This is a genomic window from Phytohabitans maris, assembly GCF_031085175.1.
Classification (GTDB): Bacteria; Actinomycetota; Actinomycetes; order Mycobacteriales; family Micromonosporaceae; genus Phytohabitans; species Phytohabitans maris.
In genome coordinates this window covers 173,015-228,162 of record NZ_JAVHUY010000003.1, presented here as the reverse complement: position 1 = coordinate 228,162, position 55,148 = coordinate 173,015, and the positions used below count along the sequence as shown (strand labels likewise).

Here is a 55,148-nt window from a genome sequence, read left to right as displayed (position 1 = left end):
GCTCGGCCTCGACGAGGTCGACCTGGTGTCGCTGCTGGAGGAGACCGGGTACGCGGCGGTGCCGCTGCCGGTGGTGGAGACCGCGGCCGTGGCGGCCCCGCTGCTCGCCGCGACCGGCGACCCGGGCGGTCACCTGCCCGGAATCCTGGCCGGACGCACGCGGGTCGCCGTCGCGGGCGGCCTCGTCCCGTACGGCCGCCGCGCCACGCTCGTGCTCCACCTCGACGGCCCCGCGGCATGGCTCTCCACACTGGACGGCGCCGTCGACGAGACCACTGTGGACGGCTCGCTCGCGGCGGTGCGGGTGCCGAAGCCGTCCGGTGAGCCGCTGACCGAGGACGCCGAGCTGGTGGGGCTCGCCGCCGACCGGCTCGCGCTCGGTGCCGCCGCGCAGCTCGTCGGGCTCGGGCGGCGGATGCTCGACCTGACCGTCGGGTACGTCCGGGAGCGCAGGCAGTTCGGCGTGCCGGTGGGGAGCTTCCAGGCGGTCAAGCATCACCTCGCGGACGCCCTCGTGCGGCTGGAGTTCGCCGCCCCGGCGGTGTACGCGGCCGCCTGGGCCCTCGCCGGGCGCCGCCCGGAGCGGGGCCGGGACGTCTCCACCGCCGTGCTGCTGGCGACCGAGGCGGCCCGCGAGGCGGCGCGCACCGCGATCCAGTGCCACGGCGCGATCGGCTACACCGTCGAGTACGACCTGCACCTGTACGCCAAGCGGGCCTGGGCGGTCGCGGCCACCTGCGACACCGACGCCCACCTCGCCCGGGTGGCCGAGGCCCTCGACCTGAAAGGAGCGGCCGCATGAGCGAGGATGTCGTGCTGTACACAGTGGACGGCGGCGTCGCGGTGGTGACGATGAACCGGCCGCGCTACCGCAACGCGCAGAACTCCGCGATGACGTACGCGCTCGACGCCGCCTTCTACCGGGCGGCCGAGGACGACGCGGTCAAGGCGATCGTGCTGACCGGCGCCGGCGAGCACTTCTCGGCCGGGCACGACATCGGCACCCCGGAGCGCGACGTCGACCGCAGCTTCGAGCGGCGCGCCTCGCTCTGGTGGGACCACGTCGGCAAGGCCGGGGGCGAGAGCCGGTACGCCCGCGAGTCCGAGGTGTACCTCGGCATGTGCCGGCGCTGGCGCGAGCTGCCCAAGCCGACGGTCGCGATGGTCCGCGGCGCCTGCGTCGCCGGCGGCCTGATGCTCGCCTGGTGCTGCGACCTCGTCGTCGCCGCGGAGGGGGCGTTCTTCGCCGACCCGGTGGTGCGGATGGGGATCCCCGGCGTCGAGTACTTCGCGCACCCCTGGGTGATGGGGCCGCGCTTCGCCAAGGAGTTCCTCTTCCTGGGCGAGCGGGTCGACGCCCGGCGGGCACTGGAGCTGGGCATGGTCAACCGGGTCGTACCCGCGGACGACCTGGAACGGTCCACGATGGACATCGCCGGCCGGATCGCCGCGATGCCCCGCTTCGGGCTGGCCCTGGCGAAGAAGGCGGTCAACCAGGCCGAAGACCTGATGGGGCTGCGCGCCGGCATGGACTCGGTCTTCGGGCTGCACCACCTGGCACACGCGCACAACGCCGAGGTCGGCCAGGACTCGCTCGCCGGGCACGACGCCCGCTCGATGAAGGAGGCCGCCAAGTGAGTTTCTGCGCGGGGCGGGTCGTCGTCGTCACCGGCGCCGGCCAGGGGCTGGGGCGGGCGCACGCGCTGGCGTTCGCGGCGGCCGGCGCCCGGGTCGTGGTCAACGACGTCGGCACGGCGGCGGAGGCGGTGGCCGCGGAGATCCGCGCGGCCGGCGGCGAGGCGGTCGCCAGCGCCGGCGACGTGGCCGACTGGGCGTACGCGCACGCGCTGGTGCGGGCCGCCGTCGAGGCGTACGGGCGGCTGGACGTGCTGGTCAACAACGCCGGCCTGGTACGGGACCGGATGCTGGTCAGCCTCACCGAGGCGGAGTGGGACGAGGTGCTCCGGGTCGACCTCAAGGGGCACGCCGCGCCGATGCGGCACGCGGCCGCGTACTGGCGGGACCGGGCCAAGGCGGGCGAGCCGGTGGACGCCCGCATCGTCAACACCAGCTCCGGCGCCGGACTCATGGGCTCGGTCGGCCAGCTCAACTACGTGGCGGCGAAGGCCGGCATCGCCGCGATGACCGTCGTGGCCGCGGTCGAGCTGGCCCGGTACGGCGTCACCGTCAACGCGATCGCCCCCTCCGCCCGTACCGCGATGACCCAGGACGTCTTCGCCGACGACATGCGCGCACCGGAGGGCGGCTTCGACGCGATGGCCCCGGAGAACGTCTCCCCGCTCGTCGTCTGGCTGGGCAGCGCCGAGTCGGCCGGCGTCACCGGGCGGGTCTTCGAGGTCTCCGGCGGCTCGGTGAGCGTCGCCGACGGCTGGCAGCACGGCGAGGCGGTCGACCGCGGGCGCCGGTGGCGGCCCGAGGAGCTAGGTCCGGTCGTACACGATCTGCTGGCGGCCGCGCCCAAGCCGGCGCCGGTCTACGGAGCCTGACGTGGACGGCGATCTGGCGGCCTTCCGCGCCGAGGTGCGCGACTGGCTGGCCGCCCACCTGACCGGCGAGTTCGCGCCGCTGGTCGGGGCCGGCGGCCCGGGGCGCGAGCACGAGCTGACCGAGCTGCGCGTCGCCTGGGAACGGGAGCTGGGCGCGGCCGGCTGGATCGGGCTCGGCTGGCCGGTCGCCGACGGCGGGCGCGGCGCCGACATCGCCCGGCAGGTCGTCTTCTTCGAGGAGTACGCCCGCGCCGGCGGCCCGGGGCGGCTCAGCCACATCGGCGAGTACCTGCTCGCCCCGACCCTCGTCGCGTACGGCACGCCGGAGCAGCGCCGCCGCTTCCTGCCGCCGATCGCGCGGGCGCAGGAGCTGTGGTGCCAGGGGTACTCCGAGCCGGAGGCCGGGTCGGACCTCGCCTCGGTGCGCACCACCGCGGTACGCGACGGGGACACCTGGCGGATCACCGGGCAGAAGGTCTGGACCTCGCTCGCCCACATCGCCCAGTGGTGCTTCGTGCTCGCCCGCACCGACCCGTCCGCGTCCCGCCACCGCGGCCTGTCGTACCTGCTCGTGCCGATGGACCAGCCGGGGATCGAGGTGCGGCCGATCGTGCAGCTCACCGGCACCTCCGAGTTCAACGAGGTGTTCTTCGACGGCGCGGTGACCGCCGCGGCGAACATCGTCGGCGCGCCCGGCGACGGCTGGCGGGTGGCGATCGGCACGCTCGGCTTCGAGCGCGGTGTCGCCACGCTGGGGCAGCAGGTCGGCTTCGCCCGCGAGCTGGACGCGGTGATCGCCGCCGCCCGCGCGGACGGGCGGCTGGCCGACCCGGTGCACTACGACCGGCTCGTGGACGCCTGGATCGGCCTGCGCGTCCTGCGGTACCACGCGTTGCGCACGCTGGGCGAGAGCGCGGGCGCCAACGCCTCGGTCGCCAAGCTGCTCTGGGCCAACTGGCACCAGCGCCTCGGCGAGCTGGCGGTGGACGAGCCGGGGGCGATGCTCGCCGAGGGGGAGCCGTACGCGCTCTCCGACGCGCAGCGGCTCTTCCTGTTCACCCGCGCCGACACGATCTACGGCGGCTCCAACGAGATCCAGCGCGGCATCGTCGCCGACGCGCTGCTGGGCAAGGTGGGGCGCCGATGACGTACAGCCAGGAGCAGGAGCAGCTCCGCGAGACCCTACGGGCGTTCCTGGCGCGATTCGGCGACGACAAGGAGGTGTGGGGGCGGCTCACCGGGGAGCTGGGGCTGACCGCGCTCGCGATCGACGAGCGGTACGGCGGGTTCGGCGCGACCCTCGCCGAGGTCGGGATCGCGCTGGAGGAGACCGGCCGGGCCCTGCTCGCCGCCCCGTACCTGCCCACCGTCGCCACCGCGGCGGCGCTCGGCGAGGCGGCCGCGGACGAGCTGCCCGGCATCGCCGCCGGCACCACGGTCGCCACCCTCGCGGTCGCCGAACCCGGCACCGCCTGGCGGCTCGACGCGCTCGCCACGACCGCCCGCGAGAGCGGCGGCGGCTGGCGGCTCGACGGCGTCAAGGAGTACGTGCTCGACGGGCAGCACGCCGACCTGCTCGCGGTGGTGGCGGAGGGGGGCCTGTTCCTGGTACGGGCCGAGGAGACCCGCCGCACGGGTCACTCCACACTGGACCAGACCCGCCCGCAGGCCCGGGTGGTGTTCGACGGCGCACCCGGAGTACGGGTCGGCGACGGGCGGGCCGCCGCGCACGCGGTCGACCTGCACCTGCTGGCGCTCGCCGCCGAGTCGGTCGGGGTGGCCCGGGCCAGCCTGGAGGCGACCGCCGCGCACCTGCTCACCCGCACCCAGTTCGGGGTGCCGCTGGCGACGTTCCAGGCGCTCCGGCACCGGGTCGCCGACCTGGCGGTCAAGGTCGAGGCGGCCACCTCGACGGTCTGGTACGCGCTCCGCGCCGACCCGGACGAGCTGCCGGTCGCCGCGCCGCTGGCCAAGGTGGTGGCGACCGAGGCCGCCTACGCGGTGACCGCCGAGTCGATCCAGCTGCACGGCGGCATCGGCTTCACCTGGGAGCACGACGCGCACCGGTACTTCAAGCGGGCCACCGCCAACCGGCTGCTCTTCGGCGACCCGGTGACGCTACGCCGGCTGGTCGGCGCCCGCGCCGGCATCTGAGCCGCGTGTCGCTAGGTAAAAGGCGGGCAGCTCGCCGCCACCGTCCACTGTGATCTGCGCACCGTTCAGATAGGACGCGAGCGGCGAGGTGAGCAGCAGGCAGGCGTCCGCGACGTCGTCCGGCGTGGCCATCCGGCCCAGCGGGATCGTGCCGTCGACCGCCCGCAGCGCGCCCTCGTCGCCGTAGTGCTCGGCGTTCTGCGCGGTGCGGACCAGCCCGACGATGACGCCGTTGACCCGTACCCGCGGCGCCCACTCGACGGCGAGGGCCCGGGTCAGCGCCTCGAGCCCCGCCTTCGCCGCGGCGTACGCGGCCGTGCCGGGCGCCGGCCGGAGCGCGGCGACGCTGCCGATGTTGACGATGTGCCCGCCGCCGGGCTGCTCCCGCATGACCGCGTTGGCCGCCTGCGCGACGAAGAACGGGGCCAGCAGGTTGAGCCGGACGATCGAGGTGACCAGCCGCGGGGAGGCGCTGTCGGCCGGCACCACGGGGGAGCCGCCGGCGTTGTTGACCACCACGTCGAGGCGGCCGAACCGGCGTACCGCCTCGGCGACGAGCTCCGCCGCCTGGTCCGGCTCGCGCACGTCCGCGGCGTGGAAGCCGATCCCGCCGGGAAGGGCCGCCGGCCGCTGCCGGCCGCACACCAGCACCCGGGCGCCGTCCGCGGCGAAGCGCGCCGCGATCACCGCGCCGATTCCCCGGGTACCGCCGGTGACGAGGACGGCCCGGGAGTCCGGCTCAGAGCCGTTCGATGATGGTGACATTCGCCGTACCCCCGCCCTCGCACATGGTCTGCAGGCCGTACCGCCCGCCCGTGCGTTCGAGCTCGTGCAGCAGCGTGGTCATCAACCGTACGCCGGTGGCGCCGAGCGGGTGGCCGAGTGCCACGGCGCCGCCGTTGACGTTCACCCGGGCGAGGTCGGCGCCGGTCTCGCGCTGCCAGGCGAGCACGACCGGGACGAACGCCTCGTTGATCTCGACGAGGTCGATGTCGCCGATGGCCATCCCGGTGCGGCGCAGCGCGTACTCGGTGGCCGGGATCGGGCCGGTGAGCATGAAGACCGGGTCGGCGGCGCGGACGCTGAGGTGGTGGATCCGGGCGCGCGGGCGCAGCCCGTGCGCCTTCACGGCCCGCTCGGAGGCGACCAGGAGGGCCGCGGCGGCGTCGGAGATCTGGCTGGCCAGCGCCGCGGTGACCGTGCCGCCCGGGCGGAGCGGGGCGAGCGCCGCCATCCGTTCCGGCGACGTGTCCCGCCGCGGCCCCTCGTCGGCCGCGACCACGCCGTACGGGACGATCTCCCGCGCGAAGCGCCCCTCGTCGATGGCGCGGATCGCCCGGCGGTGGCTCTGCAGCGCGTACTGCTCCATCTCGGCGCGGCTCAGGTCCCACTTGGCGGCGATCAGCTCGGCCGCCCGGAACTGGGAGATCTCCTCCTCGCCGTACCGCTGCCGCCAGCGCACCGAGCCGGAGAACGGGTCGGCGTGGTCGGGCACGGCGGACATCGCGGCCGCGATCGGCACCATGCTCATGTTCTGCACGCCGCCCGCGACCACGAGGTCGGCCGTGCCGGAGCCGACCGCCTGCGCGGCGAAGTGCACAGCCTGCTGCGACGAGCCGCACTGGCGGTCGACGGTGACGCCGGGCACCTCCTCCGGCATGCCCGCCGCCAGCCAGGCGGTACGGGCGATGTTGCCGGCCTGCGGGCCGAGCGCGTCGACGCAGCCGAAGACGACGTCGTCCACGGCCGCCGGGTCGATGCCGGTGCGGGTCACGAGCGCCTCGATGACGTGCGCGCCGAGGTCCGCCGGATGGGCGGCGCAGAGGCCGCCGCCACGGCGGCCGACGGGGGTACGGATCGCGTCGACGATGTAAGCCTCGGTCACGCCGTGAGCCTAGCAACCAAGCGCTCGCTTGGTAAGTCAGCCCCGCCCGAACCGGGCCAGGCGGTCGGCCGCGTCCGGGCCGAGCGCGCCGCTGTGGGCCAGCTCGTACGCCAGGCCGTCGCGGAGCGTGGCCGTCTCGGTCTCGGCGAGCAGCCGCTTGGTCATCCGGTGGGTGAACCAGGAGTTGTCGACGATCCGGCGGACCGTCTCCTCGACCGCGCCGTCGAACGCGCCGTCGGCCCAGCAGGAGTTCGCCAGTCCCATCGCCTCGGCCTCCCGGCCGGTGCAGACCCGCCCGGTGAACATCAGCTCCTTCGCCTTCGCCGCGCCGACCCGCCGGGGCAGCCGCTGGCTCATCCCCCACACCGGCGTCATCGCCCAGGCCGCGTGCACGTCGGCGAAGCGCGCGCTCTCCGCGGCGAGGATGAGGTCGGCGGCGAGGGCGAGCTCCAGCCCGCCCGCGTAGCAGTGCCCGTGCACGGCCGCGACGACCGGCTGGGGGAGCGCGGCCAGCTCCTCGATCACCCGCGCCTGGAAGTGTGGCTCCGGCGGTTGCTCGCCGGCGGCGATCGCGGCGAGGTCGTTGCCGGAGCAGAAGCTGCGGCCGGCGCCCCGCAGCAGCACGCAGCCGACCGTGTCGGTGGCCGCCGCGATGTCGGCCACATGCTGTCTGAGCAGCGCGAACATCGGTACCGTCAGGGCGTTGTGCTTCTCCGGCCGGTTGAGTGTGAGGGTGGTCAGGCCACCCTCGTCGAGGCGTCGCACCAGCGTCATGCCGACATCGTAGGAGACAAGCAAGCGCTTGGTCACTACACTGGCGGCGACGACAGCACAGCGGAGGCGGCGTATGGCATTCCCCACCGACATCGGCGTGATCGACACGCTGATCGGCCTGCCGACCGAGGAGGTACCGGCGGGCGACGACGACGTGCACGAGCAGATCTCGTACATGTTCAAGAAGTTTCCGCAGGTGCGCCGGCACGAGGGCAGCGTCGACGACCTGCTCCGCACCATGGACGCGTACGGCATCGAGAAGGGGCTCGTCCCCGTGCTGCCCGGCGACGAGATGGCCGCCCGGGCGATCGTGGCCCACCCCGACCGCCTCCTGGGCTGCCTCGACGTGGACCCGCACCGGGGCATGGACGCGGTCCGCGACCTGCAGCGGGCGTACGAGACGATCGGCGTGGTCGGGGCGCAGTTCATGCCCGCCCTGCTCGCCCCGCCGGTGCCGATCGACGACCGCCGGGCCTACCCGCTCTACGCCAAGTGCGTCGAACTGGACATCCCGATCTTCGTCAACGGCGGCGTGCCCGGGCCCCGGCTGCCGTACGCCAGCCAGCACCCGGGACTCGTCGACGAGGTCTGCTATTTCTTCCCCGAGCTCAAGTTCGTCTTCCGGCACTGCTGCGAGCCCTGGGTCGACCTCACCGTCAAGCTGCTGCTCAAGTACCCCAACCTCTACTACTCCACGACCGGCTTCGCGCCGAAGTACTACCCGCCGGCGATCATCGAGTACGCGAACACGCGCGGCGCCGACAAGGTCATCTACGGCGGCTACTACCCGTACGGCCTGGAGCTGGAGCGGATCTTCGCCGAGCTGCGCAACCTGCCGCTCAAGGACGAGGTGTGGCCCAAGTTCCTGCGCGAGAACGCGGCCCGCGTGCTCGGGGTGGGCCGGTGACCACCATCCGCTACGAGGTCGCCGAGGGCGTCGCGACCGTCACGCTCAACCGCCCCGACCGGTTCAACGCGTTCACGCCGGAGATGGGGGCCGCGTACAACGAGGCGCTGGGCCGCGCCGACCGCGACCCGGACGTGCGGGCGGTCGTGGTCACCGGCGCCGGCCGCGGCTTCTGCGGGGGAGCGGACCTCGCGTTCCTCGCCGAGGTCGACGAGGGCACCGCCCAGGACGTCCCCGAGGGGATCCGGCCGCGGCTCGCCATGGAGATCCGCAAGCCGGTGGTCGCCGCGGTCAACGGTTCGGCGGCCGGCGTGGGCTTCGCGCTGATCCTCTTCGCCGACGTGCGGTTCGTGGCCGCCGAGGCGAAGCTGACCACCACGTTCAGCCGGCTCGGGCTCGCCGCCGAGTACGGCAGCGCCTGGCTGCTGCCCCGCCTCGTCGGGCTCGGCAACGCCGCCGACGTACTGCTCAGCGGCCGGGCGCTGACCGGCGAGGAGGCGTACCGGATCGGGCTGGCCCAGCGGGTGCTGCCGGCGGCCGACGTGCTCCCCGCCGCGCTGGAGTACGCCCGGGAGATCGCCGCGTACTGCGCGCCCCGCGCCCTGGAGACGATCAAGGGGCAGCTCCGGGCCGACCTCGAACGCCCGCTGGACGCCGCGCTGGACGCCGCCGCCGCGCTCATGCACGCGTCGTTCGGCTCGCCGGACCTGCCCGAGGCGATGGCCGCCCGCGCCGAGAAACGGCCCCCACGCTTCCAGCCGCTCGGGGACTGACCGTGGACATCGCGTACACGGCCGAGGAGGACGCCTTCCGCGCGGAGGTGCGGGCCTGGCTCGGCGAGGTGCTGCCGGCGCTGCCGCCCGCGCCGCCGCCGCACGACTGGCCGGCCCGCCGGGTCTTCGACACCACCTGGCAGCGGACGCTCTACGACGCCGGGTACGGCGGCCTGGACTGGCCGGCCGAGTACGGCGGGCGCGGCGCCAGCCCGGTCCAGCAGCTCATCCTGCTGGAGGAGACCGAGCGGGCCCGGGCGCCGTACGGCGTCGCCAACTACGTCGGCCTCAAGCACGCCGGACCGACGATCGCGGCCGAGGGGACACCGGCCCAGAAGGAGCGCCACCTCGGGCCGATCCTGCGCGGCGACGAGGTGTGGTGCCAGGGCTTCTCCGAGCCCGGCGCCGGATCCGACCTCGCCTCCCTGCGCACCCGGGCGGTACGGGACGGCGACGACTACGTGCTCACCGGGCAGAAGATCTGGACGTCGCACTCGCTGGTCGCCGACTTCTGCGAGATCCTCGTCCGCACCGACCCGGACGCCCCCAAGCACAAGGGGCTCACCTGGCTCATCATGCCGATGGACGCGCCCGGCGTACGGCTGCGCCCGCTGCGCACCATCATGGGCTCCACCGACTTCGCCGAGATGTTCCTCGACGGCGTACGCGTGCCGGTCGCCAACCGGGTCGGCGCGGAGAACGACGGCTGGCGGGTCGCGATGGTGACCCTCAGCTTCGAGCGCGGCACCGCGTTCACCGGCGAGCTGGTCAACTCCATGGTGCTCGTGGAGGAACTGGCCCGGCTCGCCCGCAAGCTGACCCGCCGGTCAGGCACCGCCTGGAACGACGCCGGCCTGCGCCGGGAGATCGGCCACCTGGCCGCCGGGTACGACGCGCTCTGGGCGCTGACCCTGCGCAACGTCTCCGAGGCCGCCGCCGGCTCGGTACCCGGCGTCGGCGCCACCGTCTTCAAGCTCCGCCTCACCGAGCTGCGCACCACGCTGCTGGAGCTCTTCGCCCGGCTGCTGGGCCGCGCCGGCCTCACCATGAGCGACCTCGACGACCTCGGCAACGGCTACTACGTCGAGGAGCGGCTGCGCGCCCTCTCGCTGACCATCGCCGGCGGCACCTCGAACATCCAGCGCAACATCATCGCCGAGCGCCTCCTCGGCCTGCCGAAGTAGGTACCCATGCACCTGTTGCCGACGCCCGAGCAGCGCGAGCTGCGCTCCGCGGTCCGGGCGATCTGCGAGTCGGAGTTCCCGGCGGAACGGCTCGGCGCCGAAGCGTCCACACTGGACCGCGGCCTCTGGCGGCGGCTGGGGGAGATGGGCCTCTTCGCCCTCCGGCTGCCCGAAGTGGACGGTGGCGTCGGGCTGGGTACGGCCGAGGCGGTCCTCGCCTTCGAGGAGCTGGGCCGCGCGCTCGTCCCCGGCCCGCTGGTCGCCACCCACCTCGCCACGCCGTACCTCCCCGGCGCCGCGACCGGCGAGCGGCTCGCCGGCATCGTGGACCTGCGCGAGGCACCGCTGCTCGTGGAACACCACGCGGACCTGGACGACCTGCTGCTGCTCGACGGCGACCGGCTGCTGCGGGCCGATCCGGCGGCGGTGCCGGCGCGCCCGGTGGAGCGCCCGCTCGACCCGTGGACGCCGGTCTCCGTGGCCGCCGCGCCGCCGGACGGCGAGCCGGTCGCCCAGGGCCCGGCCGTGGCCGCGCTGCGGCGGGACGGCGCACTGCTCACCGCGGCACTCCAGGTCGGCATCGCGGCGGCGGTGCTGGACCGCGCGGTGCGGTACGTGGGCGAGCGCGAGCAGTTCGGCCGGCCGGTGGGCGCGTTCCAGGCGGTCAAGCACGCGGCGGCCGACATGCTGGTCCGGCTGGAGCTGGCCCGCTCCGCGGTCTGGGCCGCGGCCGCGACCTGCGACGCGCCGGAGGCCGGCGACCCGGACCGCGCGGTGGCGGCGGCGAAGCTGCTCGCCGGCGAGGCCGCGACGAAGAACAGCCTGGCGGCCGTGCAGCTGCACGGCGGCATGGGCTTCGCCTGGGAGGTGGACGTGCACTTCTTCCTCAAGCGTTCCTGGCTGCACGACACGTGCTGGGGCGACGCCGACACCCACGCCGAGGCCCTGGCGGCGGCGCTGTGAGCGGGCTCGGCGCGCGGCGCCCACCCACGACGGAGACGCCGCGGGTACCGCTGATCGTTGACGGCGAGGTGGCGGAGTTCGACCTGCTGACCGCGCCGCTGCGCGAGAACGGCCGGCCGGTGCCGAACCTGATGCGGGTGATGGGGCGCTCGCCGGAGTTCCTGCGCGGGTGGGGGGCGTTCAGCGACGCGGTCCGCTTCGGGATCTCGCTGCCGCGCGGGGAGTCGGAGCTGGTCATCCTCCGCGTCTCGCTGCTGGCCGGCTGCCGGTACTCGTTCGCCCACCACGTGCCGATGGCGCTGGAGCACGGCGTCACCGAGGAGCAGCTCGCCGCCCTCCCGGACTGGTCCACTGTGGACCGCTTCAGCGGGCGGGAGCGGGCGCTGCTCGCCGCCGCGGACGCCGTCGTCGGCGGGTACGACATCGGGGACGAGGCGTTCGCCGCGCTCGCCGCGCACCTGCCGGCCGAGGGGGTGCTGGAGGTGGTCGCGCTGGCCAGCTTCTACCTCTCGCTGGCCTGTGTCGCCAACAGCGCCGGCGTCCCGGTGGACGAGAGGGTCGCCCCGGGCCTCGCCCGCTGGTGGCGGGACGTGCCCGCGCGCTGAGCCCGACCGCCCCGGACCGCGCCGGCCGCTCAGGGCAGCACGTCGCCGCCGTCGACGAAGACGGTCTGCCCGGTGATCGCCTTGGACCAGCCGGAGAGGAAGAAGACGGCGGTGTTGGCGACGTCCTCGTCGGTGGCGAGGTCGGGCAGGAGCACCTCGGCCCGGTACGCGTCCGCGACCTCGTCGTAGCTCACCCCGCGGCGGGCCGCCTCCGCCTTGAAGAAGCCGTCCAGCACCGGCCCGAACTTGAAGCCCGGCGAGACGTTGTTGACCCGGATCCCGTCGCCGCCGAGCTCGCCGGCGAGGTGGTAGACGGCGGAGGCGAGCGCGCCCTTCGACATGCCGTACGCCAGCCGCGGCGCTGTGCGCCCGGGCATGCGGGCCATCGTGGAGCCGATCAGCACGACCGACCCGCCCCGGCCGCCGGCGCGGATCAGCGGCACCGCGGCCCGGGTCATCTGGATGGTGCCGCGGACGTTCACCGCGGCGGTGCGGTCCCAGTCGTCCAGCGCGACCTCCAGGCCACCGTTGGCGTTGTCGACCGCGGCGACGTTCACCAGACCGTCGAGCCGCCCGAACCGGTCCCGCGCGGCGGCCACCACCGCGTCGCAGTCGGCCACCGACGTGATGTCGGCGCGCACGGCGACGCCGCGCCCGCCGTCCGGGTCGACCTCCTTGCGGGTCCGCTCCACCACGTCACCGTCGCGGTCGGCCAGCACGACCCGCGCGCCCTCGCGCAGCGCGGCGGCCGCGGTGGCCCGGCCGAGGCCCGGGCCGGACCCGGAGACCAGGACCACCAACCCGTCGAGTACACCCATGCGCGCGCTCCTTCCACGTCCCGGTCGGGCCGCGCGGCGTTCGCCGCCCGCACCCACGCCGAACCAAGCAAGCGCTTGACAGCCTAGCAGGTCCTGGATACCGTCCGGAACATGGATGTGGGTGTGGTGCTCAACCTGACGGATCGCACACCGTCCATCGTGGAGTGCGCGCCGCCGCTGGAGGAGCGCCGGTTCGAGTCGGTGTGGCTGGGCGAGCACACGCACCTGCCCGTCGACAGCGTCTTCCGCTACTCCACCGGCAAGTACGCCACCGGAAAGAAGGCCCGCGACGGTTACGTGCCCGACTTCTACAAGCGGATGCCCGACCCGTACGTCAGCCTCGCCGCGGTCGCCTCCATCACCACCGGGCTGCGCCTGGGCACCTGCATCGCGCTGCCCGCCGAGCACAACCCGATCGAGCTGGCCAAGCGGATCGCCACGCTCGACACGCTCAGCGGCGGGCGGTTCGCGTTCGGCATCGGCTACGGCTGGAACCCCCTGGAGATGCGGAACAACGGCTTCGAGTACGCCGACCGCCGTGCGGTGATGCGCGAGAAGATCGCCGCGATGAAGGCGCTCTGGACCCAGGAGACGGCCGGCTACGACGGCAAGCACGTCCGGTTCACGGAGAGCTGGTCGTACCCGAAACCGGTCACCAAGCCACACCCGCCGATCCTGCTCGGCGCCGCGCCGGTCCGGGCCACGTTCGAGGACGTGGTGGCGTTCGCCGACGGCTGGATCCCGGTGCGCGCCTTCGTCGGCGACCGCCTCACCGAGCACGTCGCCGAGCTGCGCCGCACCGCGGTCGAGGCCGGCCGCGACCCGGACACCATCCAGATCAGCCTGGTCGACTCGGAGGGCGCGATGGGCGGCAAGAAGTCCCGCGACGAGTTCACCGCCCGGCTGCCGGGCAAGGAGACCCTCCAGCGGTACGCCGAAGCCGGCGTCGGCCGGGTCATCCTCGGCGCGCCCACCACCGACCTCGACTTCTACCGCTGGTCGCTGGACCGCCTGGCCGCGCTCCGCGACAGCCTGGCCTGATCTACCCATCGCCGAGAGTCCTCGTTATACGAGCCGTTATACTGCCGTGGTGGACGAGCTGTACCAGTGGCCATGAGGGAGCCACGAGAAGGGCTGGCTGGCGTCGCCGCGGGCGAGGCGGCCGCCTACGCGATGGGTAACGACCTTGGCGCGATGTTCGAGCAGGCTGAGGTGGTGCGGGAGCGGCGCCCGGCGAAGATGGTGACCGCGCTACGTATGGACCTGGATATCCAGGCCGAGATCGAGGAGGCCGCGACGGCGCGCGGGATCGGCGCGTCGACCCTGATGCGCACGATCATCGAGGAGTGGGTTGCCGCCCACCGCAGCTCGCCTGCCCCGGATCAACTTGGCGAGCTGGTTCGCCATCTGGACGCCGCCCGCCGGGCAGCCGCCTCACTGGCTCAGCCGGCTGCTTGATCACAAGCTGGGCTGTTGGCTGGTCACGTGTGGTAAAGGGGGTCGGTGCGGTCGCGGGCGCCGCGGGTGATCGACGGCGGCAGGGGCACGTGCCCCTCGGCCGGGTCGGCGCGGCTCCACTCCACCGCCACCACCCGGGCGGCGATCCGCCAGCCGGCGCCGGGCCGGTGTTCGAAGCGGTCGAGGTAGCGGAAGCCGCTGACGAAGTTGCGCCGCGAGCCCGGCTCCCGCTCGTCCCGGTGGTACGCGACACCGTAGGTCTCGGCGCGCGCCACATCCGGCCGCCCCGCCGCGAAGTCCACCAGCGTGTTCGCCACGACGTGCATGGTCATCGTGTACCGGTCCAGCATCGGCCACACCCACGCCACGAAGCCGTCCAGGTCGCCCCGGTAGCCGCCGTGGTCCTCGGTGGCGTCCGGGTGGTAGCAGCCGCGCAGCAGCTCCTCGTCCATCCGGTCGATGGCGCGGCAGTAGCGCATCACCACCGCCCGGATGGCCCGCTCGGCGAGCAGCTCCGCAAGCCCGGTCACGAGCCGTCCCCGGCGGGTCGGGTCGAGTTACCGTACGCCCTCTTCAACGACGGCGCGACCGCCGCCAGGTGAGCGGTGTCGAAATACTCCCGCACCTGCCAGAGGCGTCCACTTCGGACGGTGACGACGAAGGCGTACACGTTGTGGTAAGCGGCGCCGTCCGGCAGGTCGGCGTGGCTCTCCAGCTCCAGTACCACCTGGTCGCCCCGCTCCACCGCGCCGCGCAGCACGAAGCGCATCGGCGCCGCGCGCAGGGCGGCCGGGAAGAGCCGCTTGTGCGTGGCCATCGGCAGCTCGCGGCGGCTCCCGCAGGTCCACCAGGTCCCCTCGTCGTCCAGCAGGTCGGCGGCCTCGTCCAGCCGCCCCTCGTTGAGCCGCTGGAAGTACGACCAGGCGAGCCGGGTGGCGGTGTCGCCGGCGAGCTCCGCGCGCAGCTGGGCCTTCCGCACCTTGCCGAAGAAGTCCTTCGGCAGCGCCAGCCGCACCTCCAGCCGCTCGGGCAGCTTGTGCGCCATCAGCCCGCGCCCGCTCAGGTACCCGGTGAGCGCGTCGAGCCCGGGCGGCCGCCCGGCGTCCCGGGGGACGACCACGGCGCAGCACCGCTCGCCCACCTCGGGGTCGGGCAGCCCGACCACCGCCACGTCGGCGACCTCGGGGTGCCCGCGCAGCAGGTGCTCCACCTCGCCGGCGCCGACCTTCTCGCCCTTGCGGACGATGATGTCCTTCAACCGCCCGGTCACCTCCAGGTAGCCGTCGGCGTCGAGCACGCCGAGGTCGCCGGTGCGGAAGTACCCGTCGGCGTCGAGGAAGTCGAGCGAGCCGTCCACGTAGCCGGCGCAGAGCGCGTCGCCGCGTACCCGGATCTCGCCCTCCTCCCCGGGCCCGCAGGCCGTGCCGTCGGCGCGGACGACGCGCAGGTCGACGCCGGCGCAGGGGCGGCCGATCCGGGTGGCCAGCTTTCCGGCCGGGTCGCCGGCCGCGCCCGAGGCGATCATCGGGAACTCCGTCATCCCGTACGTGGAGAGGATGCCCACGCCACCGATCTCCCGCCGCAGCGCCTCGTGCATGTCGTGGCGGCGCGGGTCGCCGCCGTGGGTGAAGCCGCGCACCCGCGGGAAGAGCGGCTCGTCCGGCCGTTCCCGCTGCGCGGCCAGGTAGACCTGGTGGAAGGCGAGGCCGGCGCCGGGATACGTGACGCCCTCGCGGCGCAGCAGGTCGACCGAGCGGCCGGTGAAGTGCGGCACGCAGGCCAGCCGGTGCCCGGCGAGCACCGCCGACATCAGCAGGAAGCCGCCGCCCACGTGCGCGTAGGGGAAGACCAGCGTCCCCACGTCGTCGGGGCCGAGGTCGAGGCAGGCGACCAGGTTGCGGGCGGCGGCGAGCACGCTCGCGTCGGTGTGCCGCGCCCCCTTCTGCACGCCCGTGGTGCCCGAGGTGTAGTAGACCCAGCGGACGGCGGTGCCGTCCGGCGAGGCCGCGGGCAGCCCGGCCGGGTCGGCACGGGGCAGGTCCGCGAGGCGCCGGCTCTTCATCGGGTACGTGGCGGCCTCGGCCGCGTAGTCCCGCCCCCGCCAGGTGCCCGGCACGACGAAGAGGTCCGGGGCGGTCTCGGCGAGGATCGCGGCGACCTCCCGCTCCCGGTAGATCGGGATGATCGGCACCTGCACCGCGCCGAGCCGGGCCAGCGCCACGCTCAGCACCACGGTGTCGATGCCGGTCGGCAGCTGCCAGGCGACCGCCGTGCCGGCCCGTACGCCGAGCCCGTGCAGCCCGGCGGCGAGCCGCTCCGCCTCGTCGCGCAGGCCGCCGAAGGTCAGCCGCCGCCCCTCGTCGTCGACCAGGCAGGCGCGGTCGGGGGTCGCCGCGGCGCGCCGCGCGACGGCCCCCCAGAAGGTGAGCGCCGCGGCCAAGCTCAGGCCATCCCGTTGGGCAGCCGCATCAGCTCGACACGCGTGCCGTCCGGGTCGCTGACGAAGAGGATCTCCACCTCGTTCGGCGTGAGGCTGTGCGAGTACGTCCCCTCGACGATCGTGCCGCCGTGCCGGGCCAGCCACTCGCCGGCCGCGTGCACGTCGTCCACGACGAACGACAGGTGGGTGAGGCCGAGCTGGTACCGCTTGGCGGAGGGCTCGCCGATCGGCTGCGGCGAGATCCAGTACAGCAGCTCCAGCAGCAGCGCCTCGCGCTTGAGGAACTGCGAGACCAGCCGTACGTCGCCGCTGGTCTCCGAGATCGGCCGGTCGATGTCGTACTTCGGGCCGACCTCGAAGCCGAGACCGTCCACATAGAACCGCATGGCCTTGTCGAGGTCGCGTACGCAGACACCGGTGTGGGAGGGCGTGAAGAGGAGACTCATGTGGGGCCTCGCGTTCAGTCGGCGGTGAGGGTGATGGCCCGCTTCGGGCAGGCGCGGGCGGCCTCCTCGACCTCCGGCCAGGTCCGCTCCGGCGGGCTGTCCTGGACGAGGTGGAGCTGGTCCGCGTCGTCGAGCTCGAAGACGTCGGGCGCGACCGCGGCGCAGAGCGCGTTGCTCTCGCAGCTGTCGAAGTCCACGTCGACCCGCATGGCGCTCACCCGACCGGCTCGGCGGCGGTGGCCCACTCGATGACGACCGGCAGGTGCTCCGGGCCGCCGCCGATCCACCAGACCGTCGAGCCCTCCAGCTCCTCACCCGCCGGGATGTGCATCGAGACGACCTTGTCGAGCAGGGTCTCCACCGCGACGCGGGCCTCCATCCGGGCGAGCGTGGCGCCGGGGCAGACGTGCGGACCGCCGCCGAAGGCGAGGTGCGCCTTGGGCTCGGGCCGGTCCAGCCGCAGGTCGTGCGGGCACTCGAAGCGGCCCTCGTCGCGGTTGGCCGACTCCAGGCCGAAGTCCACCTTGTCGCCGTGCGCGATCTCGTGGCCCCGCCACTCGGCGTCCGCGCTCGCCTCCCGAAACAGCACCCGCACCGGCGGGTCCAGGCGCAGGCACTCCTCCACCATCGCGGGTACCAGCGAGCGGTCGGCGCGGAGCGTGGCGAAGAGCTCGGGGTCGGCGGCGAGCCGGTGCATGATGCTGCTGAAGAGGTGCCGGGTGGTCGCGTTGCCGGCGACGAAGAGGAACAGCAGCTGGGTGCGGGCCTCCAGGTCGGTCAGCGGGCGGCCGTCCAGCTCGCGGTCGAGCATCCGGGTCGGGAAGTCGTCCCGCGGGTTGGCCCGGCGATCCGCGACGATGGCGTCGATGTACGCGCAGAACTCGGGGTGCGCGCCGGCGAAGCCCTCGCCGCGGTCGGTGCGGTTGAGCGTCGGGTACGTCCCCTCCAGCACCTCGTCCGACCACTTCGCCCACAGTGGATAGTCCTGCGGCGGGGCGCCGAGCAGGTGCGCGATGACGTTGTTGGGCACCGGGGAGATGTACGCCGGGTAGAGGTCGACGACGCCGTCCCGGGCGCGCAGGTCGTCGAGGAGCTCCTCGCAGAGCCGCCGGCACATCGGCTCGATGGTGCGCAGCCGGTGCGCGGCGATCGCCGAGTTGATGATCCGGCGCACCTGCCCGTGCCGCGGCTCGGGGATCTCGGAGAGCAGCCGCTCCTCGGCCGGCACCACGACGCCCTTCTCGCGCATGGTGCCGTGAAACAGCTCGACGTCCTGCGTGGCGGCGAGCACCGCGTCGTACGAGGCGAGGAACCACCGGCCGGCCGAGGTGTGGCTGACCGGGCAGCGGGAGCGGAGCTCCGCCATCTCGGGGGAGGTGGCTTTCGCCACCAGCGGGTCGAAGTCCATGGGGCGCCTCCCAGTCCATCTGTCAAGCAAGCGCTAGGTTGAGACTAGTGACCTGATCGGCGCGGGGCAAGACCGGTCACGGATGCCCGCCGTGCACCTCGATCACCGCGCCCGTCGTGTAGCTCGACGCGTCGCCGGCGAGGTAGAGGATCGTGCCCATGATCTCGTCGGGCTGGGCGCCGCGGCGCAGCGCGTACCGCTGGGAGTTGCGGGCGAACTCGTCCGGGTCCCAGTGCTTGGCGATGTCGGTCAGGAACGCGCCCGGCATGACGCAGTTGACCCGCACCTTCGGCCCGAACTCGTGGGCGAACTGCACCGCGAGCGAGTTGACCCCCGCCTTGGCGGCCGCGTACGGGATCGCGCCGTGGCCGCCGCGCACCGACGAGACGCTGCTGACGAAGACGATCGAGCCGCCGTCGCCGGCCGCCATCCGGGTGCCGACGAGCGCGGTCAGCCGGAACGGGCCCTTGAGGTTGACCGCGAGGACCTTGTCGTACAGCTCCTCGCTCACCTCCGCCACGTTGTCGTAGACCGGGGACATGCCGGCGTTGTTGACCAGCACGTCGACTCGGCCGAACGTCTCGTACGCGGCGTCGGCGAGCGCGGTCGCCTCGTCCCAGTGGCCGATGTGGCAGGCGTACGGGACGGCCCGCCGGCCGGTCGTCGCGGCGATCTCCTCGGCGACCGCCACGCAGCTCTCCAGCCGCCGGCTCACCACCATCACGTCCGCGCCCGCCCCGGCCAGCGCGAGGCACATCGAGCGCCCCATGCCCCGGCTGCCGCCGACGACGACCGCGACGCGCCCGGTGAGGTCGAAGAGCCCGCTCATGGTGTCGCCGGCCGGTACGGGCGCAGGAGCATCCTGGCGACGTTCTGCACGTGCGTCTCGTCCGGGCCGTCGTAGAGGCGGGCGAAGCGGGCCTGCCGGTACATCCGCTCCAGCGGCAGGTCGGCGGTGAGCCCGATGCTCCCGTACACCTGGATCGCCCGGTCGATGACGTTGTGCAGCATCGCGGCGCCCATCACCTTGGCGATGCCGACCTCGACCCGGGGCTCCTCACCCGCGTCGAGCCGCCGCGCCGCCTCCAGCACCAGCAGCCGGGTCGACTGGATCTCGGCGGCCGAGTCGAAGACCATCTTCTGGATCAGCTGCTTGTCGGCGAGCGCGGAGCCGAACGCGACCCGCGACACGGCCCGCTCGCAGAGCAGGTCGAACGCGCGCTGCGCCTGGCCGAGGAAGCGCATCACGTGGAAGATGCGGCCGGGCAGCAGCCGCTGCTGAGCGATCGCGAACGCGGCGCCGCGCGCCCCGAGCAGGTTGCCGGCCGGCACCCGCACGTCGTCGTACCGCACCTCGCAGTGGTCGCCGTCGGTCTCGCCCATCACCGGGATCGTGCGCACGATGTCGTACCCCGGGGTGTCGGTCGGCACGATGATCATCGAGAACGCCTTGTGCGGCGGGGCGTCCGGCTCGGTGCGGGCCATCACCACCGTGTACCGGGCGGAGTGCGCGTGCGTGGTGAACCACTTGTGCCCGTTGATCACCCACTCGTCGCCGTCGAGCACTGCGGCGGTGCGCAGCTGGGTCGGGTCGGAGCTGGCCACGTCGCGCTCGGTCATGCCGAAGCTCGGCCCGGGGATGTCGCCGTCCGCCATCGGCCGCAGGTACTTGTCCCGCCACTCCTCGCTGGCGTACCGGTCGAGCATCAGGCAGTCGTGCAGCGTGTGGGTGCCGAAGACGTAGATCGCGTACTCGGACATCCCGACGACCTCGTTGACGTACAGGTAGTCCAGGTAGGGGAGGCCGCCGCCGCCCATGGACGTGGGGTGGCCGAGCGCCCAGAGCCCCGCCTCCTTCGCCTCGTCCTGGAGCCGGCGCAGGGTACCGCCCCCCTCGGGGTCGAGCTTGCCCCGCTCGAGGGTCTTCTCCACCGGGTACACGCGCTCGGTGAGGAACGCGAGCATGCGTTCCCGCAGCGGGCGCATGTGCTCGGGTACGGGCAGGTCCACGTGGGTCTCCTTCAGGCGAGCAGGCGGCGGGCGTCGGCGATCGAGCGCGCCACGGCGGGGCCGGCGCCGGCCAGGAACGGGTCGGGTACGGCGCGGCGGGCGTTGTGCTTGACGATCAGCGCGGTCACGGCCGCCTGCTTGAACCGGGCCAGCGCGTCGAACCAGGTCATCTCCGTGACGTACGACCCGGCGGCGCCCTCGTAGATCGCCTGCACCTCGTCGGCGGTCGGCAGCCCCTCGACCGCGCGGACGGCGGTCGGCAGCCGGTCCGGGTGGGTGAACGTGCGGGTCCAGGCGAGGTCGACCCGCGGGTCGCCGATCGACCAGATCTCCCAGTCGATGACGGCCGCGACCTTGGCGCCCCGGCAGAGCATGTTGCCGAGCCGGAAGTCCCCGTGCAGCACGGCCGGCCGGGCCGGGCTCGGCACGGTGGCGAGCAGGGCCGCGCCGCACTCCCGCGCGCCGGGCCGCATCCGCTCCGGGACGCTCTCCAGGGCCCGCGCCCACCGCCCCACCTCGGCGGCCAGGTCGACGGCGGCGGGCTCGCCGGGGGCCAGGTCCTCGGCCCGGGCCCGGTGCAGCTCGGCCAGGAGGGCGGCGGCGCTGCGCCACCGGGTGGCGAGCAGCGGGGTGGGTGGCGGCTCGACCGGGTCCAGGATCGGCTCGACCGACTCACCCTCGACGAAGCCCATCGCGAAGAACGGCGGCCGCGCCGGCCCGTCGCCGGTCACCTCGAAGAGCACCTCGGGTACCGGCAGCGCGGTGAGCCGGGCGAGCCGGCGCAGCAGCCCGGCCTGGCGCAGCACGTCGCGGTTGCGGACCGGCTCCAGCCCGGGCGGCGCCACCTTGACCACGATCCGCGGGTCGCCGCCCGCCCTCCTCGGCGAGCCGGCGAGGCGGGCTACGAAGGTCAGGCTCGACGCGCCGCCGGGCAGCGGGTCGAGGCGCTCCAGCCGGTTTCCGGGCAGGTGCGCGGCGAGCGCGTCGTCGAGCCGTGCGGTGAGCGGCGCGAGCTGGTCCGCGGTCAGGTGCACGGCCGGCTCACCAGCCCGGTACCGCGAGCTCCGGCGTGCCCGCGGGGCGCTTGGCGAAGAGGGCGCCCTTGGCGGCGGTCAGTCCGGCCACCGTCCACGGCTGCTCCCCGCCGCTCACGCTCCCCTCGACGTGGTAGCCGCCGAGCACCATGATCTCGGTCCCGTTCACGATGAAGATCTGCCCGTTGACGTCGGCCGCGCCGTCCGAGGCGAGCCAGGCGACCACCGGGGCGACGTGCGCGGGGGAGAGGCGGTCGAAGCCCTCGGCGGGGGCCTCGCCGAAGCCGATGCCCGCGGTGAGCCGGGTGCGGGCCCGGGGCGTGACCGCGTTGACCGTCACCCCGTACCGCCCGAGCTCGCGGGCGAGGACCAGCGTCATCGACGCGATCCCGGCCTTGGCGGCCGCGTAGTTCGCCTGGCCGGGGTTGCCGAACAGGCCGGAGTCGCTGGTGGTGTTGACGATCCGCCCGTGCACTGGCTGCCCCGCCTTGGCCCGCTCCCGCCAGTAGATACCGGCGAAGTGGGCGGGCGCGAAGTGCCCCTTCAGGTGTACGGCGATGACCGCGTCCCAGTCCGCCTCGGTCATCTTGAAGCTCATCGCGTCGCGCAGGATCCCGGCGTTGTTGACCAGGATGTGCAGCCCGCCGAGCTCCTCGACCGCCTGCCGGACGAGCGCCTCGGCACCGGTCCAGCTGCTCACGTCGTCGTAGTTGGCGACCGCCCGGCCGCCGGCGGCCACGATCTCGTCGACCACCTGCTGCGCCGGGCTCCGGTCCGCGCCCTCGCCGTGGAAGTCGCCGCCGAGGTCGTTGACCAGGACGGCGGCACCCTCGCCGGCGAGCCGCAACGCCTCCTCCCGCCCGATCCCCCGACCCGCGCCCGTAACGACGGCCACCCTGCCCTGCAACTCACCCATGGCAGCGACCCTAGCAAGCGCTTGGTCACGAGCCAAGATCCCCGCGTTGATCAGGGAGTCGGTGGGCGTGTCGGCCGGCGCGTCGCTCCACCAACTCCCTGATCAACTCGGCGGGGGCGGAACCGTTGACCAAGCGCTTGCTCGCTTGTTACGGTCGCGTTGCGGTTTCCGGTCTTTCCTTCGAAGGGTGCCAGGCCCTATGACTGTTGTTGAGGCTCCTTCCCGGGTGCTCGTCGGGGGCGAGCGGTATGCCACCGCCGGGACGTACCCCATCGTCAACCCGGCCACCGAGGACGTCGTCGCCGAGGCGCCCGACGCCGGGCCGGCCGACGTCGCCGCCGCGGTCGAGGCGGCCAAGGCGGCGTTCCCGGCGTGGTCGCAGACCTCCCGCGAGGAGCGCAGCCGGCTGCTCCACCGGGCCGCCGACATCGTCGAGTCCCGGGCCGACGAGCTCGGCGCGCTGATCCAGGCGGAGACCGGCGCCCTCATGCACGTGGCCCGCTGGTTTCAGGTGACCGGTACGGTCGGCCGGCTGCGCCGGTACGCCCGCGGCGCCCTGGAGGTGCGCGACGTGCCGCTCGCCCCGCACGCGATGCCCTCCACCGTCCTCGGGCCGGGCGCCCTGCTCGGCGGCAACGTCCTGCGCCGCCCGGTCGGCGTGGTGGCGTGCGTGACCCCGTACAACTGGCCGATGGGCGGGATGGCCGGCAAGGTCGGTCCGGCCCTCGCGACCGGAAACACGGTGGTCGTCAAGCCCGCGCCGCAGGACCCGCTCGCCTGCCTCGCGCTCGGCGAGATCCTGGTCGAGGCGGGCTTCCCGCCGGGCGTGGTCAACGTGCTCACCTCCGCCGGCCCGGAGACCGGCGCGGCGCTGGTCGACTCGCCGGACGTGGACATGGTCAGCTTCACCGGCAGTACCGCCGTCGGCATGAAGATCGCCGAGGCCGGCGGCCGTACCCTCAAGCGGCTCTTCCTCGAGCTCGGCGGCAAGGGCGCGGCCATCGTCCTGCCCGACGCCGACATCCCGACCGCGGTCACCGGCATCTCCGCCACCTGGACGTTCCAGTCCGGGCAGGGCTGCATCCTGCCGACCCGCGCGGTGGTGCACCGCTCGATCTACGACGCGCTGGTCGAGGCGCTGGCCGAGCGCGCGAACTCGCTGAAGGTCGGCGACCCGCTCGACGCCGACACCGTCGTCGGGCCGGTGATCAGCGCGGCGCAGCGGGAGCGGATCGAGTCGCTGACCCAGTCGGCGCGGGACGAAGGCGCCCGGATCGCCGCCGGCGGCACCCGGCCCGGGCTCCCGCGCGGCTTCTACGCGGCCCCGACGCTCGTGGCCGACGCGCACCCGGGCATGACGATCGCCCAGCGCGAGGTCTTCGGACCGGTCGTGACCGCGATCCCGTACGACACCGTCGAGGAGGCGGTGGAGATCACCAACGGCACCGAGTACGGGCTGCACAACTACGTGTTCGGCAAGGACGTCGGCAAGGCGTACGACCTCGCGGCCCAGCTCCGCTCCGGGTACGTGAGCCTCAACAACAGCCTCCAGCACCCCGAGGCCCCGTTCGGCGGCTTCAAGCGCAGCGGCCTCGGCCGCGACGGCGGCTCGTTCGCGCTCGACGCCTACACCGAGATGCAGAGCGTCGTCTGGACCTGATCCGCCGTCGGGATTGATGCGTTCATCTGGATCTGATGCGTTCGTCTGGATTTGAGAGGGAAACGAGAGTGGGCTATCTAGACAGCGCGTTCGACCTGTCCGGCACGGTCGCCGTCGTCACCGGCGGCGGCAGCGGGATGGGGCGCGCGTCCAGCGAGGTGCTGGCCGAGGCCGGCGCCAGCGTCGTGGTCGGCGACATCGACACGTCCCGGGCCGACGAGACCGTCGCCGCGATCACCGCCGCGGGCGGCACCGCGAAGGCCCGCCGCGTCGACGTCAGCCAGAAGGCGTCGGTGGACGCGCTGGTCGACTTCGCGGTCGCCGAGTTCGGCCGGCTCGACGCGATGTGCAACGTCGCCGGCGTACCGCACAGCGCGGAGGTCGTGGACGTGACCGAGGAGGACCTCGACCGGCTGATCGCGATCAACCTGAAGGGCACCTTCTTCGGCTGCCAGGCGGCGATGCGGGTGATGGTGCCGCAGGGCTCCGGGAGCATCGTCAACGTCGCCTCGTCCATCATCGACCTGCCGTTCCAGGGCTACTCCGTGTACGGCATGACGAAGGCGGCCGTCACCATGCTCAGCCGCGTGCTCGCCGCGGAGGGCGGACCGCACGGCATCCGGGTCAACACGCTGGCGCCCGGCTCCACGGACAGCGCGTTCATCGACCGGCACCGGTTCAACGAGGCCGGCGAGCCCGATCCGGAGCGGCTGGAACGCTACCTGGCGGCGATGAGGGCGACCTCGCCGCTCGGGCTGATGGGCGAGCCGATCGACCAGGCGTACCTGATCCTCTACCTGGTCTCGCCGGCGTCCCGGTTCGCCACCGGCAACACGTTCCGCGCCAACGGCGGCAACGCGCGGCCCTGGTGACGGCGCATGGCTGAACGGTACGAGACGGTCTGGGAGGTCCTGCGCCGCCGGGCGGAGGCGACGCCGGACGGGCTGACCGCGGTGGACGAGCACGGCCGCCGCCTCACCTTCGGCGAGCTGCGCGTCGAGGCCGAGGCGGTCGCCGCCGCCCTCGCCGCCCGGGGCGTGGGGGAGGGCACGGTCGTCTCCTGGCAGCTGCCCACCCGGATCGAGTCGGTGATCCTGATGGCGGCGCTGACCCGGCTGGGCGCGCCGCAGAACCCGATCGTCCCGATCAGCCGGGAGCGCGAGGTCGGCTTCATGGTCGCCCAGCTGCGCACCCGGCTGCTGGTCGTACCCGACGTGCTGCGCGGCCACGACCACGCGGCGATGGCGCGCGACCTGGCCGCCCGCGACCCGGGGATGGACGTGCTCGTCCTGACCGACCGGCTGCCCCGCGCCGACCCGGCCACCCTGCCGCCGCCGCCCGCGCCGCCGGCGACGTTCGCCGGCTACCCGGTGCGCTGGGTGCTCTACTCCTCCGGTTCGACCTCCGACCCGAAGGGCGCCCGGCACACCGACGGCAGCGTGCTCACCATGGGGCGCAACCTGATCGGGCGGCTGGAGCTCGTGCCGGACGACCGGGTGGCGATGGTCTCGCCGTTCGCCCACATCGGCGGGATGACCTGGTTTGTCATCAGCCTCCTCGCCGGCTGCGCCAACATCCTCACCGAGCGCTTCAACGACGACGCCATCGCGGCGCTCAGCCGGGAGGGCGTGACCATCGCCGGCACCACGACACCGTTCCACGAGGCGTACCTCAAGGCGCAGCTCGCCTCGCCGGTGCCGATCTTCCCGCGGGTGCGGGCGTTCCCCGGCGGCGGCGCCACCCGCAGCCTCGACCTGCACCACCGGCTCAAGGCCGCGTTCGGCGGGGTCGGCGTGATCTCCGGGTACGGCTCGACCGAGACCGGGCCGCTGACCATACCCAGCGTCGGCGACCCGGACCGCGTGCTCGCCGAGACCGAGGGCCGGCCGTACGACACGACCGAGATCCGGATCGTCCGGGCCGACGGCTCGCTCGCCGGCACCGGCGAGAGCGGCGAGGTCTGCGCCCGCGGCCCGCAGATGATGCTCGGGTACGTGGACCCGGCGCTGGACACCGCGTTCGACCGGGACGGGTTCTTCCACACCGGCGACCTCGGCAGCCTGGACGCCGAGGGCAACCTGCGGATCACCGGGCGGCTCAAGGACATCATCATCCGCAAGGGCGAGAACATCAGCTCCCAGGAGGTACAGGAGCTGCTGAGCCTGCATCCGTCCATCGTGGACGTCGCCGTGGTCGGTATGCCCGACCCGGTGGTGGGCGAGATGTGCTGCGCGGTCGCCGTGCTCGCGCCGGACGCGTACCCGCTCTCCCTCGCGGACGTGCGCGACTTCCTGCTCGGCAAGGGGCTGTCGATCCAGAAGGTGCCCGAGCGCCTCGCGTTCACCGACGCCCTGCCGCGCACCGACACCGGAAAGATCATGAGGCATCTCCTCCGCGAGATGCTGGCCTAGGAGACGCCATGCCCCTCAACCGCGCGTTCGTCGGACGGACGTTCGCCGCCCCGGAGCCGTACGAGGTGAGCCGGGAGAAGATCCGCGAGTTCGCCGAGGCGATCGGCGACCCGCACCCGGCGTACCTGTCCCGGGAGGCGGCCCGCGCGCTCGGGTACCCCGACGTCATCGCCCCGCCCACGTTCGCCGTGGTGCTCACCGGCCGCAGCGGGGAGAACCCGATCTTCGACCCGGAGCTGGGCATGCGGTACGAGCGCGTGGTCCACGGGTCCCAGGAGTTCACCCACCACCGGCCGATCCGCGCCGGCGACGTGCTCAGCGTCTCGTCGCGGATCACCGACATCCGGGACGCCGGGCCGCACGAGCGGCTCACCACGGTCACCGAGATCCGGGCCGCCGGCGGGGAGCTGGTCTGCACCGCGACCAACGTGCTGATGAGCCGCGGCACCGCCGCCGTCGAGGTGCCGGCATGACCGCGCCGGCCTTCGCGGACGTGGCGGTCGGGGCCGAGCTGCCGCAGACCGCGTACCCGCTGACCCGGGAGGCGCTGGTCCGGTACGCGGGCGCCTCCGGCGACTTCAACGTCATCCACTGGAACGAGCGCGCGGCGAAGGCGGCCGGCCTGCCCGACGTCATCGCCCACGGGATGCTCACCATGGCCCAGGTCGCCCGGCTGGTCACCGACTGGACCGGCGACCCGGGCGCGGTCACCGAGTACCGGCTGCGCTTCTCCCGCCCGGTCGCCGTGCCGGACGAGGGCGGCGCCCGGATCGTGGTGCGCGGCCGGGTGGAGGAGAAGCTCGACGGCAACCGGGTGGCGGTCGCCCTGGAGGCGAGCGTCGACGGCGCGCCGGTGGTCGCCGCGGCGCGGGCCGTGGTCCGGCTGGGCTGAACCGCCGTGCGGTTCGCGGTCATGCACGTCGGGGGAGCGGTGGCCGACCTGCGGGCGGCGATGGCCGAGCACGAGCGGTTCGGCGTCGGGCCGTGGACGGTGACCGCGCCCCGCGACTTCGTCACGTACGACCACGCGGCCGGCCGGGTGGTGCGGCAGCGGCTCGCGCTGGCGTTCGGCCGGCTCCCCGGCGGCGGCGCGATCGAGCTCGTCGGCGCCGGCGACGACCCGCACCGGGGACCGCAGTGGCGGCTGCTGCGGAGCGGCGCCGCGCTGAGCCACGTGGCGTACTGGTGCCCGGACGTCCCGGCCGCCATCGCGGAGCTGGTCGCCGGCGGGGCGGCGATCGAGACGCTGCCCGCGCCGGACGCCGCCCCGCGCACCCTCGACGAGCGGATCGCCGCGGCCCGTACCGGCTACCTGCTGATGCCCTCCGGGCTCCGGGTCGAGCTGGTCGACACCGCGCTCTGGGGAGCCCCGCTGCGCGGCCTCTGCGGCGCGGGCATCGAGGCCGTGCTGGACCCACCCGGCCATCTGTCTACCTAGCGCTTGCTTGATGACCTACACTGCGACAAGATCCCGGAAGGGGACCGCCATGCCCGAGGCGTACATCGTCGACGCGATCCGCACCCCGGTCGGCCGCAAGCGGGGCGGCCTGCGCGGCGTACACCCGGCGGACCTCGGCGCCCACGTGCTGCGCGGGCTGGTCGACCGGGTCGGCCTCGACGCGCGGCTGGTGGACGACGTCGTCTTCGGCTGCGTCGACATGGCCGGCCCGCAGACCGCCAACGTGGCCCGTACCGCCTGGCTCGCCGCCGGCCTGCCCGAGGAGGTACCCGCCGTCTCGATCGACCGGCAGTGCGGCTCGTCGCAGCAGGCGGTGCACTTCGCCGCCCAGGCGGTGCTCAGCGGCACGATGGACCTGGTCGTGGCGGGCGGCGTGGAGAACATGAGCATGGTGCCGATCGGCTCCGCCATGGTCCCCGAGTACGGCTGGCCGTCCCCGTTCGAGGGCTCGCGCGGCTTCGCCGCCCGGTACGCCGGCACCGAGGTCTCCCAGCTGCGCAGCGCCGAGCTCGTCGCGGAGAAGTGGGGGCTGACCCGCGACGCGATGGAGCAGTACGCGCTGGAGAGCCACCGGCGCGCGGTGGCCGCGCGGGACGGCGGCCGGTTCGCGGCGCAGATCCTGCCGATCGAGGGGGTGAGCGCCGACGAGGGGCCGCGCGCGGACACCAGCGCCGAGCGGCTCGCCGCGCTCCAGCCCGTGCTCCCCGGCGGCCGGATCACCGCCGGGCTGGCCAGCCAGATCTCCGACGGCGCGGCCGCCCTGCTGGTCGCCTCGGAAACCGCCGTCGAACGGCACGGCCTGCGGCCCCGGGCGCGGATCCACCACCTGACCGTGCGCGGCGACGACCCGGTCTACATGCTGACCGCACCGATCTCCGCCACCCGCCGGGCGCTGGACCGGACCGGCCTCACCGTCGACGACATCGACGTGTTCGAGATCAACGAGGCGTTCGCGAGCGTACCGATGGCGTGGCTGGCCGAGATCGGCGCCGACCCGGCGAAGACCAACCCCAACGGCGGCGCCATCGCCCTCGGCCACCCGCTCGGCGCGACCGGTGCCCGCATCATGACCTCGCTCCTGGGCGAGCTGGAGCGGACCGGCGGCCGGTACGGGCTGCAGACCATGTGCGAGGGCGGCGGCCTCGCGAACGTGACCATCATCGAGCGGCTGGCCTGACCGGCGCGGCTCGAGCGAGCGGCATCAAGCGGAGCGGAGGAGACGTGGCCAAGATCGCGCTGTCGATGAAGCCGACCGGGTGGTTCCAGATCGCCTGGTCCAAGGAGATCGGCGTGGGCGAGGTCAAGCCGTTGCGGTACTTCGGCCAGGACCTCGTCGCGTTCCGCACGCGGAGCGGGCGGCTGCACGTGTTCGACGCGTACTGCGAGCACCTCGGGGCGCACCTCGGGTACGGCGGCACGGTCAGCGGCGAGCACCTGGTCTGCCCGTTCCACGGCTGGGAGTGGAACGGGGAGGGGCGCAACGCCTGCATCCCGTACCAGGATCGGCCCAACAAGGCCCGGCGGATCCGCACCTGGCCGGTCGCCGAGCGCAACGAGTGCGCCTTCGTCTGGCACGACGTGGCCGGGCGCGAGCCGCTCTTCGAGGTACCGGACGTCTTCACCGGCTTCGGCGACGGGCTGACCGCCGGCGACTTCTACCCGGGGTACCCGGTCGGCACGCTGATCCGCGAGCGGCTGGAGCTGCACCCGCAGTACGTCATCGAGAACGGCGTGGACTTCGCGCACTTCAAGTTCGTGCACCGGGCGGCCGAGATGCCGCGCTTCACGAAGCAGGAGTTCGACGACTGGGTCTTCCACGTCGCGTTCGACATGACGTTCCGGCCGAGCCGCGGCTCCGCGGTCAAGGGCGCCGGCACGGAGATCAAGGGCGGCGCCGAGGCGATGAACGTCGGCATCAGCCTCGGCCTCTCCCGCGCCTGGGGCGCCGACAACATGCGCTCGCTGGTCTCGGTGACCCCGGTCGACGAGGACACCTCCGACATCCGCTCCACGTCGTGGTTCCAGCGGCTGCCCGGCGACGACAGCCCGGAGCTGCCGGAGAAGCTCTACCGTCGGCTCAGCATCGCCAACAACCAGTTCCTGGCCGACGTGGCGATCTGGGAGCACCAGCGGTACTCCGAGCCGCCCGGCCTGGCGACCGCGGAGGCCAAGGGCTTCCGGACGCTGCGCCGCTGGGCGACCCGGTTCTACCCGGACGAGGACACCAACCGGCTGCTGAGCCTCCAGGACGCCGGCACCGAGGCGCCCGAGGACGCGTACCCGGAGGACGAGCCGCAGCCGGTGGACCGGACCACCGGCGCGACGGGATGAACCCCGGCACCGTCGCCGACCTGATCGAGCCGGAGCCGTGCGGGCCGGGCCTGTTCCGCGGTACCCCGCAGGACACGCCGAGCCTGCGCCTCTTCGGCGGGCTCGTGGCGGCGCAGGCGGTGGTGGCGGCCGGGCGCAGCCTCACCGGCGGCAAGGTCGTGCACAGCGTCCACGCGCGCTTCCTGCGCCCGGGCGACTCGGCGCTGCCGGTGGAGTACGCGGTCGAGGTGGTCAAGGACGGCCGGGCGTTCGCCGCCGCCCAGGTGACCGGCCGCCAGCGCGGGCGGACGCTCTTTTCCGCCACGGTCTCCGCGCAGGTGCCCGAGGAGTGGCCGGAGCACCAGGACCCGATGCCGGACGCCGGCGACCCGAGCCGATGCCCGTCCGGCCATCCGCTGATGGCCCGGATGAGCCCGCGCGACCCGGAGCTGTACCGGCGCCGCTTCGCCGGACTGGACCTGCGGTACGTCGACGACGGGCTGCGCTCGGCGGCCGGCGCCCCGATGCCGGCGCGCTGGTGGTGGCGGGTGGACCCGAAGCTCCCCGACGACCCGCTGCTGCACCAGGCGATGCTGGCCTACCTGACCGACTTCACCGTGCTCGGCGCCGCCCTGCGGCCGCACCGGGCCGGCTTCGAGGACCCGGCGCTGGAGTCCGCCTCGCTGGACCACGTCCTGTGGTACCTGCGCCCGCTGCGCGCGGACGGCTGGCTCCTCTGCGACCAGGAGTCGCCGTCGGCCGGCGGTGGCCGAGGGCTCGGCGTCGCCCGCGTCTTCGCCGAGGACGGCCGGCTCGTGGCGCTCGTCGCGCAGGAGGGGATGCTGCGCATCCCGCCGTCAGCCGACGGCCGCTGACCCGGTCAGGGAGCGGTCGCCGGCGCCGGCGTACCCGTCGAGGAAGATGGTGACGAAGGTGTCCGCGAGGCGCTCGGTGTCGTAGTCCGGGCCGCTGCGGAACCAGCGCACCGACAGCCACAGCGAGTCGCGCATGACGCGGTAGAAGACCCGGGTCGGGATGTCCGCCCGCAGCGCGCCCCGGCGTACGCCGTCGTCGAGCGTCTCCAGCCAGGTGTGCTGGATCTCGGCGGCGGCCGCCTTGAAGTCCTCGAAGCCGGGCAGCTTGCGCAGGTTCTTGAACTCGTTCTGGTAGATCTCGGTCGCGTGCGGGTGGGTCTGCGCCACCTCCAGCGAGACCCGCACCAGCGCCGCGATCCGCTCCCGCGGCCCGGGGTGGGTCGCCACCGCCTCCCGGTAGCCGGCCTGCAGGTCGGTGAGGTAGCTGGAGACGATCTCGTTGACGATCGCGTCCTTCGAGGCGAAGTGGTGGTACAGGCTGCCGGAGAGCATCCCGACCCGCTCCGCGATCTCCCGCACCGTGGTCGCGGCGATCCCCTTGCCGGCGAAGAGCTCCGCGGCCGTGTCGAGGATGAACTGGCGGCGGTCGGTCGGATCTGGCATGGAGTACCACCCAATCGGAAGCAGGTCGCCCAGTCACTATAAAGCAAGCGCTTGGTATAGCGTCGCACGCGTTGCGGCGAGAGCGACTCGGCCCGGCATGTCGACGGACCGGACAGCCGGCCGTCGGCCCTTCGGACAAGGGCTCGCCACAATCTAACAAGCGCTTGATTCGCCACGTGACGCGCCTTACAGTGGCAACACTTAACCTGCCAGAAACGCCGAGCCGAGGCGGTGAGCCGTGACCGACACAGCTCTCGCCGGAACCCGAAAGAGTCCCGGCGACAAGGCGAGAGCGCGCACCCGCCGCACCATCCCGACCGTCCGCCATCTCGCGCGCCGCTTCGGCGAGCTGGTCGTCGTGCTGCTGCTGGCGAGCTTCCTGACGTTCTCGTTCGCCTCGCTGCTGCCGGGCGACCCGACGATCGCCATCCTCGGGCCGGAGCGCCCGCCGGAGGAGTACGCCGCGCTGCGGCAGGAGATGGGGCTCGACGAGCCGTTCCTGCTGCGGTACGTCACCTGGCTCTGGGACGCCCTCCACGGCGACCTCGGCCGCACGCCGATCCCGCCGGGCGGCGACGTCATGGACCGCATCCTCACCGCGCTGCCGGTGAGCGCGGAGCTGGCGTTCCTCGCCGTGCTGCTGGCGGTCGTGATCGCCATCCCGGTCGCCCTGTTCTGCGCGTCCCACCCGGGCGGCCGGGTCGACCGGATGCTCACCGCGACCGTCTTCGGCGTGATCTCGGTGCCCAGCTTCCTGCTCGGCCTCCTGATCATCATGCTGCTGGTCAACCAGACCGGGCTCTTCCCGCGCAACGGCTGGCAGCGGCTCGGCGACGCGGGGCTGGCGCAGAACCTCTACTACGCGTTCCTGCCGGCGCTGACGCTCGCGCTCAACGAGGCGGCGATCTACTCCCGGCTGCTCCGCAACGACCTCGTCGCCACCCTGCGCGAGGACTTCATCCTCGCCGCCAAGGCCAAGGGCATGCCCAGGGCGCGGGTGCTGCTGCGCGAGGCGCTGCGGCCCTCGTCGCTGGGGATGGTCACCATCGCCGGGGTCAGCCTCGGCCGGCTGCTCGGCGGCACGGTCATCGTGGAGACCCTCTTCGGCCTCCCGGGGCTGGGCAGCCTCATCGTCAAGGCGGCCTCCGACGGCGACGTGATCCTCATGCAGGGCGCCGTACTGGTGATCGCCTTCGGCTACGTGGCGGTCAACGCGCTCGTCGACATCTCGTACACCTGGCTCGACCCGAGGATCCGCCGTGAACGAGCTTGACGTTCTCGATGCCGTCCGCGAGCGGGCGGTCGGTGAGCCGGCCGGACCGCGGCGCCGGCGGCGTCCGGTGGCGGTCGGCGTACGCGGCGCGGTGCTCCTCGCCGCCGGGCTGCTCGCCTTCCTCGCCGGCGCCGGCGGCTGGCTCGGCGGCGTGCCGTCGCCGGTGGCGTGGCTGCTCGCGCTGGCCGGCGCGGTGGTCGCCTACCGCGGCCTCGGCGACCTGCTGCGCTTCGCGGCCGGCCCGCGCGTCGACGTGCTGTTCTGGGTGCTGTGCGGGTGGCTGGTCCTCGTGGTCGGCTCGGCCGCCCTGGCGCCGCTGCTGCCGCTGCCCGACCCGAGCGACACCGCGGCGAGCCTGATCGAGCCGTCGATGGCACGCCCCGACCTGTTCAGCTCGCATCCGTTGGGTACCAACAACTTCGGCCTCGACCTGCTCTCCCGGGTGGTGTACGGCGCCCGCGCGTCGCTGACCATCTCGGTGATCGCGGTCGCCGTCGGCCTCGTGGTCGGCGGCACGATCGGGGTCGTCGCCGGCTACCGGCGCGGCCTCACCGACCGGGTGATCGGCACGCTGGTCAACGCGCTGCTCGCCTTCCCGCCGCTGGTCCTGCTGCTGGCGCTGGCGACCAACCTCGAGCCGAGCGTCAGCACCCTCCTGCTTGGACTGTCGATCCTCGCCGTGCCGCTCAACGTACGGCTGGCCCGCGCGGTCAGCATGCAGGTGGCCGAGCGCGAGTTCGTCGAGGCGGCCCGCTCCATGGGGGCCACGCACACCCGCGTCTTCCTCCGCGAGCTGCTCCCCAACGTCCTGCCCAGTCTCATCTCGTACTCGATGATCGTCGTCGCCGCGCTCATCGTCGCCGAGGCGTCGCTCAGCTTCCTCGGCCTCGGCATCAGGCAACCGGAACCGTCCTGGGGCAACATGATCGCCGAAGGGCAGCAGGGTGTGTTCGAGCAGCACCCGCACGTCGTGCTGGTGCCCGGCGCCGCGCTGTTCCTGACCGTCTTCGCCTTCAACCTCATCGGCGAACGTCTCCAATCCCGGTGGGATCCCCGCCGCAGCCGCTTGTAAGCACTCCCGCCGGGCCGCGCCGAACCCGGCGCGCGGCTGGCCACCATCCCGTCCCGGCCGGCACATTCCAGGAAGGATCACCCCATTGAACGGCAGATCGACAAGGAAGATACGCGCCCGCACCGCCCTCGCGGTGCTGCTCTCGGCCGGGCTGCTGGCCACCGCGGCCTGCGGTGACTCCTCCGACGGCGGCGAGCCGAAGAGCGGGCCCTCCACGGCCGCGGCCGGCTACAAAGAGGGCTTCGTCAACGGCGGCGACGCCACCGGTACGGCGGTCAAGGGCGGCCAGCTGACGATGGCCGTGTACGCCGAGACGGCCAGCCTCGACCCGGCCAACACGCCCGGCACCGGCTACATCGGCGGCACCGAGCTCACCGCCATCTTCGACGTGCTGGTCCGCTTCGACCCGATCACCGGGAAGTACCAGCCGCAGCTCGCCGAGTCGCTCACCCCGAACGCCGACAACACCGAGTGGACGCTCACGCTGCGGCCGGACGTGACCTTCAGCGACGGCACGCCGCTGGACGCGCAGGCGGTCAAGACCAGCCTCACCCGGATGGCGACCAAGGGGCGCGCCGGCTGGCCGATCTCGCAGAACGTCCAGACGATGACCGTGAAGGACCCGCGCACCCTGGTCCTGAAGCTCAACAAGTCGCTCGCCGCGTTCCCGTACGCGCTGGCCTACAACCCCGGCTGGATCACCCACCCGGACGCGGACGCGAAGGGTGAGGCGTACGGGCGGGCGCCGATCGGGGCCGGACCGTACACGGTGGAGAAGTACGCGCCGGGCGAGGAGATCGTCCTCAAGGCCCGCGACGACTACTGGGGCGGCCGGCCAAACATCGACACGCTCCGCTTCGTACCGATCGTCGGCGACAAGGCCAAGCTGGAGGCGCTCGACTCCGGCACCGTCGACCTCGCCTTCCTCGGCGAGCCGACCTCGGTGCGCGACGCGTTGCAGGCCGGCCGGCCCGGCTTCATGACGCTGAGCAACTACGGCCAGGCGCTGCTGGTCAACACCGCCGCCGGGCGCCCGACCGCCGACCCGAAGGTGCGCCAGGCCATCGCGTACGCGATCAACCCGGACGTGATCAACCAGCGGGTCAACAACGGCGCCGGCGTCGCGACCAAGCAGCTCTACGGCTCGACCTCGCGCTACTTCACGCCGGACGCGCAGGCCCTGCCGTACGACCCGGCGAAGGCCAAGCAGCTGCTCGAAGAGGCGAAGGCAGCCGGCTACGACGGCAAGCTCAAGCTCGTCTCGTCCAGCTCGCCGATGCGCTCCAACCTGGCGCTGGCCACCGAGGCGCTGCTGGAGGCGGTCGGCTTCGAGGTCGACACCGACGTCACCGGCACGATCGCCGACCAGACCCGCAAGGTGAACATCGAGAAGAACTTCGACATCTCGACCAGCGGCCCGGCGTACCGCGAGCAGGAGCCGGCGATGGAGATCACCAAGACGCTCAAGTCGGACTCGCTGCAGAACGCCAGCAACTACAAGAGCCCGCAGATGGACGGGCTGCTCCAGGAGCTGGCCGCGGCGAAGGACCTGACCGAGGTCAAGTCGAAGCTGACCCAGATCCAGAACCTGATCAACCAGGACCTACCGATCATCGGTTACGCCACGATCCCGGAGATGCTGGTGTGGGGCAAGAACGTCAAGGGCATCGAGCCCACGATCACGTCGTCGCTGATCCTCACGAAGGCGTGGATCGAGAGGTGACCACCGACCCGCTCGTCGAGGTGACCGGGCTGCGCACCACGTTCGACACGCCCAAGGGGCAGGTGCGTGCCGTCGACGGGGTCTCCCTCACGGTCGGCCGCGGCGAGCGGGTCGGCATCGTCGGCGAGTCCGGATCGGGCAAGTCGGTCCTGGTCCGGACGCTGATGAACCTCTTCCGCGACGACCCGCTGACCACAGTGGACGGCCAGGTCGTCTTCGCCGGCGAGAACGTCCGGGAGATGACCCGGGAACGGCGCCGGCACTTCTGGGGCCGGGACATCGCCATGGTGTTCCAGAACCCGATGACCTCGCTCAACCCGGTCAAGCGGATCGGGGTACAGATCACCGACCCGATGCGCTTCCACCTCGGCATGTCCCGGCGGGACGCCCGGGAGGCGGCACTCGACCTGCTGGTGCGGCTCGGCATCCCGGCCCCGCGGCGGCGGATCGACCAGTACCCGCACGAGCTCTCCGGCGGCATGCGGCAGCGGATGGCGATCGCGGTCGCGCTCTCCTGCAACCCCAAGCTCCTGCTCGCCGACGAGCCCACCACGGCGCTCGACGTGACCGTGCAGAAGCAGATCCTCAACCTGCTCGACCGGCTCGTCGCCGAGCGCGGCATGTCGGTCGTGCTGATCAGCCACGACCTCGGCGTGGTGGCCGGGCGGACCGACCGGGTCGCCGTCATGTACGCCGGCGAGGTCGTGGAGATGGCCCGGCCGCACGAGCTGTTCCGGGTCTACCGGCACCCGTACACCCGGGGGCTGCTCAACTCGGCGCCCCGGCTCGGCGCCCCGAAGCACACCCGGCTGGAGGTCATCGGCGGGCTCCCGCCCGACCTGGCCGCCCTGCCACCGGGGTGCCGGTTCGCCGCCCGGTGCCCGCAGGTGCAGCCGCGCTGCCTCGCCGAACGCCCGCCGCTGGTGGCGGCCGGCCCGCGCGGGCACGTGGCCGCCTGCCACTTCCCGGTCGGCACCCCGGCCGGCGACGAGGCGCTGGAACGGAACCGGGACAGCGGGGTGGCCGCGGTCGTGGAGGAGATGGCGTCCTGATGGCGGGTTCTGGTGGAGCGCACCTGCGGGCGGCCGAGCGGCCGGTGCTCGCGGTCGAGGATCTCGAGGTACGGTTCGCGGTCGGCCGCGGCCAGGAGGTGCACGCGGTCTCCGGGCTCAGCTTCGACCTGCTGCCCGGCGAGACGCTCGGCATCGTCGGCGAGTCCGGCTGCGGCAAGTCGACGTCGGCGCGGGCGATCATGCGGCTCGTACCGGCGAGCGGCGGCTCGGTGCGGCTGGAGGGGGAGGAGCTGCTCGGCCTGCCGGAGAAGCAGGTGCGCCGGCGGCGGCTGCGGATGCAGATGATCTTCCAGGACGCGGTCTCCTCGCTCAACCCGCGCCGTACCGTCCGCGCCCTGGTCGCCGAGGGGGCGGCGATGTGGAACCGGCCGATGACCGCCGGCGCCGTGGACGAGCTGCTCGCCTCGGTCGGCCTCGACCCGGCCCTGGTCGGCCACCGCCGGCCGCACGAGCTCTCCGGCGGGCAGTGCCAGCGGGTCGCGATCGCCCGCGCGCTGGCCCTGAACCCGGCCGTGCTGGTCTGCGACGAACCCGTCTCCGCCCTCGACGTATCGGTGCAGGCGCAGATCCTCAACCTGCTGCACGACGCCCGCGAGCGGTACGGCCTCGCCACCGTCTTCATCTCGCACGACCTGGCCGTGGTCAAGAACATCAGCGACCGCATGCTCGTGATGTACCTGGGCAAGGTCTGCGAGGTCGGCGACGTGGAGGAGGTGCACCGCGAGCCGGCCCACCCGTACACCCGGTTCCTCGGCGCGGCCGTGCCGGAGCCGGACCCGGACGCGCCGATCCCGCCCGACGAGATCACCGGTGAGCTGCCGTCGCCGCTGGACCCGCCGAGCGGCTGCCGGTTTCGCACCCGCTGCCCGCTGGCCACCCAGCGCTGCGCCGACGAGGAGCCCCGGCTGCGCACGTTCGGCCACGGGCGCGCGGTCGCCTGCCACTACCCCCTCGTCGGAGGCGTCGCGTGACGCTCCGCGGGGTGGGGCTCTGGTCCCGGGCGTTCCGGCAGCTCGACGCCGCGCGGCTGGCCGAGGTGGGAGCCGAGCTGGAGGAGCTGGGGTACGCCGCGCTGTGGCTCCCCGGCGAGATGGGCGGCGACGTCTTCGGCCCCGCCGAGCGGCTGCTCGCCGCCACCGGGCGGGTCACCGTCGCGGTCGGCGTGCTCAACATCTGGATGCACGACCCGGCCGAGGTCGCCGCGGCACACGACGTGGTGGCCGCGAAGTACCCCGGCCGGTTCCTGCTCGGGCTCGGCGTCAGCCACGGGCCGGCGGTCGACCGGTACGCGGCCCCGCTGCGGGCGATGCGCGAGTTCCTCGACCGGATCGAGGCGGAGGCCCGGGTCACCTGGCCGGCCGACCGGCTGCTCGGCGCGCTCGGCGCGAGGATGCTGGAGCTGGCCCGGGAGCGCACCGCGGGCGCCCACCCGTACCTGGTGACGCCCGAGCACACCGCCCGCGCCCGCGCGCTGCTCGGGCCGGACGCGCTGCTCGCCCCGGAGCAGAAGGTGCTGCTGGAGACCGATCCCGGCCGGGCCCGGTCCCTCGCCAGGGGGCGCCTGGCGTACCTGTTCGACCTGCCGAACTACGCCAACAACCTGCGCCGGCTCGGCTTCGGCGAGGGCGACCTCGCCGGCGGCGGCAGCGACCGGCTGGTCGACGCGCTCGTCGCCTGGGGCGACCCGGAACGGGTGGTCGCGAGGGTCGCGGAGCACATCGCGGCCGGCGCGGACCACGTGACGCTGCACGCGCTCTCGGCCGACCCGACGGCACCGGCACTCGACCAGTGGCGCCGGATCGCGGAAGCGCTGCCGGCCGCGCGCCCGGGCTCCACCGCCGCGGCGGAGCCGGTCACCGCGAAGGAAGGGACACGATGATGGGTGACTTCGACGGCAAGGTCGCGGTCGTGACCGGCGGCGCCTCCGGCGCCGGCGAGGCGACCGCGAAGATCATGGCCGGTCGGGGCGCGGCGGTGGTCATCGCCGACGTCGCGCAGGACCGGGCGGCCGGGGTGGTCAAGGAGATCACCGCCGGCGGGGGACGGGCGGTCGCCGTGCGTACCGACGTCTCCGACCCCGCGGACGCCGCCGCGATGGTCGAGCGCGCGGTCGCCGACTTCGGCCGCCTCGACGTGCTGGTCAACTGCGCCGCCGCGCTCGGACCGGACGTGCTCGGCCGGGACACCACCGTCGTGGACGTCGACCTCGGCGTCTGGGAACGGTCGCTCGCGGTCGACCTGTTCGGCGTGATGCTCGGCTGCCGCTTCGCGATCCCGCACCTGGTCGCCGGGGGCGGCGGCGCGATCGTCAACGTCTCCTCGGTCGCCGCGCTCCGCGGCCGCTGGGTCGGTCCGGCGTACGCGGCCGCGAAGGCGGGAGTCATCGGCCTGACCCGCAACGTGGCCACCACGTACGGGCAGCGGCGGGTGCGCTGCAACGCGGTCGCGCCCGGGCTCATCATGTCGCCGGCCGCCACCGCCATGCTGAGCGAGGCGGACCGCCGGATCCAGGAGTCGCACCTGCTGCTCCCCTCCAGGAGCACGCCGGAGGAGGTCGCCGAGACGGTGGTCTTCCTCGCCTCCGACGCCGCCCGGTACGTGACCGGCCAGGTGCTCGTCGCCGACGGCGGGCTCACCAGCCACTCACCGTCCTATGCGGACTGGCGCCGCCAGGTGGCCGAAGCGGAAGCGTCCTAGATGGACGGTGTGGACGAGCTCGCGGCCCGGGTCGACCGGCTGGAGTCGACGGAGGCGATCCGGCAGCTCGCCGCCAGGTACGCGGTCGCGCTGGACTCGCGTGACGTGGCGGCGATGGCCGACCTCTTCGTCGAGGACGTGCGGGTCGGCGAGGGGCGCACCGGCCGGGCCGAGCTGCGCGCGTTCTTCGACCGGATCCTGCGCCCGTACCGGCTCACCTTCCACCTGATCGGCAACCACCGCATCGACTTCGACGGCCCGGACACGGCCACCGGCATCGTCTACTGTAGACCCGAGCACGAGGTGGGCGACCTCTGGATCGTCATGCCGATGGCCTACCTCGACCGCTACGAGCGGCGGGACGGCACCTGGTACTTCGCCAGCCGCCGGCCCAAGGCGTTCTACGCGGCCGACGTCCTCGAACGCCCCGGCGGTGACCGGTTCCACTTCCCGGACAACCCGATGATCACGCGGGCGACGCTGCCCGAGGCGTGGCCGACGTGGGACCGGTTCTGGTCGGATGCCGGCGTTGGATGACCTCGCGGCACGGCTCGCGCGGCTGGAGGCGGTGGCGCAGATCCGGCAGCTGGTCAGCCGGTACGCGGTCGCGCTGGACGCCCGCGACGTCGACGCGCTGGTCGGGCTCTTCGCCGCGGAGGTCCGGTCCGGGCTGCGGGAGGCGTACTTCGACGCGCCGCTGCGGCGCCTGGGCGTGACCGTCCTGCACGTGGGCACGCACGTCGTCGACCTGACCGGCCCGGACGACGCGCGCGGCACCGTGTACGCCCGCGCCGAGCTGGAGGTGGGCCCGGGCCGCTGGGTGTCGCAGGCGGTGCACTACGGCGACCGGTACGTGCGCCGCGGCGGCCGCTGGTACTTCGCCGGCCGGCGCCACGAGCTCTTCTACGGCGTCGAGCAGGGCCGGCGCCCCAACGGCCTTCCGGCCGCGGACTGGCCCGAACGCGACACCGGCGCCGGCACCGTGCCGTACCGGTGGCAGAGCTGGCAGTCATTCTGGAAAGCCGGGCCGTCTTCGGCGGCCGGAGCGTCCCCGCAGGCACAGGAGGCAAGGGAATGAAGGACTTCGCGGACCGCGCCGGCGTCGCGGTGGTCACCGGCGGCAGCGGCGGGCTCGGCGAGGCGGTGGTGCGGACGCTGGTCGAGCGCGGCTCGCGGGTGATGTTCACCTACCGCTCGAACGAGGCCGCCGCGCGCGAGATCGCCGCCACCGCCGGCCCGGACGCGCTGCCCCGGCGGCTCGACCTCACCGACGCGGCGGCCACCCGGAGCCTGCTCGACGAGGTGGGGCGGGAGGAGGGCGGCATCCACACGGTGGTGTACGCCTCCGGGCCGCACGTGCCGATGACCCACCTGAGCCGGGTCGAGGCCGAGCAGTTCGCCGACCAGATCGGCAACGACGTGCTCGCCTTCTTCCACCTGACCCGGGCCGCGCTGCCCTGGCTGCGCGGCTCGGGCGGCAACATCGTCGCGGTGACCACGGCCGCCACCACCCGGTACCCGGTGCGGGACGGGCTCTCCGCGGTGCCGAAGGGAGCGGTGGAGGCGCTGGTGCGGGGGATCGCCGTCGAGGAGGGCCGGTACGGGGTGCGGGCCAACTGCGTCGGTCCCGGCATGCTCACCGACGGCATGGCCGTACGGCTGATCGCGTCGAAGGAGATCGACGAGGCGGCGCTGGAGGCGGCCCGCCGCAACACGCCGCTGCGCCGCTTCGGCACCGCGACCGACATCGCCGAGGCGGTCTGCTTCCTCGCCTCCGACCGGGCGAAGTTCGTCAGCGGCCAGAAGCTCGACGTCGACGGCGGCTACGGCGTCTGACCGGGCCGGGTGGGTCAGATGAACAGCAGCTGGGCACCCTCGGTCTTCTCGATGAAGTCGGCGGCGTTGATGATGCCCTCGACCTCCTCGTAGAGGTGTAGGCCATCTTCTTGGCCGGCTTCTTGGGAAACAGGGCGAAGAGGCTCTTGGTGGGTATGCCGGCGCGGGTGGTGACGCGGCGCAGGGTGGCGGTCTCGCCCTGGGCGGCGTAGTCCTCGCGCAGGAACCGGATGGCGTCCCAGTGCGCGGCCGTCAGGTCGATGCCGATCTGGGCGGCGAGCTGCGCCGGTCTCGACGAAGCAGTTGGCGTGCCCGTCGAAGCTCCCGGTCATCGGCTGGCCGCGCGCGTGCCGCAGGAAGTTGTCGGCGAAGACCTCGACCGAGAAGTGCGCGACCGAGCCGGCCTTGGAGGTGGGGATGTCGTTGGCGTCGCCGAGGGCGAAGACGTTCGGGTACGCCTTGGACAGCATCGTGTGCCGGTCGACCGGGACCAGGTTGAGCTCGTCGCCGAGCCCGGAGCGGGCCACGTAGTCGGCGCCCATGTTGAGCGGCACGGTGACCAGCAGGTCGAAGGGGATCTCCCGCTCGTCGTACGAGACGAGCCTCCGGCCGTCGAGCCGTTCGACCAGCCGCCCGCCCTGGAACGCCGCGAGCGCGCCGGCCAGCGCGACCGCCCCGTCGAAGGTGTCGAAGTCGAAGACGCTCCGCCGCCACTGCCCGCCGTCGAGCATATGACGGGCTCCTATACCCCCGAGGGTATGGGGGCCAGGATGTCGCCCACAGGGACGGAGGTCCCGCCCGGCTGGGCCGGCGGTCACCCTCCGGGCGGCCCGGTCAGGCCAGGGAGAGGAACAGCTTCTCCATCCGCTCCAGGTTGAAGGTCTGGTCCTCGCCGTCCTCGCCTGCCGTGATGCACTGCTGCAACCCGCTCGCGATGATCTTGAAGCCCGCGCGGTCGAGCGCCCGGGAGACGGCGGCCAGCTGGGTGACCACGTCGGCGCAGTCGCGCCCCTCCTCGAGCATCGCGATCACGCCGCGGATCTGCCCCTCGGCGCGGCGCAGCCGCTTGATGACGTCGCCGGTCGCGTTCTGGTCCACCCGCATCGCTCTCTCCTGATCATCGTGGTGCCGGCTTCACATCATACGCCGGGGGGTATCGCGCCGTCCGTGTTATGGTGGCCGTGCAGATACCCCCGGGGGTATCCAGTATCGCGTCCCGCAAGTCCGATCCCGAGAAGGAGTCCCCCTCGTGCCGCGCATCCTCGCCATCGACACGCCGACCCTCGGCGACCGCAGCTACCTCGTCCACGACGGGCGGGTCGCGTTCGTCGTCGACCCGCAGCGCGACATCGACCGCGTGCTGGCGCTCGCCGCCGCCGAGGGCGTGCGGATCACGCACGTGTTCGAGACACACGTCCACAACGACTACGTCACCGGCGGGTACGCCCTGGCCCGGGAGACCGGCGCCGCGTACCACGTGAACGCCGACGACCCCGTCTCCTTCGACCGGGTCGCGGTGCGCGACGGCGACGTGGTCGAGGTCGGCGACTCGATGCGGGTCCGCGTGCGCGCCACGCCCGGGCATACGTTCACCCACCTGGCGTACCTGCTGCGGGACGGCGGGCGGGAGGTGGCCGCGTTCACCGGCGGCTCCCTGCTGTACGGCTCGGTCGGCCGCCCCGACCTGCTCGGCCCGGCCCACACCGACGCGCTGGTGCACCACCAGCACGCCTCGGCCAACCTCCTCGCGGCCGAGCTTCCGGACGCCGTCGGGCTGTACCCGACGCACGGGTTCGGCAGCTTCTGTTCCGCCACCCAGAGCGAGGGCGCCGCCTCCACCATCGGGCGGGAGAAGGGAACCAACCCGGCGCTGACCAAACCGGTAGACCAGTTCGTCGCCGACCTGCTCGCCGGCCTGGACGCCTGGCCCGCCTACTACGCGCACATGGCTCCGGCCAACAGCGCCGGACCGGACGGAGCCGATCTGTCCACACCGGAGCGGGCCGACGCCGAGCAGATCCGCAAGCGGGTCGCGGCCGGCGAGTGGGTGGTCGACCTGCGCAACCGCGTCGCGTTCGCGGCCGGACACGTGGCCGGCACGCTCAACGTCGGCATCGACGGCAGCTTCGCCACCTACCTCGGCTGGCTGATCCCCTGGGGTACCCCGCTCACCCTGCTCGGCGAGACCCCCGAGCAGGTCGCCGAGGCCCAGCGCGAGCTGGTGCGGATCGGCATCGACCGGCCCGCCGCGCAGGCCGCCGGCGACCCGGCCGAGTGGGCCGGCCCGGACGGCCTGGTCAGCTTCCCCCGCGCGACCTTCGCCGAGCTGGCCCAGGTCCGCCACCACCGCCCCGTGGTGGTGCTGGACAACCGCCGCGACCTCGAATGGTCCGCGGCCCACATCGAGGGCGCCGTGCACGTCCCGCTGCACGACCTGCCCGCCCGGCGGCACGAGGTGCCCGACGGCGAGGTGTGGATCCACTGCCAGTCCGGCTACCGCGCCTCGATCGGCGCCTCGATCCTGGCCGCGGCCGGCCGACGCGTCGTCGCGGTCGACGACGAGTTCGACAACGCCGGCCGCGCCGGCCTCCCGGTCGTCGCCGCGGCCTGACCCGTTCCGGAACCGCCGGGCGGGGGCGGGCCCCCCCCCCCCGCCGGCCCCCCCCCCCGGCCCGGCCCCCGCCGGCCCGCACGCCGCTCACCCGCGCGTGTCGCCGCCGGCCCGCGTGCCGCCCCTGAAGCCCCGGAAAGCCGCCCCTGAAGCCCCGAAAGAGGAGAGACATGAGCGACGCCACCGTCGACAGTGCCACCCTGCGCGAGCTGATGGGCTCCGGCCACCAGCCGCGGATCCTCGACGTGCGCACGCCGTCCGAGTTCGAGACCAGTCACATCCCGGGCGCGTACAACGTCCCGCTCGACCTGCTCCGCGAGCACCGCGCCGAGCTTCTCGAGCACCTGGACGAGGAGGTGGTGCTGGTCTGCCGCTCCGGCGCCCGCGCCAGCCAGGCCGAGCGGGCCCTCGCCGAGGCCGGGCTGCCCAACCTGCGCGTGCTCGACGGCGGCATGCTGGCCTGGCAGGCGACCGGCGCGCCGGTCAAGCGCGGGCGGCCGCGGTGGGACCTGGAACGCCAGGTACGCCTCGTCGCCGGCACCATCGTGCTGGCCAGCGTCCTCGCCTCCGTCGTGGTACCGGGCGCGAAGTGGGTCGCCGGGCTGATCGGCACCGGGCTGGCCACCGCCGCACTCACCAACACCTGCGCGATGGGCATGCTGCTGGCCAAGCTCCCGTACAACCGGGGCGGCCGCTGCGACCTCGACGGCATCGTCGGCCAACTCCGCGGCGCGCCGGCCGGCGGTACCCGGTGACGGCGGTGGTGCTGACCGTGGCGCTCGCCGGGGTTGTCGGGCTGAGCCTCGGCCTGCTCGGCGGCGGCGGTTCCATCCTCGCCGTACCCCTGCTCGTCTACGTCGCCGGCCTGCCCGCCAAGGAGGCCATCGCCACCTCGCTGCTGGTCGTCGGCGTCACCAGCGCCGCCGCGGTGCTCCCGCACGCCCGCGCCGGCCGGGTCCGGTGGCGCACCGGGCTGGTGTTCGGGCTGGCCGGCATGGCCGGGGCGTACGCCGGCGGGCGGCTCGCCGCCTACGTCCCGGGCGCGATCCTGCTGACCGGGTTCGCGGTGATGATGCTCGCCACCGCGGTCGCCATGATCCGTGGCCGCCGGGCGGGGCCGGACAAGCCAGTGCCGCACGAGCTGCCGCTGCCCCGGGTCGTCGCCGACGGCGTCGCGGTCGGCCTGGTCACCGGCCTGGTCGGGGCCGGCGGCGGCTTCCTCGTGGTACCCGCCCTGGCGCTGCTCGGCGGGCTGCCCATGCCGGTCGCGGTCGGCACCTCGCTGGTCGTCATCGCGATGAAGTCCTTCGCCGGCTTCGCCGGGTACCTGTCCACAGTGCACGTCCAATGGGGACTCGCCGCCGCCGTCACCGCCGCCGCCGTGGTGGGCAGCCTCGCCGGTGGCCGGCTCGCCGGACGCGTCCCCGAGCGGGCGCTGCGTACGTCGTTCGGCTGGTTCGTGCTCGTGATGGGTCTCTTCGTGCTGGCCCAGCAGCTCCCCGCGGGCCTTCGCCCCACCGCCCTCGTGGTCCTCGCGGCCGCCGCCGCGGTGGCCGCGACCACCGCGGCCGGCCTCCACCTGCGCCGCCGGCACGCCCGGGCGGCCCGCCACCCCGCCTACACCGCACGGCCGGAATAGCGTCCTACCGACCACCGGGCGGAGCGCCGGCGCACCGGAAGCTGAGGTTGCCGGTGCTGGCGTCGGCGGTGTTGTGGGTTCGGGCGGCGACCCGGTAGCGGTTGCAGTAGGAGTCGTGGCACAGGTAGGAGCCGCCCCGGACGGTCCAGTCGCCGGAGGCGGCCGGCCGGGTGGTCCAGGGGGAGGCGGTCCACTCCCAGACGTTGCCGACCATGTTGTGCAGGCCGTAGCCGTTGGGTGGATAGGCGGTGACCGGGCAGGTGCCGGCGTACCCGTCCTCCGCCGTGTCCCGGGTGGGGAAGGTGCCCTGCCAGATGTTGCACATGTGCCGGCCGCCCGGGTTGAGGTCGTCGCCCCACGGGTAGCGGGCCCCGTCGAGCCCGCCGCGGGCGGCGTACTCCCATTCGGCCTCGGTGGGCAGTCGGGTGCCGGACCACCGGCAGTAGGCCAGGGCGTCGTGGTGGGAGACGTGTACGACGGGGTGGTTCTGCCGGTCGGTGATGGCGGAGCCGGGGCCTTCGGGGTTGCGCCAGTACGCGCCGTCGACGGCGATCCACCAGGGCGTGCCGCCGGCGGTGCCGCGTCGGGCCTGGTGCGCGCCGGGGGTGAGGAAGGTGTGGAAGACGTAGCTCCAGCCGAAGAGCTCGGCGGTCGTGCGGTACCCGGTCTGTTTGACGAACGTGGCGAACTGGGCGTTGGTGACGGCGGTCGGGGAGATGGCGAAGGGCGTGACCGTGACCGGCCGTACCGGGCCTTCGCCGTCCGCCTCGTGCGCGTCGGGGTCGTTGCTGCCCATGGCGAACGTGCCGCCCGGCAGCCCGACCAGCCGCCGGCGCAGCCGGGTGCGGGTCGCCGGGTCGGCGGTCGCGCCGGGGGCGGCCGGGTCGGCGGTTGCGCCGGGGGCGGCCGGGGTGGCGAGGGTGACCGGCGTGGCGGTCCGCGGGGCGGGGCCGCAGCACGCCGGTGTCGCCTGCGGTTCGTGCATGGGCGTCTCCGGAGGGTCGCTGGCGCCGCTCAGGCGGCGTCGAGCATCTGCTGGTACGTCAGGTAAGTGTCGCGCAGCGGGTCGCCGGTCCGGGTCATCCAGTCGGCGGTGAGGTCACGTTGCCGGCGCAGGGCAGCCCTGGCCGGCGGCGTGTGCTTGCCGGCGAGGTTGTGCAGGCAGTACGGGTCGCGCCCGAGGTCGTACAGCTCCTCTGGCGCGCGGCGCAGGTAGAAGTCGACGCGTGCGGCGAGGGCGGGGTCGGTCGCCGCCGCGGCGGTCATCGCCGGCCAGGTCAGCCCCTGCATGTTCTCCGCGCGGTAGTTCGTGGTGCCGTTCGACCAGGCGTTCCAGACGTACGCCCAGCGGCCGTCGTGGGTGGCGCGCATCTCGAACCGCTGCCGCGCGCTGGTCTCGTGGAAGACGGTGTGCACGCGGGTACGCCCGGTCTGGTGGCGCCCCTCCAGCAGGGAAGTGGGGTCGCGGCCGTCGATCCCGTCCGGGGGCCGGACCCCGGCGGCGCGGCAGAACAGCGGGAACAGGTCCATCGTGGAGACCATGTGTGCGCGGTCGGTGCTGCCGGGGCGGGTCTTGCCGGGCCAGCGTACGACCAGCGGGGTGTGCGTGCTGTGCGGGTACGCGTTGGCCTTGGCGAACGGCATCGCGGTGCCGTTGTCGGAGATGAAGACGACGATGGTGTCGTCGGCCAGGCCGGCGCGGGCGAGCTCGGCGAGGACGGCGGCGAAGACCTGGTCGGCGCGGCGGCTGCTGGACAGGTACTGCGCCTGCTCGGTGCGGACGTCGGGGAGGTCGGGCAGGAAGCCGGGCACGTCGGCGTCGCCGGGGCCGAAGACCTTGGCCGGGGGCGGCACGGTGGCCAGTTGCTCCGGGGTGAACATCTGCCGCTCCTGGAGGCTGCCGTGGTATGGCCGGTGCGGGTCGTGGGCGTTCGCCATCATGAAGAACGGCCGCCGCTCCCGCTTGGCCAGGCGAAACACGTCCGCGGCGCCGGCGGCGTAGACGGCGGGGTCCCGCCCCATGCCCAGGCCCTCCTGGTCGATGGCGTAGTCCCAGGCGTAGCGCTCGATCGGCGCGAGATGGGTGACCTTTCCCAGGATGCCGGTGAGGTAGTCGCGCTCGCGCAATGACTCGTTGAGGATCGGCACGTCGTCGCGGACCGGTCCGAAGCCCTCGGCGCCGTTGCGGTGCGGGTAGCGGCCGGTCAGCAGCGCCGACCGGCTCGGCTGGCAGACGGCGAGCGGGACGTGGGCGCGGTGGAAGGACATGCTCTGCCGGGCGAACCGGTCGAGCGCGGGGGTGACGTCGCGGTGGCCGCCGAAGCAGCCGGGCGTGGCGAAGTCCATGTCGTCGACGGTGAACAGCAGGATGTTCGGCGGCCGGTGCCCGCCGGTGCCGTGGGCCTGGGCGGGTCCGGCGTCCGCGGTGGCGGCGACCGGGGCGGCGGCGACGGCGGCCGCGGTGGACAGCAGGGTACGCCGGGACAGGGGTGTGCTCATGGTGCCCCCTCGTGGGATGGGAGTGGCCATGGGGACAGGCGGGAAGCGTCCAGAAAGGGACGCGGTGGGGTGGGCTGCGGGGCGGCCGCGCCGTCTTAATAACTAGGAGTGAAAAATTAGGGCTCGGGCTACATCGGGGTCAATGGCTGTGATTAAACCGTTACTTTTGATGGGGACATCAGTGCTGAACAGGCTGTTCGCGAGTCTTTGCTTCCTCGTTCCTTGTGTGCCACCAAGATCATGTAACGATAAGGTTTCGGGGGTTGACCTTGAGGGGTGCCGGGCGTCTACTTCTTCACTACCAGTTAGCAATTACTTCGCCTGGTCGCGGCGTTGGTCGCGAGGCGGATCACGAGGGTGGCGATGAGCGAGCGACGCACACCGGTTCAGGACGTCCGGCGGCTGCACCGCGGGATGGTCCTGCAGAGCCTGCGGGACGAGGGCGCCCAGCCCCGTGTCGAGCTCGCCCGCCGGCTGGGGCTCTCGGCCACCACGATGACCAAGGTCGTCGGGCAGCTGCTCGACGAGGGCGTCGTCGTGGAAGGGGAGTCGGAAGGCGTGGGCGGTCGCGTCGGGCGCCCGTCGGTGGACGTCCGTCTCAAGCCGGACGCCCGCCAGGTGATTGGCATCCATGTCGGTGCCGGTGCGGTCCAGCTCGGACTCTGCGATCTGACCGCCCGCGTGGGGCACACCGGCGCGTTCACGTACGACCTGGCCGAGCGGCCGGAGCGGGTGGCGGCCCGGGTCGTGGACGCGGCGGTTGACCTGCTGGCCCGTGCCGGTCTGCCGCGCGGCCGGCTCCTGGGCATCGGTGTGGCCGCACCGGGGCCGGTTGACCCGGCCCACCGGGTCAACGTGCTCTCGGTCAACCTCGGCTGGCGCGACGTGCCGTTCAGCGACATCCTCGAGCGGGAGCTCGGCGCCGCCACGGTCGTCGACCACAACGTGCGTTCCATGGCACTGGCCGAGGCGCGATACGGGCAGGCCGCCGGCGTGGACCCGCTGTTGTACGTCCACGTGCGGTTCGGTCTCGGCGCTGGCGTGGTCATCGGCGGCAAGCCGTTCCGCTCCGGCCCCTACGGCGTCACGGAGCTGGGCCACCTGCGGGTCGTGGAGAAGGGCCGCCGGTGTGCCTGCGGTGCGATCGGCTGCCTGGAGACCGTGGTGTCCGAGCCGTACGTGGTGGAGCAGCTCGCCACGGTGCTGGGCCACGAGTCGTCCCGCCCGATGCGGGACCTCGCCCGCCTCGCCGAGGGCGGGGACGAGCGCGCGGTGTCCATCCTGGACGATCTGGTCGACTACCTCACGACCGGCCTGGCCAGCGCCGTCAACCTGCTCAACCCCGAGCTGATCGTGCTCGGCGGGATCTTCGACGCCGCGCCGGACAGCGTGTTCGACAAGGTCCGTTCGGTCCTGCATGACAAGGCGTTTCCGATCCTGCGCGACGTGGTCCGGGTGGATCGCCCCACGTTCGGGATCAACGCCGGTGTGGTCGGCAGCGCCGCCGTCGCACTCGACCGCTTCTTCTACAACCCCTAGGAATGCTCGATGAACCGTGTGTACGCTCCGCTGCCGACGTTCGACCCGATGGCCGGTGACGTGATCCTGAGCCCAGAGAAGCACGAGGCCGGCTACTGGGTCGGCTGCGCCGGCGTCCTCTACGACGGCGGCCGGTTCTGGCTCACGTACCGCCAGCGCCGCCCCCGCGGGGCGCAGGCCGAGCGCGGCTGGCGGTGCGCGGTGGCGGCCAGCGACGACGGCGTCGACTTCACCGACGTCTGGTCGGTCCACAAGGACGAGCTGCGTTCGTCGTCCATGGAACGCTTCTGCCTGCTGCCCGACGGCGGCAGCGGCTTCCGGCTCTATCTGTCCTATGTGGACCCAGTGGACAACCGGTGGCGGATCGACGTGCTGAACGCGGCCGACCCGGCCAAGTTCGACATCGCCACCGGCCGGCCGGTGCTCAGCGCCGCCTCGACCGGCACCGAGGGCGTCAAGGACCCGTACGTCGTCCAGGTCGGCCCGGTGACCTACATGTTCGTCAGCTACGCCGCCGCGCTGGACGGGGTCGGCGCCGCCGCCCACGCCACCGGCGACATCTACAACGTCGGCGCGACCACCCACCCGACCGGCCTGGCCACCAGCCTGGACGGGGAGAGCTTCGACTGGCACGGCCAGGTGCTCGGCGTGGGGGAGGGGTGGAACCGGTACCAGGCCCGGCTCAACAGCGTGGTGCCGATGCCGAACGGCGGCTACGTCGGCTTCTACGACGGATCCGCCTCGCACGAGGAGAACTACGAGGAGCGGTGCGGGATCGCGGTCTCCGCGGACCTGTTCACCTGGCACCGGCTCTCCGACGACCGACCGTGGGTCACGTCCGGCCAGGCCAGCGGCTCGGTGCGGTACGTCGACGCGCACCTGATCGACGGCCAGTGGTGGCTCTACTACGAGATGACCCGCGCCGACCTGGCCCACGAACTGCGGCTGATCCGCATCCCGGCGGCTTAGGGAGCAAGGCGATGACCTCCACGATCCCGGTGCGCGGCGCCCCGCCCGGCGCCACCGCGCCGCCCGGCCGGTCCAGGGCTGGCCGCCGGCCCAACCGCACCTCGCTGCGCATGCTCGGGCTCAACGCGGTCGCCGTCGCCATCGGCCTCGCGGTCTGGGCCGGCCTGGCCCGGGCCGGCGTCGAAGGGCTGCCCGGTCCGCTCGCGGTCGCCGACCGGGGCTGGGACCTGATCGAGAGTGGCACCCTGCTCGAGGACACCGCCGCGAGCCTGCGCCGGGTGTTCATCGGGTTCCTACTGGGTAGCCTGCTGGCCGTACCGGTCGGCTTCCTGATGGGCTGGTACGTCACCGCGCGCGGGCTCATCGAGCCGTACGTGCAGTTCTTCCGCACCATCCCGCCACTGGCGATCATCCCGCTCGCGATCGTGCTGCTCGGCATCGGCGAGACACCGAAGATCTTCGTCATCACCCTCGCCGCGTTCCTGTCCAGCGTCATCAGCACGTTCCAGGGCGTGGTGAGCGTCGACAAGACGCTGATCAACGCCGCGCGGGTGCTCGGCGCCGGCGACGGGGTGACGTTCCGCCGGGTGGTCGTGCCGGCCTCCTCGCCGTTCATCCTCGTCGGGATGCGGATCGGGCTCGGCTCGGCGTGGGCGACGCTGGTGGCCGCCGAGCTCATCGCCGCGCAGCAGGGCGTCGGTTACCGGATGCAGCAGGCGCAGCTCTACTACGACCTGCCCACCATCTTCGTCGGACTGATCACCATCGGCGTCCTCGGACTGATCATGGACCGGATCCTGCTGCTCGTCGAGCGGCGGCTGACCCGCTGGCAGGAGCGCCGATGACCACGAAGATCTCCTTTCAGCAGACCAGCTGCGCCTTCCTGGTCAACGGCGCGGACTTCCTCGCGGTGGACCGGGTCGACCTCGACATCGCCGACCGCGAGGTGGTCACCGTCGTCGGCCCCTCCGGATGCGGCAAGTCCACCCTGCTCAACATGGCCGCCGGCCTGGTCAACCCGACCGGCGGGCAGGTGTACGTGGACGGCGTACCGGTGCGCGAGCCGGGCCCCGAGCGCGGCGTGATCTTCCAGCAGTACGCGCTGTTCCCGTGGCTGACCGTGCGGTCCAATGTGGAGTTCGGCCTCACGCTCCAGCGCGGCGTGAGCCGGGCCGAGCGGCGCCGCCGCGCGCAGCACTTCATCGACCTGGTCGGGCTGACCGACTTCGCCGACGCGTTACCCAAGACGCTCTCCGGCGGCATGCGACAGCGCTGCGCGATCGCGCGCGCCTACGCGGTGAACCCCAGCATCCTGCTCATGGACGAGCCGTTCGGTGCGCTGGACGCGCTCACCCGGGTGCAGATGCAGGACCAACTGTTGCGGGCCTGGAGCGCCGAGCAACGCACCATCATGTTCATCACCCACGACGTGGACGAGGCCGTGTACCTGGCCAACCGGGTCGTCGTCATGGCCGCTCGCCCCGGCCGCATCAAGGAGATCATCCCGGTCGAGCTGCCGTACCCCCGGACCGAGGCGCACCGCCTCTCCCCGGAGTTCACCGAGATCCGCAATCGCGTCTGGCATGCCGTGTACCACCAGGCGCTGGAGGAGGACCGAGCGACATGAGGCACATCGATAGACGAGCGTTCCTGACCGGCCTGATCGCGGCCGGCGTGGTGGTGGGCACCGCGGCATGTGGCGACGACAACGGCGACGAGGGGAGCGGCGGCGACCCGCAGACGGTGAACGTCGGGTACATCGCCGACTTCAACGGCGCCAGCCTGGTCGCCGTCGCCCAGGAGCAGGGCCTGTGGGCCAAGCACGGGCTCAAGGCCAACCTCAAGGTGTTCACCAACGGGCCGCTGCAGGTGCAGGCGCTCAACGCCGGCGACCTCGACTTCGGGTACCTCGGGCCGGGCGCGCTCTGGCTGCCCGCCTCCGGGCAGGCCAAGGTGATCGCGGTCAACTCGCTCGGCCTGGCCGACCGGGTGATCGCCAAGCCCGGCATCACCTCGGTCGCCGCCCTCAAGGGCAAGACCGTCGGCGTACCGGAGGGTACCTCGGGCGACATGATCCTGCGGCTCGCGCTCGCCCAGGCCGGGCTGACCATGGACGACGTCAAGAAGGTCGCGATGGACGCCAGCACCGTCGTCACCGCGTTCGGCTCCGGGCAGATCGACGCGGCCGGCATCTGGTACCCGCTGGTCGGCACCATCAAGAAGCAGGTGCCCGACCTGGTGGAGCTGGCCAAGAACGAGGACTTCCCGCAGACCAGCTTCCCGACCGTCTTCGTGGCCCGCAACGAGGTGGCCGACACCAAGAAGGACCTGACCGCCAAGATGGCCGGGCTGATCCGCGAGGCCACCGACTACCGGGCCGCCAACCTCGACCAGGCCATCGCCGCCACCGTGAAACTCACCCAGGGACCGGAGGCCAACTTCAAGGCCGAGGCGGAGAACGTCCGCCTGCTGACCAGCGCCGAGATCGACGCGGCCACCGCCGACGGCTCGGTCGTCAAGTGGTTCACGGGCCTCAACGAGCTGTTCGTCTCGTTCGGCAAGCTGCAGACGGCGACCGACCCGGCCACCTACTACCTCGGCGACGTCTACACGTCCGCCAAGTAAGCCGCTACGGGCCGCCGGAGATCCGGCCGGCGGCCCGGTCTGGATGGGAGGGGCACGGTGCCGGACGAGCTGCGCGCGGTCGGGAGCGAGCCGGACTACCGGTTCTCCCTGGCCAACGAACGCACCATGCTCGCCTACCTGCGCACCGCCCTGGCGCTGATCGCCGCCGGCGTCGCCCTCCTGCAGGTGTTCGACCATCCGTTGGACACCGCGGCCGGCGCGGTGCTCGTCGGCGCCGGCGTCGCGGTAGCCGCCAACAGCTACCGCCGCTGGCGGCGCGTGGAGGAGGCCCTGCGCCGGGACGAACCGCTGCCGTTCAGCCGGGTGCCGGCGGCGGCCGCGGTGGTCCTCGTGGCGGTCGCCGCCGCCGTCCTCATCGGACGGTTGTGGCAGCCGTGACCGGCAGCGGCAGTCAGCGCGACCCGGGGCTGCAACCGGAGCGGACCCTGCTGTCCTGGTGGCGCACCGCCCTCGCGGTGACCGCCGGCGGCGCCGTCCTGCTCCGGTACGCCACACCGCACACCGCCCCAACCGTCGCGGCGGCCGGCGCGCTCGCTGCCGCGGCGCTGGCCACCCTGCTCTGCGCCCGCTCACGGGCGGCGGACCACCGGGCCGGCCGGCTCGGCGCGCCACCCCCACGACTCGTCCTCGGCCTCACCGCCGCCACCGTCACCGCGGGTGCCTCGGCTGCGGCGCTCGTCCTGCTGGCCTAACCACCCCACCGATCCCCACACCGTCGCCGCCCGGCCGGGCACCCCTTGGGTGCCGTGCGCCCGGCGAACCCCCACCCCACGTTCGGAGGGCACCGAATGCAACGACCGCGCATCTCCCGACGAAGCATCCTGGCGACCACCGGCGCCGCCGCCACCGCGGCCGCGATTCCCGGTACCGCCTGGGCCGGCGCGCCCCGGCCGGGCGACCCGAGGCCGCACGGGCGCCCCAACATCCTCTGGCTGGTCAGTGAGGACAACAACCCTTACGTCGGGGCGTACGGCGACCGCCTGGCCCGGACACCCACCATCGACGGGCTCGCCCGCGACGGCGTGCGCTACCGCAACGCGTTCAGCGTCGCCCCGGTCTGCGCCCCGTCCCGGTTCGCCATCGTCACCGGCGTTTGCCCCGAGTCGGTCGGCCCGGCGGAGAACATGCGGGCCGACAGCACCCTGCCGGGGTTCATGAAGGGCTTTCCCGAGTACCTGCGGCAGGCCGGCTACTACTGCACCAACAACAGCAAGACCGACTACAACACGACGATCGACATGGCCGCCACCTGGGACGCCAGCAGCGGCACGGCGCACTGGCGCGACCGCCCCGACGGCGCCCCGTTCTTCGCCGTCTTCAACTACCTGACCACGCACGAGTCGCAGCTGTTCAACGCCCCCACCGGCGCCACCGACCCGGCGGCGGTGCGGGTACCGGCGTTCCTGCCGGACACCCCGAACGTGCGCAACGACCGCGCCCACCAGTACGACCGCATGGCCCAGATGGACGCGCAGCTGGCTGCCCGGCTGGCCGAGCTCGACGCCGACGGGCTCACCGAGGACACCATCGTGTTCTACTACGGCGACAACGGCGGTGTGATGCCGTGGAGCAAGCGGCACGCCAAGGACAACGGCCTGCGCGTACCGCTGGTCGTCCGCTTCCCGCGCAAGTGGGCGCACCTCGCCCCCGCGCGGGCCGGCTCGGTGCTCGACGCGCCGGTCACGCTGATGGACCTCGGCCCGACCGTGCTGGCCCTGGCCGGCGTCCCGGTACCGGACTATGTGGACGGTCAGGTGCTCGCCGGCCTGCGGCGCTCCCGCCCGGCGGCGTACGCGTTCGGCGGCCGGACCCGGATGGACGAGCGCTACGACTTCGTCCGGACCGTCTCGGACGGCCGGCTGCGGTACATCCGCAACTACGCCCCGCACCGCCCGTACGGTCAGGTCAACGCCTACGCCTGGCAGCTCAGGTCCTATCAGGACTGGGAGCAGGCGCACCTGGACGGCACAC

59 protein-coding genes and 2 pseudogenes (2 of these 61 running past the window's edge) are annotated in these 55,148 nt (G+C 73.3%); 42 read left to right on the top strand and 19 right to left on the bottom strand.

All coding sequences use genetic code 11. The features are described from left to right. The 5 genes in view from RB614_RS04360 to RB614_RS04340 are tightly spaced (at most 1 nt apart) and all read left to right on the top strand, a layout consistent with a single transcriptional unit that may run on beyond the window. Positions 1-802, top strand: partial view of an acyl-CoA dehydrogenase family protein gene (locus RB614_RS04360; RefSeq protein WP_308711024.1) — the 3' portion only. The gene continues 176 nt to the left of window position 1, outside the view; only the last 802 of its 978 coding nucleotides appear in the window; its start codon lies off the left edge, out of view; it ends in the stop codon at positions 800-802. Continuing rightward, on the top strand, positions 799-1,638 hold the full coding sequence (locus RB614_RS04355) for an enoyl-CoA hydratase (protein ID WP_308711023.1): 840 nt from the start codon (positions 799-801) through the stop codon (positions 1,636-1,638). The genes RB614_RS04360 and RB614_RS04355 overlap by 4 nt, the downstream gene beginning before the upstream one ends. Further along, positions 1,635-2,507, top strand: a complete 873-nt coding sequence (locus RB614_RS04350; protein WP_308711022.1) for an SDR family oxidoreductase — start codon at positions 1,635-1,637, stop codon at positions 2,505-2,507. Before RB614_RS04355 ends, RB614_RS04350 begins: the two co-directional genes overlap by 4 nt. A 1-nt stretch (position 2,508) precedes the next feature. Then, positions 2,509-3,654 (top strand): acyl-CoA dehydrogenase family protein, encoded by a 1,146-nt coding sequence (locus RB614_RS04345; protein ID WP_308711021.1) that lies wholly within the window; start codon positions 2,509-2,511, stop codon positions 3,652-3,654. Further along, positions 3,651-4,661, top strand: a complete 1,011-nt coding sequence (locus tag RB614_RS04340) for an acyl-CoA dehydrogenase family protein (RefSeq protein ID WP_308711020.1) — start codon at positions 3,651-3,653, stop codon at positions 4,659-4,661. The genes RB614_RS04345 and RB614_RS04340 overlap by 4 nt, the downstream gene beginning before the upstream one ends. Here the strand turns inward: RB614_RS04340 and RB614_RS04335 are convergent. From RB614_RS04335 to RB614_RS04325, 3 genes are read right to left on the bottom strand one after another with little or no spacing between them, the layout of a single operon-like run. After that, complete coding sequence (locus tag RB614_RS04335; RefSeq protein ID WP_308711019.1) at positions 4,626-5,426, bottom strand: SDR family oxidoreductase; 801 nt, start codon at positions 5,424-5,426, stop codon at positions 4,626-4,628. The two genes, RB614_RS04340 and RB614_RS04335, sit on opposite strands and share 36 nt — an antisense overlap. Next, positions 5,401-6,546 carry an acetyl-CoA C-acetyltransferase gene (locus RB614_RS04330; protein ID WP_308711018.1) on the bottom strand — a complete coding sequence of 382 codons (1,146 nt, stop codon included), beginning with the start codon at positions 6,544-6,546 and terminating at the stop codon, positions 5,401-5,403. Before RB614_RS04330 ends, RB614_RS04335 begins: the two co-directional genes overlap by 26 nt. Positions 6,547-6,582: 36 nt before the next feature. Continuing rightward, on the bottom strand, positions 6,583-7,320 hold the full coding sequence (locus RB614_RS04325; RefSeq protein WP_308711017.1) for an enoyl-CoA hydratase/isomerase family protein: 738 nt from the start codon (positions 7,318-7,320) through the stop codon (positions 6,583-6,585). Positions 7,321-7,393: 73 nt separating this feature from the next. Here RB614_RS04325 and RB614_RS04320 point away from each other — a divergent pair, with 73 nt between their 5' ends. The 5 genes from RB614_RS04320 to RB614_RS04300 are packed head-to-tail and all read left to right on the top strand — an operon-like array spanning position 7,394 to position 11,752. After that, on the top strand, positions 7,394-8,227 hold the full coding sequence (locus RB614_RS04320) for an amidohydrolase family protein (RefSeq protein ID WP_308711016.1): 834 nt from the start codon (positions 7,394-7,396) through the stop codon (positions 8,225-8,227). Next, complete coding sequence (locus tag RB614_RS04315) at positions 8,224-9,000, top strand: enoyl-CoA hydratase-related protein (RefSeq protein ID WP_308711015.1); 777 nt, start codon at positions 8,224-8,226, stop codon at positions 8,998-9,000. The genes RB614_RS04320 and RB614_RS04315 overlap by 4 nt, the downstream gene beginning before the upstream one ends. A gap of 2 nt (positions 9,001-9,002) precedes the next feature. Continuing rightward, positions 9,003-10,184 carry an acyl-CoA dehydrogenase family protein gene (locus RB614_RS04310; RefSeq protein ID WP_308711014.1) on the top strand — a complete coding sequence of 394 codons (1,182 nt, stop codon included), beginning with the start codon at positions 9,003-9,005 and terminating at the stop codon, positions 10,182-10,184. 6 nt (positions 10,185-10,190) lie between these two features. Next, complete coding sequence (locus RB614_RS04305) at positions 10,191-11,147, top strand: acyl-CoA dehydrogenase family protein (RefSeq protein WP_308711013.1); 957 nt, start codon at positions 10,191-10,193, stop codon at positions 11,145-11,147. Continuing rightward, the gene (locus RB614_RS04300; protein WP_308711012.1) at positions 11,144-11,752 is read left to right on the top strand and encodes a carboxymuconolactone decarboxylase family protein; all 609 of its coding nucleotides are present in this window, start codon (positions 11,144-11,146) and stop codon (positions 11,750-11,752) included. The genes RB614_RS04305 and RB614_RS04300 overlap by 4 nt, the downstream gene beginning before the upstream one ends. A 29-nt stretch (positions 11,753-11,781) precedes the next feature. On the opposite strand, the gene RB614_RS04295 is transcribed toward RB614_RS04300, so the two are convergent. After that, entirely contained in the window at positions 11,782-12,570 is a 789-nt protein-coding gene (locus tag RB614_RS04295; protein WP_308711011.1) for an SDR family oxidoreductase, read from the bottom strand. A gap of 111 nt (positions 12,571-12,681) precedes the next feature. Here RB614_RS04295 and RB614_RS04290 point away from each other — a divergent pair, with 111 nt between their 5' ends. Next, positions 12,682-13,611, top strand: a complete 930-nt coding sequence (locus tag RB614_RS04290) for an LLM class F420-dependent oxidoreductase (protein WP_308711010.1) — start codon at positions 12,682-12,684, stop codon at positions 13,609-13,611. Between the two features lie 72 nt (positions 13,612-13,683). Next, positions 13,684-14,028 carry a hypothetical protein gene (locus RB614_RS04285; RefSeq protein WP_308711009.1) on the top strand — a complete coding sequence of 115 codons (345 nt, stop codon included), beginning with the start codon at positions 13,684-13,686 and terminating at the stop codon, positions 14,026-14,028. Positions 14,029-14,051: 23 nt separating this feature from the next. On the opposite strand, the gene RB614_RS04280 is transcribed toward RB614_RS04285, so the two are convergent. From RB614_RS04280 to RB614_RS04240, 9 genes are all read right to left on the bottom strand, one after another. Then, positions 14,052-14,558 (bottom strand): nuclear transport factor 2 family protein, encoded by a 507-nt coding sequence (locus RB614_RS04280; protein ID WP_308711008.1) that lies wholly within the window; start codon positions 14,556-14,558, stop codon positions 14,052-14,054. After that, positions 14,555-16,468: an AMP-binding protein gene (locus RB614_RS04275; protein ID WP_308711007.1), complete on the bottom strand. Its 1,914-nt coding sequence runs from the start codon at positions 16,466-16,468 to the stop codon at positions 14,555-14,557. Before RB614_RS04275 ends, RB614_RS04280 begins: the two co-directional genes overlap by 4 nt. A gap of 2 nt (positions 16,469-16,470) precedes the next feature. Further along, complete coding sequence (locus RB614_RS04270) at positions 16,471-16,914, bottom strand: VOC family protein (protein ID WP_308711006.1); 444 nt, start codon at positions 16,912-16,914, stop codon at positions 16,471-16,473. A 14-nt stretch (positions 16,915-16,928) separates the two neighbouring features. Further along, positions 16,929-17,123, bottom strand: coding sequence for a ferredoxin (locus RB614_RS04265; RefSeq protein WP_308711005.1), 195 nt, complete (start codon positions 17,121-17,123; stop codon positions 16,929-16,931). A gap of 5 nt (positions 17,124-17,128) precedes the next feature. Beyond that, positions 17,129-18,322, bottom strand: a complete 1,194-nt coding sequence (locus tag RB614_RS04260) for a cytochrome P450 (protein ID WP_308711004.1) — start codon at positions 18,320-18,322, stop codon at positions 17,129-17,131. Between the two features lie 76 nt (positions 18,323-18,398). Next, on the bottom strand, positions 18,399-19,151 hold the full coding sequence (locus tag RB614_RS04255; protein WP_308711003.1) for an SDR family NAD(P)-dependent oxidoreductase: 753 nt from the start codon (positions 19,149-19,151) through the stop codon (positions 18,399-18,401). Then, on the bottom strand, positions 19,148-20,332 hold the full coding sequence (locus tag RB614_RS04250; protein WP_308711002.1) for an acyl-CoA dehydrogenase family protein: 1,185 nt from the start codon (positions 20,330-20,332) through the stop codon (positions 19,148-19,150). The genes RB614_RS04255 and RB614_RS04250 overlap by 4 nt, the downstream gene beginning before the upstream one ends. 11 nt (positions 20,333-20,343) lie before the next feature. After that, positions 20,344-21,366: a phosphotransferase family protein gene (locus RB614_RS04245; RefSeq protein ID WP_308711001.1), complete on the bottom strand. Its 1,023-nt coding sequence runs from the start codon at positions 21,364-21,366 to the stop codon at positions 20,344-20,346. A 7-nt stretch (positions 21,367-21,373) separates the two neighbouring features. Continuing rightward, complete coding sequence (locus RB614_RS04240; RefSeq protein ID WP_308711000.1) at positions 21,374-22,282, bottom strand: SDR family oxidoreductase; 909 nt, start codon at positions 22,280-22,282, stop codon at positions 21,374-21,376. 199 nt (positions 22,283-22,481) lie between these two features. Here RB614_RS04240 and RB614_RS04235 point away from each other — a divergent pair, with 199 nt between their 5' ends. From RB614_RS04235 to RB614_RS04195, 9 genes are all read left to right on the top strand, one after another. After that, positions 22,482-23,942, top strand: coding sequence for an aldehyde dehydrogenase family protein (locus tag RB614_RS04235; RefSeq protein WP_308710999.1), 1,461 nt, complete (start codon positions 22,482-22,484; stop codon positions 23,940-23,942). Positions 23,943-24,010: 68 nt separating this feature from the next. Next, positions 24,011-24,814: an SDR family NAD(P)-dependent oxidoreductase gene (locus tag RB614_RS04230; RefSeq protein WP_308710998.1), complete on the top strand. Its 804-nt coding sequence runs from the start codon at positions 24,011-24,013 to the stop codon at positions 24,812-24,814. 6 nt (positions 24,815-24,820) lie between these two features. Further along, the gene (locus RB614_RS04225) at positions 24,821-26,353 is read left to right on the top strand and encodes a class I adenylate-forming enzyme family protein (protein ID WP_308710997.1); all 1,533 of its coding nucleotides are present in this window, start codon (positions 24,821-24,823) and stop codon (positions 26,351-26,353) included. Between the two features lie 8 nt (positions 26,354-26,361). Then, positions 26,362-26,826, top strand: a complete 465-nt coding sequence (locus RB614_RS04220; protein ID WP_308710996.1) for a MaoC family dehydratase N-terminal domain-containing protein — start codon at positions 26,362-26,364, stop codon at positions 26,824-26,826. Continuing rightward, the gene (locus RB614_RS04215; RefSeq protein WP_308710995.1) at positions 26,823-27,245 is read left to right on the top strand and encodes a MaoC/PaaZ C-terminal domain-containing protein; all 423 of its coding nucleotides are present in this window, start codon (positions 26,823-26,825) and stop codon (positions 27,243-27,245) included. The genes RB614_RS04220 and RB614_RS04215 overlap by 4 nt, the downstream gene beginning before the upstream one ends. A 6-nt stretch (positions 27,246-27,251) precedes the next feature. Next, positions 27,252-27,791, top strand: coding sequence for a VOC family protein (locus RB614_RS04210; RefSeq protein ID WP_308710994.1), 540 nt, complete (start codon positions 27,252-27,254; stop codon positions 27,789-27,791). 49 nt (positions 27,792-27,840) lie between these two features. Continuing rightward, on the top strand, positions 27,841-28,989 hold the full coding sequence (locus tag RB614_RS04205; protein ID WP_308710993.1) for an acetyl-CoA C-acetyltransferase: 1,149 nt from the start codon (positions 27,841-27,843) through the stop codon (positions 28,987-28,989). 44 nt (positions 28,990-29,033) lie between these two features. Next, positions 29,034-30,143, top strand: coding sequence for a Rieske 2Fe-2S domain-containing protein (locus RB614_RS04200; RefSeq protein WP_308710992.1), 1,110 nt, complete (start codon positions 29,034-29,036; stop codon positions 30,141-30,143). Continuing rightward, complete coding sequence (locus RB614_RS04195) at positions 30,140-30,997, top strand: acyl-CoA thioesterase (protein ID WP_308710991.1); 858 nt, start codon at positions 30,140-30,142, stop codon at positions 30,995-30,997. Before RB614_RS04200 ends, RB614_RS04195 begins: the two co-directional genes overlap by 4 nt. On the opposite strand, the gene RB614_RS04190 is transcribed toward RB614_RS04195, so the two are convergent. Further along, a complete protein-coding gene (locus RB614_RS04190; protein ID WP_308710990.1) occupies positions 30,980-31,600 on the bottom strand; it encodes a TetR/AcrR family transcriptional regulator in 621 nt (206 codons plus the stop codon). The genes RB614_RS04195 and RB614_RS04190 overlap by 18 nt on opposite strands. A 238-nt stretch (positions 31,601-31,838) precedes the next feature. Here RB614_RS04190 and RB614_RS04185 point away from each other — a divergent pair, with 238 nt between their 5' ends. The 10 genes from RB614_RS04185 (at position 31,839) to RB614_RS04140 (ending at position 41,274) form a co-directional block, all read left to right on the top strand. Then, positions 31,839-32,873, top strand: coding sequence for an ABC transporter permease (locus tag RB614_RS04185; protein ID WP_308710989.1), 1,035 nt, complete (start codon positions 31,839-31,841; stop codon positions 32,871-32,873). After that, the gene (locus RB614_RS04180; protein ID WP_308710988.1) at positions 32,860-33,945 is read left to right on the top strand and encodes an ABC transporter permease; all 1,086 of its coding nucleotides are present in this window, start codon (positions 32,860-32,862) and stop codon (positions 33,943-33,945) included. Before RB614_RS04185 ends, RB614_RS04180 begins: the two co-directional genes overlap by 14 nt. A gap of 85 nt (positions 33,946-34,030) precedes the next feature. After that, entirely contained in the window at positions 34,031-35,668 is a 1,638-nt protein-coding gene (locus RB614_RS04175) for an ABC transporter substrate-binding protein (protein ID WP_308710987.1), read from the top strand. Next, on the top strand, positions 35,665-36,720 hold the full coding sequence (locus RB614_RS04170) for an ABC transporter ATP-binding protein (protein ID WP_308710986.1): 1,056 nt from the start codon (positions 35,665-35,667) through the stop codon (positions 36,718-36,720). The genes RB614_RS04175 and RB614_RS04170 overlap by 4 nt, the downstream gene beginning before the upstream one ends. Continuing rightward, entirely contained in the window at positions 36,720-37,712 is a 993-nt protein-coding gene (locus tag RB614_RS04165) for an ABC transporter ATP-binding protein (protein ID WP_308710985.1), read from the top strand. Before RB614_RS04170 ends, RB614_RS04165 begins: the two co-directional genes overlap by 1 nt. Then, complete coding sequence (locus RB614_RS04160) at positions 37,709-38,620, top strand: TIGR03620 family F420-dependent LLM class oxidoreductase (RefSeq protein WP_308710984.1); 912 nt, start codon at positions 37,709-37,711, stop codon at positions 38,618-38,620. The genes RB614_RS04165 and RB614_RS04160 overlap by 4 nt, the downstream gene beginning before the upstream one ends. Next, positions 38,620-39,438: an SDR family NAD(P)-dependent oxidoreductase gene (locus RB614_RS04155; RefSeq protein ID WP_308710983.1), complete on the top strand. Its 819-nt coding sequence runs from the start codon at positions 38,620-38,622 to the stop codon at positions 39,436-39,438. The genes RB614_RS04160 and RB614_RS04155 overlap by 1 nt, the downstream gene beginning before the upstream one ends. Continuing rightward, positions 39,439-39,975, top strand: a complete 537-nt coding sequence (locus tag RB614_RS04150; RefSeq protein WP_308710982.1) for a nuclear transport factor 2 family protein — start codon at positions 39,439-39,441, stop codon at positions 39,973-39,975. Beyond that, complete coding sequence (locus tag RB614_RS04145; protein WP_308710981.1) at positions 39,959-40,516, top strand: nuclear transport factor 2 family protein; 558 nt, start codon at positions 39,959-39,961, stop codon at positions 40,514-40,516. The genes RB614_RS04150 and RB614_RS04145 overlap by 17 nt, the downstream gene beginning before the upstream one ends. Continuing rightward, the gene (locus RB614_RS04140) at positions 40,513-41,274 is read left to right on the top strand and encodes an SDR family NAD(P)-dependent oxidoreductase (protein ID WP_308710980.1); all 762 of its coding nucleotides are present in this window, start codon (positions 40,513-40,515) and stop codon (positions 41,272-41,274) included. The genes RB614_RS04145 and RB614_RS04140 overlap by 4 nt, the downstream gene beginning before the upstream one ends. A 14-nt stretch (positions 41,275-41,288) precedes the next feature. Here the strand turns inward: RB614_RS04140 and RB614_RS44235 are convergent. The 3 genes and pseudogenes from RB614_RS44235 to RB614_RS04130 form a co-directional block, all read right to left on the bottom strand. After that, positions 41,289-41,369: pseudogene (locus RB614_RS44235) on the bottom strand (DsrE/DsrF/DrsH-like family protein); the annotation flags it as partial. Positions 41,370-41,431: 62 nt separating this feature from the next. Continuing rightward, positions 41,432-41,506: pseudogene (locus RB614_RS04135) on the bottom strand (TusE/DsrC/DsvC family sulfur relay protein); the annotation flags it as partial. Between the two features lie 602 nt (positions 41,507-42,108). Beyond that, entirely contained in the window at positions 42,109-42,378 is a 270-nt protein-coding gene (locus tag RB614_RS04130; protein WP_308710979.1) for a metal-sensitive transcriptional regulator, read from the bottom strand. Between the two features lie 154 nt (positions 42,379-42,532). Here RB614_RS04130 and RB614_RS04125 point away from each other — a divergent pair, with 154 nt between their 5' ends. From RB614_RS04125 to RB614_RS04115, 3 genes are all read left to right on the top strand, one after another. Beyond that, the gene (locus tag RB614_RS04125; protein ID WP_308711150.1) at positions 42,533-43,885 is read left to right on the top strand and encodes a rhodanese-like domain-containing protein; all 1,353 of its coding nucleotides are present in this window, start codon (positions 42,533-42,535) and stop codon (positions 43,883-43,885) included. Positions 43,886-44,055: 170 nt separating this feature from the next. Beyond that, positions 44,056-44,640: a rhodanese-like domain-containing protein gene (locus tag RB614_RS04120; protein WP_308710978.1), complete on the top strand. Its 585-nt coding sequence runs from the start codon at positions 44,056-44,058 to the stop codon at positions 44,638-44,640. Continuing rightward, positions 44,637-45,524 (top strand): sulfite exporter TauE/SafE family protein, encoded by an 888-nt coding sequence (locus tag RB614_RS04115; RefSeq protein ID WP_308710977.1) that lies wholly within the window; start codon positions 44,637-44,639, stop codon positions 45,522-45,524. Before RB614_RS04120 ends, RB614_RS04115 begins: the two co-directional genes overlap by 4 nt. Before the next feature lie 4 nt (positions 45,525-45,528). Here the strand turns inward: RB614_RS04115 and RB614_RS04110 are convergent, their stop codons facing one another. Next, on the bottom strand, positions 45,529-46,509 hold the full coding sequence (locus tag RB614_RS04110) for a formylglycine-generating enzyme family protein (RefSeq protein ID WP_308710976.1): 981 nt from the start codon (positions 46,507-46,509) through the stop codon (positions 45,529-45,531). Between the two features lie 29 nt (positions 46,510-46,538). Then, positions 46,539-48,023: a sulfatase family protein gene (locus RB614_RS04105; protein ID WP_308710975.1), complete on the bottom strand. Its 1,485-nt coding sequence runs from the start codon at positions 48,021-48,023 to the stop codon at positions 46,539-46,541. 363 nt (positions 48,024-48,386) lie between these two features. On the opposite strand from RB614_RS04105, the gene RB614_RS04100 reads away from it, so the two are divergent. The 8 genes from RB614_RS04100 to RB614_RS04065 form a co-directional block, all read left to right on the top strand. Beyond that, positions 48,387-49,562 (top strand): ROK family transcriptional regulator, encoded by a 1,176-nt coding sequence (locus tag RB614_RS04100; RefSeq protein WP_308710974.1) that lies wholly within the window; start codon positions 48,387-48,389, stop codon positions 49,560-49,562. A 9-nt stretch (positions 49,563-49,571) separates the two neighbouring features. After that, positions 49,572-50,531 carry a glycoside hydrolase family protein gene (locus tag RB614_RS04095; protein ID WP_308710973.1) on the top strand — a complete coding sequence of 320 codons (960 nt, stop codon included), beginning with the start codon at positions 49,572-49,574 and terminating at the stop codon, positions 50,529-50,531. Between the two features lie 11 nt (positions 50,532-50,542). Next, positions 50,543-51,376: an ABC transporter permease gene (locus RB614_RS04090; RefSeq protein WP_308710972.1), complete on the top strand. Its 834-nt coding sequence runs from the start codon at positions 50,543-50,545 to the stop codon at positions 51,374-51,376. Next, positions 51,373-52,158, top strand: a complete 786-nt coding sequence (locus RB614_RS04085; protein WP_308710971.1) for an ABC transporter ATP-binding protein — start codon at positions 51,373-51,375, stop codon at positions 52,156-52,158. The genes RB614_RS04090 and RB614_RS04085 overlap by 4 nt, the downstream gene beginning before the upstream one ends. Next, positions 52,155-53,156, top strand: a complete 1,002-nt coding sequence (locus RB614_RS04080) for an aliphatic sulfonate ABC transporter substrate-binding protein (protein WP_308710970.1) — start codon at positions 52,155-52,157, stop codon at positions 53,154-53,156. Before RB614_RS04085 ends, RB614_RS04080 begins: the two co-directional genes overlap by 4 nt. A 57-nt stretch (positions 53,157-53,213) precedes the next feature. Further along, a complete protein-coding gene (locus tag RB614_RS04075) occupies positions 53,214-53,555 on the top strand; it encodes a YidH family protein (RefSeq protein WP_308710969.1) in 342 nt (113 codons plus the stop codon). Further along, the gene (locus RB614_RS04070) at positions 53,543-53,869 is read left to right on the top strand and encodes a DUF202 domain-containing protein (protein ID WP_308710968.1); all 327 of its coding nucleotides are present in this window, start codon (positions 53,543-53,545) and stop codon (positions 53,867-53,869) included. The genes RB614_RS04075 and RB614_RS04070 overlap by 13 nt, the downstream gene beginning before the upstream one ends. Before the next feature lie 96 nt (positions 53,870-53,965). After that, a protein-coding gene (locus RB614_RS04065) for a sulfatase family protein (RefSeq protein WP_308710967.1) crosses the window boundary here: on the top strand, positions 53,966-55,148 show its 5' portion. Its footprint extends 710 nt past the window's final position; 1,183 of the gene's 1,893 nt are visible here — the first part of the coding sequence; its start codon is at positions 53,966-53,968; its stop codon lies beyond the right edge, outside the window.

Coding starts and splice junctions, on each gene's coding strand:
- RB614_RS04355 (WP_308711023.1), top strand. CDS start 799: ATGAGCGAGGATGTCGTGCTGTACACAGTGGACGGCGGCGTCGCGGTG.
- RB614_RS04340 (WP_308711020.1), top strand. CDS start 3,651: ATGACGTACAGCCAGGAGCAGGAGCAGCTCCGCGAGACCCTACGGGCG.
- RB614_RS04335 (WP_308711019.1), bottom strand. CDS start 5,426: ATGTCACCATCATCGAACGGCTCTGAGCCGGACTCCCGGGCCGTCCTC.
- RB614_RS04325 (WP_308711017.1), bottom strand. CDS start 7,320: ATGACGCTGGTGCGACGCCTCGACGAGGGTGGCCTGACCACCCTCACA.
- RB614_RS04320 (WP_308711016.1), top strand. CDS start 7,394: ATGGCATTCCCCACCGACATCGGCGTGATCGACACGCTGATCGGCCTG.
- RB614_RS04305 (WP_308711013.1), top strand. CDS start 10,191: ATGCACCTGTTGCCGACGCCCGAGCAGCGCGAGCTGCGCTCCGCGGTC.
- RB614_RS04295 (WP_308711011.1), bottom strand. CDS start 12,570: ATGGGTGTACTCGACGGGTTGGTGGTCCTGGTCTCCGGGTCCGGCCCG.
- RB614_RS04290 (WP_308711010.1), top strand. CDS start 12,682: ATGGATGTGGGTGTGGTGCTCAACCTGACGGATCGCACACCGTCCATC.
- RB614_RS04285 (WP_308711009.1), top strand. CDS start 13,684: ATGAGGGAGCCACGAGAAGGGCTGGCTGGCGTCGCCGCGGGCGAGGCG.
- RB614_RS04270 (WP_308711006.1), bottom strand. CDS start 16,914: ATGAGTCTCCTCTTCACGCCCTCCCACACCGGTGTCTGCGTACGCGAC.
- RB614_RS04265 (WP_308711005.1), bottom strand. CDS start 17,123: ATGCGGGTCGACGTGGACTTCGACAGCTGCGAGAGCAACGCGCTCTGC.
- RB614_RS04260 (WP_308711004.1), bottom strand. CDS start 18,322: ATGGACTTCGACCCGCTGGTGGCGAAAGCCACCTCCCCCGAGATGGCG.
- RB614_RS04255 (WP_308711003.1), bottom strand. CDS start 19,151: ATGAGCGGGCTCTTCGACCTCACCGGGCGCGTCGCGGTCGTCGTCGGC.
- RB614_RS04240 (WP_308711000.1), bottom strand. CDS start 22,282: ATGGGTGAGTTGCAGGGCAGGGTGGCCGTCGTTACGGGCGCGGGTCGG.
- RB614_RS04235 (WP_308710999.1), top strand. CDS start 22,482: ATGACTGTTGTTGAGGCTCCTTCCCGGGTGCTCGTCGGGGGCGAGCGG.
- RB614_RS04225 (WP_308710997.1), top strand. CDS start 24,821: ATGGCTGAACGGTACGAGACGGTCTGGGAGGTCCTGCGCCGCCGGGCG.
- RB614_RS04220 (WP_308710996.1), top strand. CDS start 26,362: ATGCCCCTCAACCGCGCGTTCGTCGGACGGACGTTCGCCGCCCCGGAG.
- RB614_RS04215 (WP_308710995.1), top strand. CDS start 26,823: ATGACCGCGCCGGCCTTCGCGGACGTGGCGGTCGGGGCCGAGCTGCCG.
- RB614_RS04205 (WP_308710993.1), top strand. CDS start 27,841: ATGCCCGAGGCGTACATCGTCGACGCGATCCGCACCCCGGTCGGCCGC.
- RB614_RS04195 (WP_308710991.1), top strand. CDS start 30,140: ATGAACCCCGGCACCGTCGCCGACCTGATCGAGCCGGAGCCGTGCGGG.
- RB614_RS04190 (WP_308710990.1), bottom strand. CDS start 31,600: ATGCCAGATCCGACCGACCGCCGCCAGTTCATCCTCGACACGGCCGCG.
- RB614_RS04165 (WP_308710985.1), top strand. CDS start 36,720: ATGGCGGGTTCTGGTGGAGCGCACCTGCGGGCGGCCGAGCGGCCGGTG.
- RB614_RS04155 (WP_308710983.1), top strand. CDS start 38,620: ATGGGTGACTTCGACGGCAAGGTCGCGGTCGTGACCGGCGGCGCCTCC.
- RB614_RS04150 (WP_308710982.1), top strand. CDS start 39,439: ATGGACGGTGTGGACGAGCTCGCGGCCCGGGTCGACCGGCTGGAGTCG.
- RB614_RS04145 (WP_308710981.1), top strand. CDS start 39,959: ATGCCGGCGTTGGATGACCTCGCGGCACGGCTCGCGCGGCTGGAGGCG.
- RB614_RS04140 (WP_308710980.1), top strand. CDS start 40,513: ATGAAGGACTTCGCGGACCGCGCCGGCGTCGCGGTGGTCACCGGCGGC.
- RB614_RS04130 (WP_308710979.1), bottom strand. CDS start 42,378: ATGCGGGTGGACCAGAACGCGACCGGCGACGTCATCAAGCGGCTGCGC.
- RB614_RS04120 (WP_308710978.1), top strand. CDS start 44,056: ATGAGCGACGCCACCGTCGACAGTGCCACCCTGCGCGAGCTGATGGGC.
- RB614_RS04110 (WP_308710976.1), bottom strand. CDS start 46,509: ATGCACGAACCGCAGGCGACACCGGCGTGCTGCGGCCCCGCCCCGCGG.
- RB614_RS04105 (WP_308710975.1), bottom strand. CDS start 48,023: ATGAGCACACCCCTGTCCCGGCGTACCCTGCTGTCCACCGCGGCCGCC.
- RB614_RS04100 (WP_308710974.1), top strand. CDS start 48,387: ATGAGCGAGCGACGCACACCGGTTCAGGACGTCCGGCGGCTGCACCGC.
- RB614_RS04095 (WP_308710973.1), top strand. CDS start 49,572: ATGAACCGTGTGTACGCTCCGCTGCCGACGTTCGACCCGATGGCCGGT.
- RB614_RS04090 (WP_308710972.1), top strand. CDS start 50,543: ATGACCTCCACGATCCCGGTGCGCGGCGCCCCGCCCGGCGCCACCGCG.
- RB614_RS04085 (WP_308710971.1), top strand. CDS start 51,373: ATGACCACGAAGATCTCCTTTCAGCAGACCAGCTGCGCCTTCCTGGTC.
- RB614_RS04080 (WP_308710970.1), top strand. CDS start 52,155: ATGAGGCACATCGATAGACGAGCGTTCCTGACCGGCCTGATCGCGGCC.